At 69.8% G+C, this 57,671-nt stretch carries 47 protein-coding genes and 1 tRNA gene (1 of these 48 running past the window's edge); 13 read left to right on the top strand and 35 right to left on the bottom strand.

Annotation, left to right across the window (positions count from 1 at the left end; translation table 11 throughout):
- Together VLG41_RS05265 and fliF are read right to left on the bottom strand one after the other, a co-directional pair.
- Nucleotides 1-907, bottom strand: the 5' portion of a protein-coding gene (locus tag VLG41_RS05265) for a FliG C-terminal domain-containing protein (RefSeq protein ID WP_325348338.1). Its footprint begins 119 nt before the window's first position; only the first 907 of its 1,026 coding nucleotides appear in the window; the start codon lies at nt 905-907; the stop codon falls past the left edge of the window.
- Nucleotides 888-2,573: a flagellar basal-body MS-ring/collar protein FliF gene (gene fliF / locus VLG41_RS05260; protein WP_325348337.1), complete on the bottom strand. Its 1,686-nt coding sequence runs from the start codon at nt 2,571-2,573 to the stop codon at nt 888-890. Before fliF ends, VLG41_RS05265 begins: the two co-directional genes overlap by 20 nt.
- Before the next feature lie 339 nt (nt 2,574-2,912).
- Here fliF and VLG41_RS05255 point away from each other — a divergent pair, with 339 nt between their 5' ends.
- Nucleotides 2,913-3,221 carry a hypothetical protein gene (locus VLG41_RS05255; protein WP_325348336.1) on the top strand — a complete coding sequence of 103 codons (309 nt, stop codon included), beginning with the start codon at nt 2,913-2,915 and terminating at the stop codon, nt 3,219-3,221.
- 15 nt (nt 3,222-3,236) lie between these two features.
- Here VLG41_RS05255 and VLG41_RS05250 read toward each other — a convergent pair whose 3' ends face one another.
- Together VLG41_RS05250 and VLG41_RS05245 are read right to left on the bottom strand one after the other, a co-directional pair.
- Nucleotides 3,237-3,911 (bottom strand): helix-turn-helix transcriptional regulator, encoded by a 675-nt coding sequence (locus VLG41_RS05250; protein WP_325348343.1) that lies wholly within the window; start codon nt 3,909-3,911, stop codon nt 3,237-3,239.
- Between the two features lie 2 nt (nt 3,912-3,913).
- Nucleotides 3,914-4,849 (bottom strand): hypothetical protein, encoded by a 936-nt coding sequence (locus VLG41_RS05245; protein WP_325348335.1) that lies wholly within the window; start codon nt 4,847-4,849, stop codon nt 3,914-3,916.
- A 153-nt stretch (nt 4,850-5,002) separates the two neighbouring features.
- Between VLG41_RS05245 and VLG41_RS05240 the strand changes: the two genes are divergently transcribed.
- The 3 genes from VLG41_RS05240 (at nt 5,003) to VLG41_RS05230 (ending at nt 9,601) form a co-directional block, all read left to right on the top strand.
- The gene (locus tag VLG41_RS05240) at nt 5,003-6,244 is read left to right on the top strand and encodes a HAMP domain-containing sensor histidine kinase (RefSeq protein ID WP_325348334.1); all 1,242 of its coding nucleotides are present in this window, start codon (nt 5,003-5,005) and stop codon (nt 6,242-6,244) included.
- 105 nt (nt 6,245-6,349) lie between these two features.
- The gene (locus VLG41_RS05235; protein WP_325348333.1) at nt 6,350-7,615 is read left to right on the top strand and encodes a HAMP domain-containing sensor histidine kinase; all 1,266 of its coding nucleotides are present in this window, start codon (nt 6,350-6,352) and stop codon (nt 7,613-7,615) included.
- Between the two features lie 174 nt (nt 7,616-7,789).
- Entirely contained in the window at nt 7,790-9,601 is a 1,812-nt protein-coding gene (locus tag VLG41_RS05230; RefSeq protein WP_325348332.1) for a methyl-accepting chemotaxis protein, read from the top strand.
- Between the two features lie 141 nt (nt 9,602-9,742).
- On the opposite strand, the gene VLG41_RS05225 is transcribed toward VLG41_RS05230, so the two are convergent.
- From VLG41_RS05225 to VLG41_RS05215, 3 genes are all read right to left on the bottom strand, one after another.
- Nucleotides 9,743-11,818, bottom strand: coding sequence for a hypothetical protein (locus VLG41_RS05225; RefSeq protein ID WP_325348331.1), 2,076 nt, complete (start codon nt 11,816-11,818; stop codon nt 9,743-9,745).
- A 120-nt stretch (nt 11,819-11,938) separates the two neighbouring features.
- The gene (locus tag VLG41_RS05220; protein ID WP_325348330.1) at nt 11,939-13,699 is read right to left on the bottom strand and encodes a monovalent cation:proton antiporter-2 (CPA2) family protein; all 1,761 of its coding nucleotides are present in this window, start codon (nt 13,697-13,699) and stop codon (nt 11,939-11,941) included.
- Nucleotides 13,689-14,615: a LysR family transcriptional regulator gene (locus VLG41_RS05215; protein WP_325348329.1), complete on the bottom strand. Its 927-nt coding sequence runs from the start codon at nt 14,613-14,615 to the stop codon at nt 13,689-13,691. The genes VLG41_RS05220 and VLG41_RS05215 overlap by 11 nt, the downstream gene beginning before the upstream one ends.
- Before the next feature lie 150 nt (nt 14,616-14,765).
- Here VLG41_RS05215 and VLG41_RS05210 point away from each other — a divergent pair, with 150 nt between their 5' ends.
- From VLG41_RS05210 to VLG41_RS05190, 5 genes are all read left to right on the top strand, one after another.
- The gene (locus tag VLG41_RS05210; protein WP_325348328.1) at nt 14,766-15,743 is read left to right on the top strand and encodes a tripartite tricarboxylate transporter substrate binding protein; all 978 of its coding nucleotides are present in this window, start codon (nt 14,766-14,768) and stop codon (nt 15,741-15,743) included.
- Nucleotides 15,740-16,657, top strand: a complete 918-nt coding sequence (locus tag VLG41_RS05205; RefSeq protein ID WP_325348327.1) for an NAD(P)-dependent oxidoreductase — start codon at nt 15,740-15,742, stop codon at nt 16,655-16,657. The genes VLG41_RS05210 and VLG41_RS05205 overlap by 4 nt, the downstream gene beginning before the upstream one ends.
- A gap of 20 nt (nt 16,658-16,677) precedes the next feature.
- A complete protein-coding gene (locus tag VLG41_RS05200; RefSeq protein WP_325348326.1) occupies nt 16,678-17,919 on the top strand; it encodes an alpha-hydroxy acid oxidase in 1,242 nt (413 codons plus the stop codon).
- 3 nt (nt 17,920-17,922) lie between these two features.
- Complete coding sequence (locus VLG41_RS05195; RefSeq protein WP_325348325.1) at nt 17,923-18,591, top strand: RraA family protein; 669 nt, start codon at nt 17,923-17,925, stop codon at nt 18,589-18,591.
- Nucleotides 18,592-18,670: 79 nt separating this feature from the next.
- A complete protein-coding gene (locus VLG41_RS05190; protein ID WP_325348324.1) occupies nt 18,671-19,687 on the top strand; it encodes a GSU2403 family nucleotidyltransferase fold protein in 1,017 nt (338 codons plus the stop codon).
- Between the two features lie 7 nt (nt 19,688-19,694).
- Here VLG41_RS05190 and VLG41_RS05185 read toward each other — a convergent pair whose 3' ends face one another.
- From VLG41_RS05185 to VLG41_RS05130, 12 genes are all read right to left on the bottom strand, one after another.
- On the bottom strand, nt 19,695-20,147 hold the full coding sequence (locus VLG41_RS05185; RefSeq protein WP_325348342.1) for an HAD domain-containing protein: 453 nt from the start codon (nt 20,145-20,147) through the stop codon (nt 19,695-19,697).
- Nucleotides 20,148-20,173: 26 nt separating this feature from the next.
- Nucleotides 20,174-24,442: an OmpA family protein gene (locus tag VLG41_RS05180; RefSeq protein ID WP_325348323.1), complete on the bottom strand. Its 4,269-nt coding sequence runs from the start codon at nt 24,440-24,442 to the stop codon at nt 20,174-20,176.
- A 12-nt stretch (nt 24,443-24,454) separates the two neighbouring features.
- Nucleotides 24,455-31,243, bottom strand: coding sequence for an SdrD B-like domain-containing protein (locus tag VLG41_RS05175; RefSeq protein ID WP_325348322.1), 6,789 nt, complete (start codon nt 31,241-31,243; stop codon nt 24,455-24,457).
- A gap of 242 nt (nt 31,244-31,485) precedes the next feature.
- Nucleotides 31,486-33,843 carry a CHASE2 domain-containing protein gene (locus VLG41_RS05170; RefSeq protein WP_325348321.1) on the bottom strand — a complete coding sequence of 786 codons (2,358 nt, stop codon included), beginning with the start codon at nt 33,841-33,843 and terminating at the stop codon, nt 31,486-31,488.
- 29 nt (nt 33,844-33,872) lie between these two features.
- A complete protein-coding gene (locus VLG41_RS05165; RefSeq protein ID WP_325348320.1) occupies nt 33,873-35,453 on the bottom strand; it encodes a FecR domain-containing protein in 1,581 nt (526 codons plus the stop codon).
- 143 nt (nt 35,454-35,596) lie between these two features.
- A complete protein-coding gene (locus VLG41_RS05160) occupies nt 35,597-36,304 on the bottom strand; it encodes a response regulator transcription factor (protein WP_325348319.1) in 708 nt (235 codons plus the stop codon).
- 188 nt (nt 36,305-36,492) lie between these two features.
- The gene (locus VLG41_RS05155) at nt 36,493-37,629 is read right to left on the bottom strand and encodes a Gfo/Idh/MocA family oxidoreductase (RefSeq protein WP_325348318.1); all 1,137 of its coding nucleotides are present in this window, start codon (nt 37,627-37,629) and stop codon (nt 36,493-36,495) included.
- Nucleotides 37,626-38,684, bottom strand: a complete 1,059-nt coding sequence (locus VLG41_RS05150; protein ID WP_325348317.1) for a sugar phosphate isomerase/epimerase family protein — start codon at nt 38,682-38,684, stop codon at nt 37,626-37,628. The genes VLG41_RS05155 and VLG41_RS05150 overlap by 4 nt, the downstream gene beginning before the upstream one ends.
- Nucleotides 38,685-38,705: 21 nt before the next feature.
- The gene (locus tag VLG41_RS05145; RefSeq protein ID WP_325348316.1) at nt 38,706-39,668 is read right to left on the bottom strand and encodes a substrate-binding domain-containing protein; all 963 of its coding nucleotides are present in this window, start codon (nt 39,666-39,668) and stop codon (nt 38,706-38,708) included.
- Between the two features lie 58 nt (nt 39,669-39,726).
- Nucleotides 39,727-40,731, bottom strand: a complete 1,005-nt coding sequence (locus VLG41_RS05140; protein WP_325348315.1) for an ABC transporter permease — start codon at nt 40,729-40,731, stop codon at nt 39,727-39,729.
- Nucleotides 40,712-42,232: a sugar ABC transporter ATP-binding protein gene (locus tag VLG41_RS05135; RefSeq protein ID WP_325348314.1), complete on the bottom strand. Its 1,521-nt coding sequence runs from the start codon at nt 42,230-42,232 to the stop codon at nt 40,712-40,714. Before VLG41_RS05135 ends, VLG41_RS05140 begins: the two co-directional genes overlap by 20 nt.
- Nucleotides 42,232-43,428 carry an ROK family transcriptional regulator gene (locus tag VLG41_RS05130; RefSeq protein ID WP_325348313.1) on the bottom strand — a complete coding sequence of 399 codons (1,197 nt, stop codon included), beginning with the start codon at nt 43,426-43,428 and terminating at the stop codon, nt 42,232-42,234. Before VLG41_RS05130 ends, VLG41_RS05135 begins: the two co-directional genes overlap by 1 nt.
- A gap of 163 nt (nt 43,429-43,591) precedes the next feature.
- Here VLG41_RS05130 and VLG41_RS05125 point away from each other — a divergent pair, with 163 nt between their 5' ends.
- The gene (locus tag VLG41_RS05125) at nt 43,592-43,930 is read left to right on the top strand and encodes a hypothetical protein (protein WP_325348312.1); all 339 of its coding nucleotides are present in this window, start codon (nt 43,592-43,594) and stop codon (nt 43,928-43,930) included.
- A 56-nt stretch (nt 43,931-43,986) separates the two neighbouring features.
- On the opposite strand, the gene VLG41_RS05120 is transcribed toward VLG41_RS05125, so the two are convergent.
- A complete protein-coding gene (locus tag VLG41_RS05120) occupies nt 43,987-45,390 on the bottom strand; it encodes a PLP-dependent aminotransferase family protein (RefSeq protein ID WP_325348311.1) in 1,404 nt (467 codons plus the stop codon).
- Nucleotides 45,391-45,478: 88 nt separating this feature from the next.
- Between VLG41_RS05120 and VLG41_RS05115 the strand changes: the two genes are divergently transcribed.
- Together VLG41_RS05115 and VLG41_RS05110 are read left to right on the top strand one after the other, a co-directional pair.
- Nucleotides 45,479-46,201, top strand: a complete 723-nt coding sequence (locus tag VLG41_RS05115) for a cytochrome c4 (RefSeq protein WP_325348341.1) — start codon at nt 45,479-45,481, stop codon at nt 46,199-46,201.
- The gene (locus VLG41_RS05110) at nt 46,198-47,463 is read left to right on the top strand and encodes a cytochrome c (protein WP_325348310.1); all 1,266 of its coding nucleotides are present in this window, start codon (nt 46,198-46,200) and stop codon (nt 47,461-47,463) included. The genes VLG41_RS05115 and VLG41_RS05110 overlap by 4 nt, the downstream gene beginning before the upstream one ends.
- A gap of 573 nt (nt 47,464-48,036) precedes the next feature.
- On the opposite strand, the gene VLG41_RS05105 is transcribed toward VLG41_RS05110, so the two are convergent.
- Complete coding sequence (locus VLG41_RS05105) at nt 48,037-48,438, bottom strand: GreA/GreB family elongation factor (RefSeq protein ID WP_325348309.1); 402 nt, start codon at nt 48,436-48,438, stop codon at nt 48,037-48,039.
- Between the two features lie 367 nt (nt 48,439-48,805).
- Here VLG41_RS05105 and VLG41_RS05100 point away from each other — a divergent pair, with 367 nt between their 5' ends.
- Nucleotides 48,806-50,404: an MFS transporter gene (locus tag VLG41_RS05100; protein WP_325348308.1), complete on the top strand. Its 1,599-nt coding sequence runs from the start codon at nt 48,806-48,808 to the stop codon at nt 50,402-50,404.
- Between the two features lie 114 nt (nt 50,405-50,518).
- On the opposite strand, the gene VLG41_RS05095 is transcribed toward VLG41_RS05100, so the two are convergent.
- The 14 genes from VLG41_RS05095 to rplF all read right to left on the bottom strand — a co-directional run bounded on the left by VLG41_RS05095 (nt 50,519) and on the right by rplF (nt 57,604).
- Nucleotides 50,519-50,595 (bottom strand) — tRNA-Met (locus VLG41_RS05095).
- 17 nt (nt 50,596-50,612) lie between these two features.
- Entirely contained in the window at nt 50,613-51,008 is a 396-nt protein-coding gene (gene rplQ, locus VLG41_RS05090) for a 50S ribosomal protein L17 (protein ID WP_325348307.1), read from the bottom strand.
- Nucleotides 51,009-51,097: 89 nt separating this feature from the next.
- Complete coding sequence (locus tag VLG41_RS05085; protein ID WP_291023505.1) at nt 51,098-52,081, bottom strand: DNA-directed RNA polymerase subunit alpha; 984 nt, start codon at nt 52,079-52,081, stop codon at nt 51,098-51,100.
- Nucleotides 52,082-52,184: 103 nt separating this feature from the next.
- Nucleotides 52,185-52,808: a 30S ribosomal protein S4 gene (gene rpsD / locus VLG41_RS05080; RefSeq protein WP_325348306.1), complete on the bottom strand. Its 624-nt coding sequence runs from the start codon at nt 52,806-52,808 to the stop codon at nt 52,185-52,187.
- 170 nt (nt 52,809-52,978) lie between these two features.
- On the bottom strand, nt 52,979-53,383 hold the full coding sequence (gene rpsK / locus VLG41_RS05075; RefSeq protein WP_009514913.1) for a 30S ribosomal protein S11: 405 nt from the start codon (nt 53,381-53,383) through the stop codon (nt 52,979-52,981).
- An 18-nt stretch (nt 53,384-53,401) separates the two neighbouring features.
- Complete coding sequence (gene rpsM / locus VLG41_RS05070) at nt 53,402-53,767, bottom strand: 30S ribosomal protein S13 (protein ID WP_009514915.1); 366 nt, start codon at nt 53,765-53,767, stop codon at nt 53,402-53,404.
- Between the two features lie 22 nt (nt 53,768-53,789).
- Entirely contained in the window at nt 53,790-53,903 is a 114-nt protein-coding gene (gene rpmJ, locus VLG41_RS05065) for a 50S ribosomal protein L36 (protein WP_009514917.1), read from the bottom strand.
- Between the two features lie 42 nt (nt 53,904-53,945).
- Nucleotides 53,946-54,164, bottom strand: a complete 219-nt coding sequence (infA, locus tag VLG41_RS05060; RefSeq protein WP_009514918.1) for a translation initiation factor IF-1 — start codon at nt 54,162-54,164, stop codon at nt 53,946-53,948.
- Between the two features lie 3 nt (nt 54,165-54,167).
- The gene (gene secY / locus VLG41_RS05055) at nt 54,168-55,487 is read right to left on the bottom strand and encodes a preprotein translocase subunit SecY (protein WP_325348305.1); all 1,320 of its coding nucleotides are present in this window, start codon (nt 55,485-55,487) and stop codon (nt 54,168-54,170) included.
- 23 nt (nt 55,488-55,510) lie between these two features.
- On the bottom strand, nt 55,511-55,948 hold the full coding sequence (rplO, locus tag VLG41_RS05050; protein ID WP_325348304.1) for a 50S ribosomal protein L15: 438 nt from the start codon (nt 55,946-55,948) through the stop codon (nt 55,511-55,513).
- 14 nt (nt 55,949-55,962) lie between these two features.
- The gene (gene rpmD / locus VLG41_RS05045; RefSeq protein ID WP_009514924.1) at nt 55,963-56,145 is read right to left on the bottom strand and encodes a 50S ribosomal protein L30; all 183 of its coding nucleotides are present in this window, start codon (nt 56,143-56,145) and stop codon (nt 55,963-55,965) included.
- Between the two features lie 11 nt (nt 56,146-56,156).
- Nucleotides 56,157-56,675, bottom strand: a complete 519-nt coding sequence (gene rpsE, locus VLG41_RS05040) for a 30S ribosomal protein S5 (protein WP_070399521.1) — start codon at nt 56,673-56,675, stop codon at nt 56,157-56,159.
- An 18-nt stretch (nt 56,676-56,693) separates the two neighbouring features.
- A complete protein-coding gene (gene rplR, locus VLG41_RS05035; protein ID WP_070399520.1) occupies nt 56,694-57,059 on the bottom strand; it encodes a 50S ribosomal protein L18 in 366 nt (121 codons plus the stop codon).
- Between the two features lie 11 nt (nt 57,060-57,070).
- Nucleotides 57,071-57,604 (bottom strand): 50S ribosomal protein L6, encoded by a 534-nt coding sequence (rplF, locus tag VLG41_RS05030; protein ID WP_325348303.1) that lies wholly within the window; start codon nt 57,602-57,604, stop codon nt 57,071-57,073.
- Between the last annotated feature and the right edge of the window lie 67 nt (nt 57,605-57,671).

The raw sequence follows: 57,671 nt of genomic DNA, 5'->3' as shown, positions 1-57,671 counted from the left end.
CGGTGCGGCGGATCGCGTCCTGGAAGGTCTTGACCTGGCGCTGCGGCATGCAGGCCATGAGGGCGCGGCGCACGTCGCTGTCGCCGCCCTTGAGGGCGATGGCCCACTCGTCCATGGGCACCACCTCGAGGATGCGCAGCAGCACCTCCTCGCTCTGGCGCGAGAGGATGAAGAAGTCGTACATGCTGCGCTCGATCTGGCCGGCCACGCCGGCGTCGCGCGCGCGCAGTTGCTCCACCATGCGGGCCTTGTCGCCCGGCAGGCGGTTGAGGATATCGGCCGCGTGCTTGACGCCTTCGATGGTGGCGCTCTGCGTCTCCAGGCTTTGCAGGCAGGCGTCGGCCAGCACCTCCACTTCCTGCAGCAGGCGGTGCTCCACGTGGCCCAGTTGCGCCACGCGCACGATGAGTTCGTCGCGGCCGTCCTCGGGCAGGCTGGCAATGACCTCGCTGGCCATGGCCGGCGGCAGGAAGGCCAGGAACACGGCCTGCATGTGCACGTGCTCCTGCGCGATGCGGTCGGCCACCCAGCGCGGCGAGGCCCATTGCAGGCGCGCCATCTTGGGACGGATCGCGTCGCCGTAGATGCGCGTGAGCACGCTGCTGCTGATGCTGCTGCCCAGCGCGAGGTCGAGCGAGTTCTTCAGGAAGGTGCGCGAGGCGCCGTGCAGGCCGCTTTGCTCGCGGTAGTCGTCGAAGAAGCGTTGCAGCGCGCCGCGCGCGGCGTCGACCTTGATGCCGCTCATGGCCGACATGGCCTGCGTCACCAGCAGCAGATCCTCGCGCTCCAGGCAGCGCAGCACGGCGGCGGCGGGCTCCTCGCCCATGCTCAGCAGCACGATGGCGGCCTGCTCGATGGTGGACATGGCGCCTGCTTCGGCGCCGGACTCAGGCAGGCTGGTGGCCATTTTTCTGCACCCATTGTTTGACGACCTCGGCCACGCGCTCGGGCTCCTTGGTCGCGAGGTCCCTCAGGTGATCGACGAGCACATCCACCGGCGAACCCGGCGGCGGCAGGTTGTAGTTCTCCAGCAGCGATCCCATGGAGTCGCGCTGTTTCGAGGGCTGCGGCAGCGCGGCCACGGCGGCGGCGCCAGCGGGCAAGGCCCCGGCCACCACGGCAGCGCCTTCGCCGTCGCGCGGGCCCAGCTCCACCAGCTCGGACGTGCCCACCTCGCGCGGCGGCGTGGCATCGCGCGTGAAGCGGCGGATCAGCGGGCGCGCGACCAGCAGGTAGGCCAGCAGCGCGCCGAGGGCGCTCAAGCCCCAACCGGCCATGGTGAAGATGGACTGCGGCTCGGCGTACCAGGACACGGCCACGGGCGGCGCGGGGAAGGCCATGGCCGAGACCACGAGCTGGTCGCCGCGCGCGGTGTCGATGCCCAGGCCGCCGCGCAGCACCTGCTCCATGCGCGCGATCTCGGCCGGCGCCCAGGCCTGCGCACCCGCGGGCGCGGCGGCGTTGTTCAGCACCACGGCCACGCTGATCTTCTTCACCTGGCCGCGCGCGCGTTCGATGGTGGTGACGCTGCGGTCGTAGGCGTACTGGCGCGTGGCGGCGTTGCGCTCGGCGGTGCTGGGCGGTTCGTCCTCGCCGGGCGGCGGGTTGGCCGGGCGGTTGCTCAGCGAGCCCGGGATGCCCAGGGCCTGCGGCTGGCGGTTCATTTCCTCGCGCGACGCCTCGCTGGTGATGCGCGGGTCGCCCTCGTAGCGCTCCTGCGTTTCCTTCACGTTGTCCTGGTGCAGCTCGACGGAGGCGCTGACGTTGTAGTTGTTCACGCCCAGGATGGGCTGCAGCAGCTGGTGCGCGTTGCGCAGCAGGCCCTCTTGTGCCTTGCGAACGGACTCATTCGCGAAGCCCGTCGAATCCAGGCCACCCTTGATGTCGACGCGGCTGGAGAGCAGGCGCCCGGCCTGGTCGACGACCGTCACGCGGTCGGCCGCCAGGTTGGACACGCTGCCCGAGACCAGCTTGATGATGGAGGCGATCTGCTCGGTCTCCAGCTCGCGGCCGGGGTGCAGGTGCACGACGACGGAGGCCGAGCTGGCCTCGGTGGCGTTGAGCACGAAGGTGGAGGAGCGCGCGATCGACAGGTGCACGCGCGCGCTCTTGACCGGCTCCAGCGCGGTGATGCTCTGCACCAGCTCGCCTTCCAGGCCGCGGCGAAAGCGCACGTCCTGCACGAACTGCGTCACGCCCAGCGGGTCGCTCTTGTCCATCAGTTCGAGGCCGTCGGGCAGGCGGGCCACCACGCCGCGCGCGGCCAGCAGCATGCGCGCGCGCCCGAGGTTCGACTCGGACACCAGCACCTGCCCCGTCTCGGGGTGCAGGCGGTAGGCGATGCCTTCGGCGTCGAGCACCGACATCATGTCGGCCGAGGGCACGTTCTCGCGCGCGCCGAACACCGGCCGGTAGTTCGACTGGTTCTGCCAGACGAACATCATGACCAGCGCGGTGAGCGCGATGGCGAGGAACACGACCGGCAGCAGCTTGGACACCGCTTCGGAGCGCAGGGCCGAGGCGATGGACGATGGCTGGGGCAGCCGTTGCAGCAAGGGGGTGAGTGCGCTCATTGGTTTTTCACTTTGTGTTTGTAACGATACGCGAAGTTGATTTGTGATGTCATGTCAGCGCGGGGATGAATCGGCGTTTGATCGCTGCACGGTTGATGATTGGGGACCAGCGGCGCAAGCGCCCTTGACAGGTACCGAAAAGGTTTATCCAGACCGTTGCAAGCCGGGGAAACGCGGTGGTGTGCGCCTGCAGCGTGAACAAATGCGCATTCGGTGATGCTTCTTCGCGCCCCCTGTCAAAAGTGACAGGGTCGCTGGTGAAGGGACCTCAAGAGGACACCGACAACGAGGACAGACCCTCCCGCCCCTCAAGGACGTGACATGTACCTGGACCTCGATATGACCACCCTGCCCTCCACCCACGGCATGCGCCCCGCGTCGCTCGGCATCCCGCCCATCGAGACCCTGGAGATGCTCCAGCGCCTGGAGGCCGAGGTGGCGATGAGCAACCTGAACGAGATGCGCCTGCTCGAGCAGCAGCACCCGCACTGGTTCGACCTGTACGAGGAGTTCCAGGTGGAGCACTGCACCGGCGAAGAGCTGCAGGCCCTGCTGGCCAGCGCGCCGACCGCCTACGCCAAGGGCCTGGTGACGGGCGCGCTGAAGGTGCGGCTGGAGATGGCGGCGGCCTCGGGCCGGCCGTTCTGATCGGTCAGCGACGCGTCAGAGCCCGCACATCAACTGCGCGCGGTACACGGCCTGCGAGCCGTTGGCCGCGCGCATCTTGCGTTTGGCGTTCTCCACGTGCAGGCGGAAGGTGCGCTCGGTGCAGCCGAAGCGTTCCTGCGCCTCCGCGCCCTTGAGGCCTTCGGCCACGGCCTGCAGCACCTCGCGCTCGCGCGGGGTGAGCGGGCAGACCGCCGTGCGCAGGGCCTCGCGCCAGGCCGGCCAGTCGCGCAGCAGCTCCAGCGTGGCCGCGCCCAGGTGCTCCTCGCGCACGTGGGCGCTGCTGGAGAACAGCCAGAACTCGCAGCACAACTCGCCCAGCACCGGCACACGCACCACCAGCACCTGCTGGTAACCCAGGCCGGCGAGGCGGCGCGCGGCGGGCTCGCCCAGGGCGCTCGCGGGCATCAGCGCCACGGCCTGGCCGCGCGGCGGGCCCGTGCGCGCGATGGTCTCGGCGAGGGCCTGCAGCGGCGGGCTGCTCAAGGCCTGAACCAGGCGCGCACCGGCCTCGCCGAAAGGATCGGGCCGCACGAAAGCCAGGCCCGCAAAGCCGCGCTCGCGCAGGCGCGCGACCAGGGCCTCCATCAAGGGTTCGAACACCTCGGGCGCCGAGGCCCGTTCAAGCGGCGCGCCCAGGGGCTCGAGGCCCGTGACGCCCGGATGGTGCACGCTCAAGCGGCCGTCCCTCCGGGCAGCGTGCGCCACGACACGGTGCCCGGCCACTCGAACTGGAATTCGGCGGCCAGCACACCGTCGGCCTCGCTCAGCGGCTCGACCGGTGCGATGGCGGGCGCGATGCCATCGAGCTGCGAGACGAGCTCGACATTGGGCAGGGCCTCGCCCGCGCGCACGCTCGCCACAGCCGGCGCATCCCAGCCGAACTCGGCCAGGGTCTCGCTCAACTCGCGCAGGCCGTCCTGGGTCTCGATCGGGATCCAGCTCAGCCGGCCGTCGGCGCGCAGGCCCAGCACGCCGAAGGGCTCGCCGAGCACGAGGTACTCGTCCACGCGGCCACGGCCCAGGATCACCATCAGCGCGTTGGACACGTCCACCGATTCCAGCGCCGCGAAGCGCTCGCGCCGCATCTGCATGGCCAGTTGCCGGCCGCGCTCCACCGAGTTGTGCAGGAATTGGTCCTGCAGGGCGCGGCGCAGGTTGAAGCCGAGGTTGCGCGTCTGCTTGGGCAGGAAGGACTCGATCGAACCCTGATTGAAGGCCTTGACCGCGAGGTCGGCGTCGGCGGCGCCAGTGAGCAGGATGCGCCGCAGGCCGAAATGGCCATGGCGTTCGCAGATGGAGACGCCGTCCTCGGCGGGCATCACCTGGTCGGTGACCAGCACCGAGAAGATGGCGTGCCGCCCGGGCCAGGCGAAGTAGTCGAGCGCCGCCAGCAGCGGCGATTCGGCGCCCGGGATGCGCGCGAGCATCTGCTGCTCGCGCCGCAGCAGATCTTCCTGCTCGGCGTAGAGGCGGTCGAGGTCGCCGGGGTGGTGCAGGAACTCGCAGCGCCGCACCGAGGCGACGGCGTCGGCCATCGCGTCCAGGAAGGACGGGTCATCGTCGATGAAGGAGATGCGCGAGGACGCTCTCATGCAGGGAAACAACATGCCGGGCTCGCTTCACGAAGGGAAGGACCGCGACGCGCGCGCGGTCCAGGCCAGCGGAGCATATCGGCAGTTGGCCCCCGAACTTGAGACCGCCGCATGACCGATTTATTTCACGCTCAGGCGCGCGCCGCGGTCCCTAGAATGCGCCCCGTTGTGCGACACCGATTCCTCCTGCGGGCGATCGCCCTTCTCCGTCAACCCATCGAACCGCTGCGGCACCTGTCGCGCACGCGGCTGGTCGCGCTGAGCCTGGTGCTGTTCGTGGGCCACCTGGCCTTCCACGGGTTCTGGAGCCAGCTCGCGCCGCAACCCTACGAGAGCCCCGTGGGGCGCGCGCTGGCCGCCATCGGCGCGCTGCCCCTGCTGTGGTGGACGCCCGCGCAGGTGACCCGCCACCGCGCCATCCGGCTCTACCTGCTGGTCTACCTGACCTACACCGGCCCCTTCCTGTTCCAGTGGTTCTACCTGATGAACCACGGCAACGCGGTGTGGATGACCAGCACCGCGCTGATGTGCTTCCTCGTCTACCAGGTGCTCGACTGGCGCGTGGCCACGGCGACGCTGGCGGCGGGCACCATCGCCGCGCGCGCCTTCGTCTCGATGACCGAGCCGCAACTGGCCTTGCCCCCGTGGCGCGCGACCGAGGGCAACCTCACCTTCTTCTTCGCCTGGTTGTCGGCGCTCACGCTGGCGCTGTCGTCGGCCAGCCACCGGCTGCAACGCCTCAACGCCACGCTGCTGGCCATGGGCGTGATGGCGCACGAGCTGCGCACGCCACTGGCCAGCGCCGCGCTGATCAACGACCACCTGCGCGACGCCGAACCCGCTGACGTGCCGCGGCTGGCCGACCGCATGGATGGCCTGCTGCGCGCCATCAACCACCAGATCGATTCGCAGATCGTCAACGCGCAACTGCTGGACATCCTGCCCGGCCACGAGACGCTCGACGCGGCCCGGCTGGTGCGCAACGCGATCGAGTCCTACCCCTTCATGAGCGAGCGCGAGCGCCAGGCCGTGAGCGTGAACACACGCGGCGACTTCCACTTCAGGGGCAACGAGCGCCTGTTCATCCAGGTGATCCACAACATGGTGAAGAACTCGGTGTATGCGCTGCGCCGCACCCAGGCCGCGTTCGCGCGCGGCGACATCGAGATCGAGGTGGACGCCGGCGCGGCGCGCGGCACCATCCGCGTGCGCGACAAAGGCCCGGGCGTGCCCGAGCACGTGCGCCGCTTCATCTTCGAGCCCTTCTTCAGCACCCAGACCACGCACAGCAGCGGGCTGGGCCTGGCGTTCTGCCGCGAGACGGTGGAAGCCAACCGGGGCCAGTTGCGCTTCGAGCGCGTGGCCAGCGGCTCGTGCTTCGTGATCGAGCTCCCCCTGGCCACGCCCTAGGGCGGGTTCATCCGGGTTTCCCCACAGCGGACCCGAGGGCTTCCCCCGCTGCCGGCGACAGGGCCCGGCCTTAGCATGGGCGCTCACCAGTTCACGCGGCCCGCCATGCCCCCGCTTCCCTCGCCTTCGTCGCTGCGCACGCCGCTTCACACCCTGCTCCAGTCCCCGCTCGAACCCGTGCTGCACCTCTCGCGCGCGCGGCTGGTCGCGCTCGGCCTGATCTACCTCATCGTCCACCTCTCGGCCTGGGCGGTCTACACCTACGTCGCGCCGCAGGCGTACGAAAGTTTCACCCTGCGCGCGCTCGCCGCCCTGGGCGCCGTGCCGCTGTTCCTGCTCGACCCCGACGACGTGGCCGAGAACGCCTGGGCGCACGCCTACGTGCTGCTCTATCTGGCGGTGGCGGGGCCCTTCCTGCAGGTCTGGCTCTACTTCATGAACGGCGGCGCCGACCCGCGCGTGCTGGCCGTGTGCCTGGTCGCGCTGCTGATGTACGTGATCACCGACTGGCGCTACGCCACCGCCATGCTGGTGGCCGCCTTCGGGGGTGGCCTGGCGCTGGCCGCCAGCCTCGACGGTCTGCCGGCGGCCTTCACCCGCGAACACGGCTTCATGTTCGCGCTGTCGTGGCTGTGCGGCCTGCTGCTGGGCGTGTCCTCGGCGCGGCAGGACCAGCACCGCCTGCAGTCCACGCTGGCCGCGCTGGGCGTGATGGCGCACGAGTTGCGCACGCCGCTGGCCAGCATGGGCCTGCTGGTGGAAAGCCTGCGCGACAACGACGAGTCCGCCACGGCGCGCCGCGCGGGCCAGCGGCTGGAGCTGCTGATGCGCAACCTGCACCAGCAGATCGACTCGCAGATCGTCAACGCGCAACTGCTCATCCTGCGCCGGGGCGAAGAGCGCATCGCCGCGCGCACCCTTCTCCAGGAAGCGATCGACGGCTTTCCCTTCCGCGCCGACAGCGAGCGGCGCGCGGTGGTGCTCGAGCCCGGCGACGACTTCCACTTCGTCGGCACGCGGCGCCTGTTCACGCAGGTGGTGCAGAACCTGCTGCGCAACGCCCTGGTCGCCCTGCGCCAGCACAAGGGCGCGCCCGAGCCGGGCGACATCACCATCACCACGGCGCGGCGGGACGGCCGTGGCGTGATCGAAATCCGGGACCGTGGGCCGGGCATTCCCCGCCACCTGCAACGCAGCGTGTTCCGCCCGTTCGTGAGCACCGCGGCCAGCCACAGCAACGGCCTGGGCCTGGCCTTCTGCCAGAACACGGTGCGCGTGCACAAGGGCCGGCTGACGCTGCGCTCCGGCGTGCCGGGCGGTACCACTTTCGTCGTCACCCTGCCCACCGAGCGCGACGCGCCCGCCGCCTGAGCCGCCGCCGGGCCGGCGCGCGCACCCGCTCACGAACTGGGCGGGTTTTGCCCGTCTTATCGAATCAAGTTTTCCCGGCACGCGGCCGATAGTGGCGGCGACAGCCCGGGTCTTCTGGCAGGCCGCGGGCGCCCTGCTCACGCCACCGCCTGATTCGTCGCACCCCGCTTCACCATGAAATTCCTTCGCAACATGTCCGTCGGCACCAAGCTCTGGACCGGCGTCGCCCTCATCATCCTGGCCCTGCTCGGCACCATCGCCTCGGCCGGCCTTCGCTCTGCCCGCATGGGCGAAGCGTCCGAACGCACCCTGACCCTGCTGGCCGACAAGACGGCGCTGGCCGTGGAGTGGGCGGGTCTGACGGAGACCACCACCGCGCGCGTGCAGGCCACCACCGTGTCCAGCGATCCCACCATGAACGAGATGTTCAAGGAACCGATCACCGCCGGCATGGCCCGCATCTCGGAGCTGCAGAAGCGCCTGCAGGAAATGGAGAAAACCGAGGCCGAGATCGCGGCCCTGGCGCGCATCGGCGAGCTGCGCAAGGACGTGCTCGGGAAGCTCGCGCGGGTCAACAAACTCAAGGCCGACGAAGACTACGCGGGCGCCGCACAGGCCATGAGGACCGACTTCAACCCCGCCGTGGGTCCCTACCTGGCGGCGGTGCGCGACTTCGGCCAGATGCAGGCCGGCATCCTCAAGGAAGCGCAGGCCGAGCAAGCGAAAGAACGCGCGGCCAGCATCGTCGTGGCGGCCGCGCAGGTCGGCCTGCTCATTCTTGGCATCGCCGTGGGCGCCTTCTTCCTCATCCGCAACATCCGCCAGCCCCTGAACGACACCATGGCCTTCGCCGAGCGCATGGCCGCCGGCGACCTGACGGCCACGCTCAACAACGACCGCGGCGACGAATTCGGCGCCATGACCCGCGCGCTGAGCACCATGCGCGACCGCCTGGTGAGCGTGGTGGCCGACGTGAAGCGCGGCACCGAGAACATCACGGTGGCGGCCAAGGAAATTTCCACCGGCAACAACGACCTCTCCAGCCGCACCGAACAGACCGCCTCGAGCCTGCAGCAGACCGCCGCCTCGATGGAGCAGATGTCGGGCGCGATCAAGCAGTCGGCCGACTCGGCCCGCGTGGCCAACCAGCTCGCCGACGTGGCGGGACAGAGCGCTCAGAAGGGTGGCTCGGTGGTGAACCAGGTCGTCTCGACCATGGAAGAGATCAACCAGGCCTCGCGCAAGATCAACGACATCATCGGTGTCATCGACGGCATCGCCTTCCAGACCAACATCCTGGCACTCAACGCCGCCGTGGAAGCCGCGCGGGCCGGTGAACAAGGCCGCGGCTTCGCGGTGGTGGCCGGCGAGGTGCGCAACCTCGCGCAGCGCAGCGCGCAGGCCGCGAAAGAAATCAAGGGCCTGATCGGCGCCAGCGTCGACAAGGTGGCCGTGGGCACCGAGCTGGTGAGCCAGGCCGGCCAGACCATGAGCGAGATCGTGGAGAACGTGGTGCGCGTGCGCGACATCATTGGCGAGATCGCCAGCGCCTCGGGCGAGCAGGCCGAGGGCGTCAACCAGATCAACGCGGCCGTGTCCAACCTGGATCAGATGACGCAGCAGAACGCTGCACTGGTGGAAGAAAGCGCCGCCGCCGCGTCGAGCATGAACGACCAGGCCGCCCGGCTGGTGGAAGTGGTGCGCATGTTCCGCCTGGACGGGGGCGCGGCCTCGGGCGCCGGCATCGCCACGCTGACGGCGGGAGACCTGCAGCAGCGGCGCGAACCGAAGCTGGTGGTGGCGCCCAAGCCCGCAACGGTGGCCAAGCCTGTCGTGGCGCCAGCCAAGCCCGCTGCGTCGGCGGCCAAGCCCGTGAGCGCCGTGGCTGCGCCCGCGAAGGCCATTGCGCCTGCCAAGGCGGCCCCGCCGGTGCTGAGCACCAAGGCCTCCGCCGACGACGCGACCGGTGAGTGGGAGTCGTTCTGATCGCGGCGCACGCGCCGGCTTGAGACCGGCCCGGTGAAAGCAAAACAACCCGGCCACCCTTCGAGGGTGCCGGGTTGTTCGTTCGCGGACTGTTCGTTCGCTTGTGCGGCGTGTGTGGCGGCGGGGTGCCGCCTGCGCGCATCAGACGGCGTTCTCGACCTTCGGCAGGGCATCCAGGGCGTTCTGGAACTTCTGGGTGAACTCCATCAAGCCTTCCACCTTCGTCTGGATTTCACTGGCGTTGAACCCCGAGTAGTCGGCCTTGGTGTTCAGCCGCATGCCCGAGGGAGCCTTGCCGTCATTCGGGCTCAGGACGCTGGCCCACAGGCCCTCCCGGCCCTGCTTCTCATACGCGTAAGCACTCTGAACGGTGAGAACCCTGTCTCCGTTGGACTTTGTCACGAACTCAGCGCTGGCGGCCAGTTCCGCCCCGATCACCTCGTCAAAGCGCACGTTCCCTGCTTTGTCCAACCAAATCCGATGTGCCTTTGCATCGTTGATCGCCTTGTTGAGCGACATCGCCTGACTGAGCGAATGCAGGGCGGCCGTCAGCGCGGCGGGGGTCACTGCCTGATCCCTTGACTGCTCGTTCCGCAGCATCGTCGGCACCGCAGTGGTAGGCGCGGCGCTGAATTCGTATCTCTTCGCCAACTTCAACCATGCATCGAATTGGCCCGGCTTCGGGTTCGATGGCTCCAGGAAATACACCTCTTTGTTCATCATATCCATGGCAATCCCCATTTTCTGAGGTGCCGTGGAATCAATGCCTTGAGGTGCCACCACAACGATTCGGGGAGGCATCTGGTCATCCTCGAGGTAGATCCGCGCCACGTTCTGGCCATTCTCATCGCGCAGCCACTCCCAACCTTGGTTGGACTTCAACAGATCGTCATACATCAGGGCCAATTGTTGAGCCAAGGCCTTCTTGGTGTTCAGTGCCTCCGATGACTTCGCCTGCACTGTGACCGGCTGGACCTTGGGCCCGGCCAAGATCTGTGCGTCGAAGCCCTGGGCCAACTTGAGAAAGCGCGCCACGCGCTCGTTCTGGGCTTCGCTCTTCGGTCCTGTTCCGTGCCAATTCAGCAATTGGTGCCCTGCGCGCACCGACACACCCTGGGTCCCCGGCCCCGCCCACGCCCCTGACACCGGCTCATCAATGCACAGGAGCAAGCGCATCGCCTCGTCATTGCGGCACACAGAAGCCACCGCCAGGAGATTGCCGTGATCGTCTCTCAATTCAAGCTTCTGCTGCCCGTTCTTTTCCATCTGTGTCAGAAGATGGTTCATGGTGGTGTTCAGCGCGAACACTTGGGGTTGAGGACTCACCATCTCGGATTCGAACCGCTGGGCAAGCGCCAGCCAATGGGTCGCCTGCGAGACGGCCTTCGCCTCTTCAAGCGAGGGCAACTCCACTTTGCGCACGTAAAGCTTCTTGCTTGTCGCGCCCATGACCAACCCGTGGCCCTGCGGACAGTCACCAGCGTGGGCCTCGTCCAGGCAAATTGATGTGCCGGCTTGCCTTGCCCGGATGGACAGTTGCGCCACCACATTGCCTTGCGAGTCGGTCAGTGGTCTCTTCGTCTCGCCACGCGACCTCATGTCGTCGTAAATGCGGTCCAGCGAGGCCGTCAGCCTGGCCTGCAAGACCTGCAGATTCGCCTCATCCTTCGGCTGCGCCGACGTGACGATGGGTGGCGGGATGTCCGCCACGCCCGCGCTCGGCTGCAGGACAGCCAAGGGAATGGCCGGGCATTTTCTTTCGGGAGGGAGGCGTTTGGCCTGCGCCACCACCTTGAGCAAGGACAGGAACTTGGGATCATTGAGCACCACACGCTTGTGCTCAGCGACGCAGTACACGATGTCGGCCAGGGCCTGCTGAACCTCCGGCGAATACATCGAGCGTTTGTTCAGCATGGGCTTGATGGAGTTCTCGAACCATTCGACCGCCTCCAGTTCGGCGACTTTGGCGGTACTGATCTTTTTCGGCCGTGTGCTGGCCTTGAATGTGTCCTTGCCAGAAGAAAGCCCCTTTGCCACTCGGACATACAACACGACATCGTCCTTCTCCTTCTTCTTGCTGGCAGCCTCGAGCTCAGCCAATTCGTACAACTTCCCGAGATCCAGGCGTTTCTCGCCCGAAACGCACATCGTCTTCTGAAGTTCCTTCTGGCGGGAAGCCGCGGCATCGTTTGATTTGAAGGGGGAGCGAGGAACCATGGCTGGAATCACCTATAGGGAGTTTGGACAGAAACGAACGGGCCATCGCCCGCTGGCGCCGCCGTTTCGTCACCGACCCCGCCGAATCGATCCCGTCCTCAACCCATTGGCGTTCCCGCCTTACCGGCCCTTCCACCCACGCAGGTTCCCCAGGATCATCGGCCGCCCCGCCACCAGGCCACCGCCGTCGAGCTCCATCTGGAAGCGCTCGGCGTCGCGGCGGCGGATGTCGGCCTCGATCGCTTCCACCGCCGCCGGTTCGGTGCCCAACGCGCGCATGGCCTCGCGGCCCATCACCATCGCGGACTCGAAGGTCTCGCGCACCTGCAGGTCGACGCCGGCCTTCACCAGCGTGGCCGCGTGTTCGCGGTCGAAGGAGCGCGCGATGACCCGCGCCTGCGGGAAGGCGTGTTTGCATTGCTGCACGATCTGCGTGGCGGCGCTGGCCTCGTCCACGCAGACCAGGATCACCTTCGCGGTCCCCGCGCCCGCCGCGTGCAGGATGTCCAGCCGCGTGCCGTCACCGTAGTACACCTTGAAGCCGAAGTGCTCGGCCTCGCGCGCGAGCTGGGGATCGGCGTCGATGATGGTGATCTCCGCGCCCAGCAGCAGCAGGTTCTGGCTGGCGATCTGGCCCACGCGGCCCAGGCCGATGATGAGCACCGCGCCGGCCTCGTGGTCGGGCACCGGCGCGCCGGCGGTGGACGGCGACACGCGCGGCGCCCAGCGCTGCAGCGCCAACACGGCCAGCGGCGTGAGCGCCATCGACAGCACCACGATGGCGGTCATGTTGGCGTTGACCACGGGGTCGATCACGCGGCCCGCCAGGGCCGCCGCGAACAGCACGAAGGCGAACTCGCCGCCCTGCGCCATCAGCACCGCGCGGTCCAGCGCGTCCCTGTGCGAGCTGTGCGTGAGGCGCGCGACGACGTAGATGCCCACGGCCTTCACCGCCATCAGCGAGAGCACGCCGGCCAGGATGAGCCCCCAGTGCCGCGCCACGGCCGACAGGTCCAGCGACATGCCCACGCCAAGGAAGAACAGGCCCAGCAGCAGGCCGCGAAAGGGCTCGATGTCGGCCTCGAGCTGGTGGCGGAAGGTGGACTCCGACAGCAGCACGCCCGCGAGGAAGGCACCCATGGCCATGGACAGGCCCCCCAGTTGCATGAGCAGGGCCGCGCCCAGCACCACCAGCAGCGCGGCGGCGGTCATCACCTCGCGCGCATGGGCGTTGGCCAGCACGCGAAACAGCGGGTTGAGCAGCCACACCCCTACCGCCACCAGCAGCGCGATCGAGCCGGCGCCGATGCCCACCGACACCCAGCGCGAGGTGCCCGACACCTCGGCCGCCGCGTCGGGCGAGAGGAAGGCCACCACGGCCAGCAGCGGCACGATGAGCAGGTCCTCGAACAGCAGGATGGAGACGATCTTCTGTCCGCGCGGCGTGGCGATGTCGCCGCGCTCGCCCAGCAACTGCATCACGATGGCGGTGGAGGTGAGCACGAAGCCCATGGCGCTGATGAAGGACACCGTCCAGGAAAAGCCGAAGGCCACGCCCACCAGCGTGAGCATGGCCCCGCACACCAGCACCTGCAGGCTGCCCAGGCCGAAGATGGCGCGGCGCAGCGCCCACAGGTGCGAGGGCTGCATCTCCAGGCCGATGACGAACAGGAACATCACCACGCCGAGTTCGGCGGTGTGGATGATGGTCTGCGGGTCGCTGAACCAGCCGAAGCCGAAGGGGCCGATGGCCAGGCCCGCCGCCAGGTAGCCCAGCACCGAGCCCAGCCCGATGCGCTTGAACAGCGGTACGGCCACCACCGCCGCGCCCAGCAGCATGACGACGGGGATCAGATCGGAACTGCCCGATTCAGCGGCCATGGCCGTCTCCTTCAGGGCCCCACAAGGGGCCGGGTTTGTCGAAATCCACCGTGTCACCCGCCAGCTCGCGCAGCCGCATGAGCAGCGCGCGGCGATCATCGCGCCGGGTCTGGAAGGTGTACTGCAATTCGGGCAGCGGCTGATCGCCGCGCAACTCCACCACCGCGCCCCGCGCTTTCATGCGGCGCAGCCACCCGCGAGGGTACAGCCCGATGCCCACGCCCGAGGCGATGAGGCTGGCGATGGCCGAGAGGTTGTTGCACACCAGGCGGCGCGGCGCCTGCAGGCCGTTGAGCGCCAGCCACTGCTCCAGCATGCGCGTGGGCCCGGCTGCACTGGGTTGGGTGATGAGGGCGTGGCGCTCCAGCAGCGCCGCGTTCACCGTGCGCTGGCGCCCCACCAGCGCTGGCGAAGCGGCCCAGCAGAAGCGCACATGGGCAATGGCCTCGCTGGCGATGGCGCCGCGCGTGGAGTGGCCGGCCACCACCGCGAAATCGAGTTCGCCGCTTTCCAGGCGCTGCTCCAGTGCCGAGCCCAGGTCCACGCAGGGCTCCAGGCGCAGTTCGGGGTACTTGGCGGCGGCGTGCGCCACCAGATCGGGCAACCAGGTGAGGGCCGCGAGCTCGCCCACGCCGAAGCGGCAGTGGCCGCGCAGGCCGCCGCCCACCGCGAGCTGGGCGCGCATGTCTTCGGACAGTTCGAGCATGCGCCGCGCCAGGGGCAGCAACTGCTCGCCCGCCTCGGTGATGGCGGCGCGGTGGCCGCTGCGGTTGAACAGCGTGGTGCCCAGTTGCGCTTCGAGCTCGCCGATGCGCTTGGACAAGGTGGACTGCGAGATGTGCAAGCGTTGTGCCGCGACGAGGAAGCTCGCGGCGGTGGCGGCCCAGTAGAAGGCTTCGAGCTGCTTGAGCGTCATGGCCGTGGCCGCACAATCCTGTGTTGAATAAAGGTGAACGAGATCGATCGAAATATATCGCTTTTCATCCACAAGACAGTTTTCCAGAATGCGCCCCGAGCCAACCCGATCGGGTGCCCAGCGCACCCCCACAACAGAAGGAGACAGCGCATGAGTTCCGATTCCCATGGCCTGACCCGCCGCCACCTGGTGGGCGCCGCCGGTGCGGCGCTGGGCCTGTCCGCCCTGCCCCTGGCGGCGCGCGCCCAGGCCTGGCAGCCCACGCAGCCCATCACCATCCTCGTGGGCTTCGCACCCGGCGGCTCGGCCGACCAGATCGCGCGCCAGCTCTCCTACGCGGCCAAGGAAATCATTCCCGTGCCGGTGGTGGTGAACAACCGCGTGGGCGCGGCCGGCGCCATCGCCGCGCAGGCCACGGCCGACGCCAAGCCCGACGGCTACACCGTGTTCGTGGGCGGCGGCAGCGAGACCACCTCGGTCGGCCACTTCCGCCCGCTCAACTACGACTCGCGCACCTCGTTCACGCCCGTCATCAAGGTCTCTCGCGCGCCCAGCATCCTGGCCGTGCGCGCCGACTCGCCCTTCGCCGACATGAAGGCCCTGATCGCCGAGGCGAAGAAGGGCGCGGAGAAGGTGTCCTACGGCTCCACCGGCGAAGGCGGCATCTTCCACGCCACCGGCATCGTGTTCGAGAAGGCCGCCGGCCTGAAGCTGCTGCACGTGCCCTACCGCGGCGCGGCCGATTCCATGACCGCGCTGCTCGCGGGCCAGGTGGACAGCGCCTTCGGCGCCTACGAGGAGATGAAGGCCATGATCGACGCGGGCCGCGTGCGCCCGCTGGCGCTGTTCTCGCGTTCGCGCCTGCCGGCCCTGCCCCACGTGCCGACCATGACGGAACTGGGCGTGCCCGTGGCGCTCGACAACATGAAAGGCCTGATGGCGCCCGCCAACCTGCCTGAGCCCATCAAGCGCTACCTGCACGACGCCTTCCACAAGGCCATGCAGACGCCGGGCTGGAAGGACTACGTGGCCAAGTCCGGCCTGACGCAAGACTACGCCGACGGCGCGGCCTTCCAGGCCGAGATCGTCTCGGCCGTGGACCTCATCGGCAAGGCCATCGGCAAATGACTCACGCGCCCGGTTCCTCCCTCGGTTTCATCGGGCTGGGCGCCATGGGCGCCGGCATGGCCGGCTGCCTGCTGCGCAAAGGCTACCCGCTGAAGGTCTTCGCGCGCGAGGCGCACGCCGTGCAGGCCCTGGTGGACCAGGGCGCAGTCGCGGGCACGTCCTCGGCGGACGTGGGCCGGGGCAGTGCCATCGTGTTCCTGAGCCTGCCCGACGACGCGGTGGTGCGCGAGGTGCTGTTCGCCGACGATGGCCTGGTGCACGGCCTGGCGGCGGGCAGCGTCGTGGTGGACACCAGCACCATCGCCGCCGCCTCGGCGCGCGAATTCGCCGCCGCGCTCGCCGCGCGCGGCATCGCCTTTGTCGACGCACCCGTGAGCGGCGGCCAGCAAGGCGCGGCCGACGGCGTGCTGAGCTGCATGGTGGGCGGCGAGACCGCCGCCGTGGACGCCTGCCGCGAGGCCCTGGGCGCCTTCTGCAAGAGCGTGCTGCACGTGGGCGGCGTGGGCGCGGGCCAGGTGGTGAAGGCCTGCAACCAGGTGGCCGTGGCCGGTGCGCTGCTGGGGGTGGCTGACGCCATCGCCCTGGCGCAGGCCGAAGGCGTGGACCTGGCGCAGATGCGCGAGGCCCTGCTGGGCGGTGCGGCGCGCAGCTTCTCGCTGGAAAAGCACGCCCCGCGCATCGCGGCGAAGCAGTTCACGCCGGGTTTTCGCGCGGTGCTGATGCGCAAGGACCTGCGCCTGGCGCTGCAGGGCGCGCAGGGCACGGGCACCGTGCTGCCCACCGCCGCGCTGGCCGAGCAACTGCTCGATGCCCTGTGCGAGAGCGGCCGCGCCGACTGGGACTGGGCCGCGCTCGCGCTGCAGGTGCAAGCGCTCTCCGGCAAGCCGCTGCCCGGGCACCGCGAGCCCACCTGAGTCCGAGCCGATCGATTCGCATGAACCCCTCCCGACTCAGCGGCGACGCACCATTGGCGCCGCCCCCCGGCGCGCTCGCGCATGAGCGCGCGCCCCGCTCGCCGGCCTGGCTGCAGCGCGTGCTGTGCCTCGACGATTTCGAGGCCGAAGCGCGCCGCCACCTGCCCCGCCCCGTGTTCGGCTACGTGGCCGGCGCGGCCGAAACCAGCCAGTCCCTGCGCGCCAACCGCGCGTCCTTCCAGGCCTGGGAAATGGTGCCGCGCGTGCTGGTGGACATCACGCCGCGCGACATGGGCGTGGAACTGTTCGGCCGCCGCTGGGCCACCCCCTTTGGCGTTGCCCCCATGGGCCTGGCCGCGCTCTCGGCCTACCGGGGCGACCTCGTCATCGCGCAGGCCGCGCGGCGCGAGAACATCCCCTTCGTGCTCAGCGGTTCTTCGCTGATCCGGCTGGAAGAGGTGATCGCGGTGAACCCCGACGCCTGGTTCCAGGCCTACCTGCCGGGCGACGACGACGGCATCCTCGCGCTGCTAGAGCGCGTGAAGGCCGCGGGCTTTCGCACGCTCGTGATCACGCTGGACACGCCCGCCGCGGCCAACCGCGAGAGCAACCTGCGCGCGGGCTTCACCATTCCCGTGCGACCCGGCCCGCGCCTGGCCTGGCAGGGCATCACGCACCCGCGCTGGCTGTTCGGCACCTTCCTGCGCACGCTGGTGCAACACGGCATGCCGCACTTCGAGAACAGCTACGCCACGCGCGGCGCGCCCATCCTCTCGCCGAACGTGGAGCGCAACCTCTCCGACCGCGGCCACCTCAACTGGCGGCACCTGCAGATGATCCGCCGCGTGTGGAGCGGCGAGATCGTGGTGAAGGGCGTGCTCGATGCGCGCGACGCGCGGCGCGCGGCGGACGAAGGCATCAACGGCGTGATCGTGAGCAACCACGGCGGGCGCCAGCTCGACGGCGCCGCCGCGCCGCTGGCGGTGCTGCCGCGCATCGTCGAGGCCTGCCCCGACATCCCGGTGATGCTGGACAGCGGCGTGCGCCGCGGCAGCGACGTGCTCAAGGCCCTGGCCCTGGGCGCGCGCTTCGTCTTCGTCGGCCGCCCCTTCGCCTTCGCCGCGGCCGTGGCCGGCGAGGCCGGCGCGCTGCGCGCCATCGACCTGCTGCGCTCGGAGGTCTCTCGCAACATGGCCCTGATGGGCGTGCTGCGGCCCGACGAGCTGGACCCCAGCCACCTGATTCCCGCCCAAGGACACTGAACCATGCTCGGCCTGCGCATCCTGCCCCTCACCCAACGCGTGTCTCCCGACCTCGTCAAGGCCTTTCGCGGCGTGCCCGTCGCCAACGTGAGCGACTGCATGACCCGCATGACCGCGGCCGGCGCGCGCCTGCGCCCCTTGAGCCGCGAGACGCGCCTGTCGGCGCCCGCCATCACCGTGAAGACACGGCCGGGCGACAACCTCATGATCCACAAGGCGCTGGAGATCGCGCAGCCGGGCGACGTGATCGTGGTGGACGGTGGTGGTGACCTCAGCAACGCCCTGATCGGCGAGCTGATGACGACGTATGCCATTCAACGCGGCATCGCCGGCTTCGTCATCAACGGCGCGATCCGCGACCTCGACGTGATCGGCGCGGGCGCGCTGCCGGTGTTCGCTGCCGGCGTGACGCACCGCGGGCCCTACAAGGACGGGCCGGGCGAAATCAACGTGCCGATCGCCATCGACGGCATGGTCATCCATCCGGGCGACCTGATCATCGGCGACGCCGATGGTGTGCTGTGCGTGCCGAAGGACGAGGCGGCGGCCTTGCTGGACGCGGCGCAGAAGAAGTCACAGGCTGAGCAGGTGACGCTGCAGCAAATCGCGCAGGGCCGGCTCGACACGGCCTGGATCGATCAGACGCTGGCGCGCATCGGGTTCAAGGGCTGAGCCAATCCGCGGGAATGAAGAACCACGTAAATCTTTGATGTAAATAGAGTTTCCGCATAAACTTCAAAATATGAAGGATATGCGGAAACACCCCGAACTGCTCGTCGTTGAATGCACCGAAAGCCAGTTGCGCCAGTACACCGACGCAGCGGCGGCCTACCGGCATTACCTCGACGCCCTGAAGGAAGCCGGCGAGGTCAGGGGCTCCATGTACTGGCGCACCTCCAAGGGCAAGCGCTACCTCATCCGCACCTCGGCCACGGGCGCGCAACACTCGCTGGGGCCCGATTCGGCCGACAACCGCGCCATTCACGAACGCTTCATGGCGCGAAAGGAGCGCGCGGAAGTCACGCTGCGCGCGCGCAAAGACAAGCTCGAAGAGATGCGCAAGCTCAACCGTGTCTTCCAGGTCGGGCGCACACCCGCCATCGTGGTCGACCTGCTGTCGGCGCTCCATGGCGCCGGCATTGCCGAGCAGTTCCTCGTCGTCGGCACGCACGCCATGTACGCCTATGAAGCCGCCTGCGGCGTGCGCGTCGACGGCGGCGCCCTGGCGACCCGCGACCTCGACCTCCTTTTCGACACCCGCCAGCGCCTGTCCTTCGTGACCACCATGGCGCGGCGCCACGAATCCCTGATCGGCGTGCTGCGCAACGCGGACAGCAGTTTCAGGGTGCTGGACGAGCAGAAGCAAACGGCCGTGAATGCCGATGGTTTCGAGGTCGACATCATTCGCCGCCAGGCGCGCGATGAGGATCCGCACCCCCTGGCGATGTCCGATGACGAAGAGGACTTCTGGGCCGTGCAGGTGGATTCCGGCAACCGCCTGGTGTCGTCGCGGCCGTTCCGGCAGATGGTGGTAGACACCCGCGGCCGCATGGCCCTCATGCACACCATCCACCCGCTGGATTTCGCGGCGGTCAAGGAGCGCCTGGGGGTGAGCCCGAGCCGCGAGGCGATCAAGGCCCCCAAGGATTTGCTGCAGGCCAGCGTGGCGCGCCACTTGTGGGACGCGTACCTGCGCCACACGCATGGGCCAGCGCTGGGCGCCGAGCAGGCCGCAGACCGGGGCGGCGCCTCACCTGCGTCAGGCTGACACCGGTTCACGAGCGCGCCTCTTCGCGCCTCAGGGCATGGATCATTTCCACCAGCCGATAGAGGTTGCGCGCCTGCAGACCCTGGCGACCGTCCACCAGCAAGAGCCGCTCGCGCGCGGCGAAGTGCTGACGTTGGTTGTCGATGGCCAGCCAGTGCCACGCCGATCGCCCGTTCGCGCGCAGCCAGTCACGGCACTGGCGTTCGCGATCGGGCATGACCACGCCGTGGGCCGGTGGCCGCGCCCAGGGCTCGGTGCGGCCCACCACCCGCTCATGCAGCGCCGGCCAGGGCTGGAACATCGCGCGGACCTCGTCCAACGAGTGGTAGCCAGCCCAGCCGCTGGACACCACGATCTCCACGCCCTCGAGGTCCCTGAGCGCGGCGGCCAGCATGCCCGCCTTGTCGAACAGCCAGTCGCGCGGCGCGCCCAGCGGGTGCAGCACGCCATCGAAGTCCAGAAAGAGCGTGACCAGGGTCGCTGCGTTCAGAACTTGCCCAGCACGTTGAGGAACCAGCCCCGGCTGCGGTAACGCAGGTCGGTGAGGTCGTCGGAGAAGTCGGTGAAGTTGTAGCCCAGGCCCACCTTCACGTTCTCGTTGACGTGGTAGTAGCCGGCGGTGAGCCAGCCGGTGCGGCGGTCGCCCAGTTCCTTGGCGCGCAGGGAGCGCAGTTCGAGCAGCCAGTCCCAGCGCCGCACCACCTTCCAGTCCACGCGCAGCACAGTCAGGTCCGCGCTGCTCTTGAACCAGGGCGCGCTGTCGTCGCGGCTGGCGCGCAATTCGCCCAGGCGCCAGGCGTACTTGCCGCCGATGGTCCAGCGCGGCGTGAGGTCGTAGCTCACGTCGGCGGCCCAGACGTGGCTGCGCTGCTGGTAGTCGTTGCCGGTGGTGAGCACCTGCGTGGCCGTGACACCCGTGGCGCTGACCTGGCCCGGCGAGGACAGGTCGTGCAGGAAGGTGTACTTGAACAGCAGGTTCAGGCGGTCGTTGTTCACCGGGCGCAGCGCGTAGCCCAGGCTGGCCTCGGTGTACTTCGCGGCGGCGAAGGCGCCTGCATTGCTGTCGCTGTCGGCCCAGTTGAACTTGCCAACCCAGCGCGCGTCCTCGCCGTCCTTCAGGCTGAAGGCGTTCTTGAGCAGCCAGCTGCGGCGCACTTCGGTGCTGCCGCGATCGGAGCGGTACTCGGCGCCGCCGCTGTAGCGCAGCGTGTCGCTGCTGTAGCCGGCGTTGAAGGCGATGGCCTCGCGTCGCAGCTCGCCCAGGGTCTCGTAGCCCACGCGGCCGTTCTCCAGCGAGACGCCCACGGTCCAGCGGCTGTCGGGCGCGTACTGCACACCGTAGGCGTGCGTCAGGCCGGGTTGCGTGCCCACGCTGTGGCGGTGCTCGGTGAACAGGCTCAGGCCTTCGTTGATGCGCGACCTGGCGCCCGAGACCAGCGTGCCGCCGCGGCCCTGCGTGTTCTCGTCGGTGCGCCCGGTGTCGAGCACGTAGTTGAGGTACAGGCTGGAGCGGTCGTCGTACTGGTAATCGGCGCCGAGCTTGCCGGCCGCGCCGCCATCGCCGCCCGAGAGCTCGCCATTGAGCGCGAGCTTGTCGTTGACGCGGTAGCGCGCGCCCAGGCCCAGGCGGTCGTTGTCCAGGCGGGTGCCGCTGCGCGAGAGCGTGTGCTGCGCGAAGCCGTAGAGACCCCAGTTCTCGCGGCTGTCGTAATCGGTCTGCACGCCGAGGTCGGTGCGTTCGCCCTCCACGGCGGCGCCCCAGGGCAGGCCGCCGTTGGTGACGACGGTGTCGCTGCTCTTGTCGTCGCGGCGCAGGCTGGCGCCCAGGCGCCAGTGAGGCGTGAGCTGGTGGCTCAGTTGCGCTTCGGCACTGTCGCTGTCGAAGCCGTTGACCTCGTCGCGGCGGTCGGCCTTCAGGCGCAGTTCGGTGTCGTCGCCCAGGGGCAGCGTGGCGTCCACGCCGACCTGCTTCGTCTCGTTGCTCACGAGCTGGCCGGGCGCGGAGAAGCCCGCGCCGCGCCGCTGGGCGTAGGCGCCGATGCGTCCGCTGTCAGCCGCGCCCAGGTCTTTCAGATCGGCCTGGCCCTCGATGCGCCAGGCGTTCGCGTCGGCCGCCGGGTCCACGGGCTCACCCGTGAAGTGGTAGCCGCCGTCGAGCGATCGCAGCTCGGCCGTGCCCGGCCCGTCGGAGCGCGCGACCTCGGCCTTGAGGTAGGTGTTCTCGCCATGGCGCAGCAGCAGGTCCACGCCCGCCAGCGTCTGGTCGCCGCCGGTCTGCTCCTGCTTCGAGGCGGTCACGCCCAGTCGCAGGGCGTCGTTGGCCCACCACGAGAGGCGGCCACCCGTGGCCAGCGTGTCGAGATCGCCCAGCAGGGGCGCGTACTCGTAGTCCACCACCAGGTAGGTCGGCAGGCCGGTCAGGCCACCCGCGCGCACGATGGCGCCGTCGTCCGAGAAGCTGGGCAGCGGGCCGTTGAGCAGCACGCGGCCCTGCAGGTGGTCGATGTCGTAGTCGGACCCCGGCACCAGCAGGCGGCGCGCGCGCACCAGGCCCGAGTCGCGGTCGCGGATCTCCACGAACACGCGCTCGGCGCCGCGCGTGATGTCCTGGTGGCGCAGGTAGTAGAGCGAGCCGCCGGTGCCCCGGAACTCCTCGCGCGCCGACAGCGTGCCGGGCTCGGCCGCGTAGGCGTCCACGCGCAGGCGCGCCTCGCCGGCGGCCGTGCTGTTCTCGCTCAGGTAGCGGCCGTGCAGGCCGTACAGGCCACGGCTGACCTGCGCCAGCGCGGTCTCATCCAGGTTGAGCTTGTAGTTGCCCCACATCGCGTGCGAGCGGCCGTCGTCGATGCGCGCGTAAACGCGGCCCTGCGTGGGCGCGTCCTCGATGGTGGTGGAGTCGTCGCCGAAGGTGGCCCAGGAGTCGACCGGGTCGAGCCGGCGGAACAGGGTGCTCGGGTCCTTGCGATCGAGGTTGCGGAACAGCTCGTTGAGCGGTCGCTCTTCCGTGTCCAGGCTGGCGGTGAGGCTCCAGCGCTCGCCGAGTTGGCGCTTGGTGTAGAAGGCCAGGCGGCCTTCGCTCCAGGAGCCGCCTTCCTGGCGGTTCGGGTCCATGGTGAGCAGCGCGGCCGGGCCGCTGACGCGGTTGCGCCCGAGCGTGAGGTCGGCCTGGCCGACGAAGAAGCCGTCCTCGCGCGGCAGATCGAAGTCGCGCCGGTAGACGCGCTCGGACCCGTCGGCGTCGAGCACCGCGATCTCGCCCGTCTGCACGCGGCGCGGCACGAGCTGCTGGAAGACGAAGCGGCCGTTGCCATCGACGGGCACGGCGTACCCCAGGGCGCGCACGCGCTGACCGGGCTGGATGGCCTCACCGCTGGCGGTGACGGTGCCGCCGCGAACGGGGATGTGGCTGACCGCGAGGCGGCTGTCGCCGTAGCCGCGCAGCAGCTCGCGTTCGGGCTCGTGCGGCATGGCCTCGTGCGGGCGGCGCGCGGTGAGCGTGAGCGAGAAGTCCTCGGTCTCGTCGAAGCGGCCCTGAGCGTCGTAGACGCGCAGGCGGTAGAACACCTTGCCTTCGGGCACGGCGCCCGGGCCGTCGAGCAGGCCCGCCGGCACGGTCCATTCGCCGCGCAGGTTCGCGTCCAGCGCCAGGCTGCGCAGCGGCTGGCGCTGCCCGCCGCTGTTGAGGGTGAACAGGCGCAACTCGGCCTTGTGCAGGAACAGCAGGTAGTTGCTGTGGCCCGCGAAGCGCACGGTGTCGCCGGGCGCCACGGTGGTGGGCCAGGCGGCGGCGTTGAGCCGGCGCGGCTGCGAGAGGTTGTCGTATTGCAGGCGCAGGCGGTGGCGCTCCAGCGCCACGTCGATGCAGCGCTGGCGGTCCGCGCTGGACGAATCGGTGCCGATCAGCGGCGCGCCGTCCACCGTGAGGCGCAGCGGCGCGTCGTCGCTGGCGAGGGGCGAGAGCATGCGGCATTCGCTCGGGTCGCTGCGCCGCACGGCGGTGTGCACCACGGTGGTGGGCGGCGCCTGCTCGCTCCACCACACATGCACCTCGACGCGGCGGTTGGCGGCCCAGTTGGCGCGGTCCTCGCGCGGCGTGGCCAGCGGTTCGTCCGCGCCCCGGGAGGCGTGGCTGAACGCGCTGGCCGGCAGGTTCAGGCGCTCGGCCAGGTAGCGGCCCACCTGGCGCGCGCGCGCCAGGCCCAGGGCGTGGTTGTCGGCGAAGCGCGGGCGCAGGCGCGGGCTGACGGGCTGCACGTCGGTGTGGCCCACGATCTCGAAGCGCAGATCGGCGCGGCCTTTCACCTGCGCCACGATCTGATCGAGCCGCTGGCGGTCGCTCTCCAGCAGCAGGTCCTCGCCGGAATCGAAGCGCGCGGTGTGCGAGCCGTCGCGAGGCACTGCGGCGCCCGGCCGCTCCTCGCGGCGCTCGTCGATGGTTTCGCGCAGCGCGCGCTCGTCGCCCAACACCACGCTGAGGCGAGGCAGCTCGGATTCACCGGTGGCGGGCAGGTGGTCGCGGCCGTCGATCTCGACCGCGCGCGCATCGGCGGCGCAGCGGTCGTCGACGCGGCCACGCGCCTCGGTGCGGCAGGAGGCGCCGTCGTCGCGGGCGTTCTGGGCCGCGGCGGCGCCCATGCCCAGGCAGGCCGCGGCCACGGCCGCGGAGACGGCGGCGCGGCGGAAGCGGCGGTTCAGGCGGATGCGGGCGTTCATGGTCTGTGCGGCGGAGTTCAAGGGGTCGTTCGGGTGGGGCATGGCGGTCCTCCGTCAGCGGTCGACGGAGGACGGCACGCGCTCGACCTCGATGTCCAGGTTGAACAGGGGCGCCTCGCGCGAGGCACCGTGGCGGCGCCAGCGCTCGAGCAGATCGGCCTTGAGCGCCTTCACGCGCGCGTCGCCCAGCGCGGGTGCCTCATCGCGCGCGGCGCGGTACGCCAGGCGCAGCACCGAGGGCCGCTCGGCGAGCGCCTCCATGGCCTTCGCCAGCTCGGCCGAGAAGGCCGGCAGCAGCGCGTGGCCGCCGGGTTCGAAGGCGTCGGCGCGCAGGTCCAGGCGCACCACGCGGTGCACCGTGGTGCCGAAGTTGATCTTCACGAACTTGCCGCGCGTGAAGCGCTCGGACGCCGGGTTCTCGGTGGTCACGCGGTAGCCCGAGGGCAGCGTGCGCTCGTCGAGCTTGAGCACGAAGTTGCTGCCCGTGCCCTCCTTGGGCACCGCCGCGCAGGCGATGTGGTAGCGGCCCTGCGGATCGGTGGTGATCAGCAGCCCGTTGACCGTGGCCAGGCGCACGTTGGGCAGGCCGGGCTCGCCATCGTCCTGGTAGCCGTTGGCGTTGCGGTCGTCGTAGACCTTGCCGATCACGTCGGTGCAGTCGAACAGCGCGTCGGGCACCACGCGCACGGACGCGGTGGCCAGGTTCGACAGCGCGGTCTGCGTGGTGGCCTGCTGCGCCAGCACCTGGTTCACGTAGATGCCCTCACCCACGCCGGTGCCCACGCCCAGCACCATCGACAGGCGCAGCGTCTCGGCGGGTGCGAAGGCACGCGGCGGCAAGCGCAGCACGCGCCCCTCCACCACGGGCACAAGGGGCTCGATGGCGCCGTCGGGCAGGCGCTGCACGGTGAGCGAGCCGCTCACGTACTTGAAGCCCGGCGGCAGCGTGTCGACCAGGGCTACGTCGGCCAGGGTCGCGGCGCTGGTGTTGCGCGCGGTGATGACGTAGGGCACCAGCTCGCCCTTCTTCACGGTGAGCTTGGGCGTGGTCTTGCGCAACTCGATGAGCGCGCCGCCGCCCGGGTCCAGGGGCAGGTGGTTGTTCACCACGTTCTGCGCGCCGCCGCCCGGGAAGAGGAAGCTCAGGAAGTACGGCGAGGGCACGCCGGGCACGGGCGCGGGCGTGGAGACCACGCAGGGGTCGCCCGGCACCGGGTCGACCACGCCGCCGGGCGCGGTGCAGGTCTGCGCGTTCAGCGGGCCGGCCGAGGGCAGGTGCGTGGCCGAGTTCATGTAGCCCGCGGGCGGCGTGACGACCAGCGTGTACTCGCCGGCCGGCGCGCCGGGCATGAGGAAGTACTGGTAGAAGCCATCGGCCGCCGTGGTCACGCTGGCGGTGCCGCCCAGCAGGTGGACCGCGGGGTCGAAACCGGGCGGGCCGCGGAACTCCACCACCGCGCCGGGCACGGGCTGCGTGCTCACGCTGTCGTAGACGATGCCGCTCGGGTCCAGGGGCAGGTCCTGGTTGACCACGGCCATGCCGGCGCCGATGGGCACCGGGATCAGCGGCAGCGGGCGCATGCCCGGCGTGGTGGGCTGCGCGCCGCCGGGCGCGTTGACCACCGGGTCGGTCGGCCAGGCACCGCCGACGGCCTGGCCCGAGGGCGTGCGAAAGCGCAACTGGTAGTCGCCCGGCACCAGGTTCTCGAAGCGGTAGCTGCCGTCGGCCGCGGTGCGCGTGCTGTCGAGCACGATCATGTCGCTCACCGCGCAGCTGGCGCTGCCATCGGCGCAGACCAGCAGCTCCACCGCCCAGCCGCCCATCACGGGCTCACCGCCCGCGCGCAGGCGGTCGTTGTCGGTGTCGTGCCAGACGGTGCCGCTGAGCGTGGAAGGCGCCAGCGAGCGTTCCCAGAAGTCGTAGCCCGTGCCCTGGGCGCCCGGCGTGGTGAGCGGCACCTGCAGGGCATTGGGCGCGGCCACGCTGCCGCCCAGCGAGCCGGGGCGCTCACCGCCTTGCGCGTAACCCGGCGGCTGCGTCTGCGTGATGGTGTAGCCCGCGCCGTTGGACAGCGGCAGGTCGTCGAAGCGGTAGCGGCCATCGGCGCCCGTGGTCACGGTGCGGTTGACCGGGCGGCCGTCCGCATCGGTGCCGGTGAGCGTGAGCGTGACGCCCGCCAGCGGCAGGTCACCGGGGTCGCGCTGGCCGTTGCCGGCGGCGTCGTTGAAGACGCTGCCCGCGATGGAGGCCGCGACTTCGCCGAAGAGGTAGCCGTCGGCCGAGCCACCGCCGTAGACGATGCCCGTGACGACGTCGTTGCCGGCCTGCCCCATGGGCGTGCCATTGACCTGGCCGGCACTGTCCAGGCCGTCGCCATAAGCGGCGGGCTGGGTTTCGGTCAGCGTGTAGCCGCTCGCATCGGAGGGCAGCAGGTCCTCGAAGCGGAAGCGCCCGCTGGCGTCGGTGAGCGCGGTGCGGTTGACGGCCGACCCGTTGGCCGCGGTGCCCGTGAGCGTCAGGGTGACGCCCGCGATGCCGGGCTCACCCGCGTCGCGCTGGCCATTGCCGTTGCGGTCGACGTAGACGTGGCCGCCGAGTTCGCCGCCGAGCTCGCCGAAGTCGTAGCCGCTGCCGGCCTCTTCGGAGCCCAGCACGATGCCGCCGAAGCGGTCGTTCACGCCCCCCGGGTTGGCCGTGCCGCGCGGCGTGCCGGCCACGCTGCCGAGGTGTTCGGCGCCATCGGCCAGGCCCGCGGGTTGGGTTTCGTCGAGCTGGTAGGTGCCGGGCAGCAGGTCGGTGGCGCCGTAGCTGCCGTCGGCCGCGGTGGTGAAGCTGCGCGTGACCGCGCGGCCATAGAAGTCGGTGCCCGTGAGCGCGACCGTGGCGCCGGCCACGCCGGGCTCACCGGGGTCGCGCTGGCCGTTGGCGGCGCCCTCGTCGAGGTAGACGCTGCCCTCCAGAGTGGACGCGCGCACCAGCGCGAAGAGGTTGTTGCTGGAGGACGAGCCCGCGGCGCCGAGCACGATGGTCTGGATCAGGGGCGCATCGGACCCGTTGGGCCCCGCGGTGACGCCCGCGCCGGTGGTGGGCACCGTGCCCGCGGTGGAGCCCGCGCCCGTGACGCCGCCCGCGCGCGTGAGCCCCGGCAGCCAGCCGCCCGGGCGCGTGAGCGTGAGCGTGTAGCTGCCCGGCGGCACGTCGAAATGGAAGTCGCCGGTGGTGGGGTCGCTGGTGACGCTGAGGTTCACCGGCGCGCCCCACTGGTCGGTGCCGGTGAGCGTGACCGTGGCCGGCACACCGGGCTCGCCGCCCTCGCTGCTGCCGTTGGCGTTGCGGTCGTGGTACACGCGGCCGCTGACGCCCGAGGTCTGCACGGTGACGCTGCCGCTGTTGAAGTTGTTGCCGGCGTTGGGGTTGGCGCCGCCGTTGCCGTCGCCCGAGCCGGTGGTGACGATGCGCGCGGTATTGGTGACCACGCTGCCGTTGGCCGGCGTGCCGGAGAAGCGCACCGGAATGCGCACCGTGGCCGTGCCGTTGGCCGGCATGCTGGCGATGGCGCAGCTCACGGCGTTGCCGCCGGCCGCGCCGGTGCAGCTCACCACCGCCGGCGTGAAGCTGCCCGCGGTGATGGTGAAGACGGGTGCGTCGGCCAGCACCAGGCCCGCGGGCAGGGTGTCGGTGAAGCTGGTGACCTCGGCGGCCTGCGGGCCGTTGTTGCGCACGTCCACCAGCCAGTCGAAGGTCTGCGAGGACGCGACCTCGGTGATGTCGGTGGTGGTGCCGGGCTGCACCGCGCGCTTGGACACCACCTGCACGTCGGCCTTGAAGCGGAAGGTGGTGGGCTGGTTGGCGAGGTTGTTGCCGGGTTGCGAATCCAGCGCGTGGATGGCCGGGTCGCTCACGGCCACGCTGGCCTGGTTGGTGTACTGGCCCTTGTCGGCGCCGCGCAGGCGGATCTGCACGGCCTTGCTCGCCGGCTCGCCGGTGGCACCCGCGCCGGTGCCGCCCAGGTGGGTGATGCTGCACACGATGCTGCCGCCGGCCGCGCCCACGGTGACGCCGGAGGTGTCGCAACTCACGCCCGCGGGCAGCGGTGTCAGCACCGAGACGAAGGTGGGCGCCCCCGGGGCGTTGGACAGGGTGTCGGTGAGCACCACGTTCTCGGCGGTGGAGGCGCCGTTGTTCGTGGCGGTGACGGTGTAGGTCACGTCGTCGCCGACGTCCACGGGGTCGGCGTCGTCCACCTTGTTGACCAACAGGTCGAACACGGGCGAGGTCACGGCCGTGGCCTGCGTGGCGCTGTTGTTGGCCGCGCCGCCGGCGACTTCGGGCGTGCTGGTGGCCACCACCACCGTGTTGCTGATGCTGCCGCTGCCGCCGCCGGCCACGCTGTGCACGATCAGGGGCCGCACGCGCAGGCTCACGGTTTCCTGCCCACCGCGCGCGATGGAGGGCCACTCGCACACCAGCGTGCGGTTGCCCGCCGTGGTGGTGGCGCCGGCACCGGGTGTGGTGGTGCAACTGCCGCCCCCACTGGCGGTGGCCGAGAGGAACACCACGCCGATGGGCAGCGTGTCGGTGACGCTGACCGCGTAGGCGCGGCTGGCACTGCTGGCGGCCGGGTTGCTCGCGGTGATGGTGTAGGTGAGCGCCTGGCCGGCGGGCACGGGGTCGGGGTTGTCCGACTTGCTCACGGCGACGTCGGCGCGCGCCTGGAAGTAGCCGATCGCGTCGGCGGAGTTGTTGTTGTCCAGGTTCGGGTCGCCCTGCTGCTGCGCCAGCACGAAGGCGGAGTTGATCACCTGGAACTGATGGTCCGAGGCGGTGCCGCTGCCGAAGTGGCGCACGGTGGCGCGGATGCGCGGGCAGTCCACGCCCGGCGTGCACACCGGCAAGGAGGCGATGGTGCAGTTGTCGAGCGCGACGTGGCTTGAGCTCGCGCTCAGGGCGCAGCTTCCCATGGTCGCGCCGCCCGGCACGGTGCTCAGGCTGTAGTCGGCGGGCGCGGCGTTGAACACGTTGGAGAACACGTCGGTCACCGCCACGTCGGTGGCGGTGGACGGTCCGCTGTTGACGACCTCGATCTCCCAGGTGATGGGCTGGCCCGCGAGCTGGCGGTTGCCCGCTGCGTCGCCAATGCCGATGACGCGCTTGAGCGCGGACACGTCGGCCTGGGCGGCGCCGGCCTGTGGCGTCACGCCCACGGAGGCGCAGTTGTTGGGGGCGTTGTCGTCCACCGGGCCGCTGGCACTGGCGACGCAGGCGTTGTTGACCAGCGCGGCGCCCGTGGCCGTGGCCCGCACGTCGAGGGTGATGGCGGCGGTGGTGGCGTTGAGCGCGAGCGCCACGCCGCTGCTGGTGCAGGTGACGGTGAGCGGGCCGGCCTGCGGGAACGCCCCACCCGCGCTGGACGAGCAGGTGAAGCCGGCGGGCGCGGCGATGGCGTCGAGCTGCAGGCCCGCGGGCAGGTTGTCGGTGAGCGTGAGCGTGCCGCTCGCGGGGAAGGGCGTGGGCCCCAGGTTGGTGGTGGAGATCGTGTACTCGAACGGCGTGTTCAAGGGCACGGCGGCCTGAGGCCAGCTCTTGGCCTTGTTGGCGCGCAGGTCCGACACGGGGTCGATCACCGTGGTGGCCACCGAACCGTCGGCCGGGGCCACGCCGGGCGCGGAGATGCTGGCGGTGTTCACCACGCCCGAGCCGGTGGCGATGGCCTGCACGGGCACGGCGATGTTGCCCAGCGCCACGTTGGCGCCAGGGGCGCCGCCGCCACCGTGCGTGCACGAGATCACCGGCGCGGCTGCCGGGCACTGGCTCGAGGCGGTGCAGCTCCAGGCGCCGCTGGTGAAGCTGGTGGCGCCCCCGGCGAAGCAGAAGGCCGCGGGCACGTTGTCGAGCACCTGCACGCCGCTGGGGTAGTCGCCGCTGTAGCGCGGGTTGAGCGTGAAGCTGAAGGCGGTGCCGGTGGCCACGGGATCGCTGGCCGACTTGGTCTTGCCCACCGACAAGGTGCTGCCCGGCGCCACCACCGTGTTGGCCGTGCGCGCGTTGTTGTCGGCCACGCCGTCGCCCACGCCACCGGCAGCGGCGACGTCGGCGGTGTGCGTGACGGTGGAGCCTCCCCCGGCACCGACGATGCCGGTGACGGTGACGGTGCGCGTGCCGCTCACGGCGATGGCGCCGAGGTTGCAGCTCAAGGTGCTGCCCGCCACGGAGCAGCCGGCCGGCGTACCGGTGAGCACGAAGCCGGGCGGAATGCTGTAGCTCAGCACGGACGCGGGCGAGGCATCGGGCCCCTGGTTGCTCACGGTGAGCACCACGTTGTGCGTGCTGCCGGCGCTGGCGTTGGCCGGGGCCGAGAGGCTCAGCGCGAGGTCGGCGCCGGTGTTGACGGTGGTCACCTCGCTTTGCGCCGGCCCACCCGGCGTGGGCGTGGCGGTGACGGACAGGGTGCCCTGCGCGATCGAACGCACGCGCAGCGGCACCTGCGCCACGGCGTTGAGGGCCAGGTCGATGCCGCTGCACGACAGCAGGCCCGGGCCGTTCTGTCCTTCGGCCATGCCGCTGCAGCTCACCCCCGGCGGCAGCGTGCCCGTGCCCGCGTACTGGCCATTGGCCGGGACGCTGAAGCTGAACGAGCCACCCGTGAGCGGTGTGCCATTGGTCTCGGCCACCCGCACCGCGTAGGTGACGGTGCCGCCCGCGGGCACCGGATCGGGCGAGTCGGGGATGCTGGAGATGATGAGTTGCGCATGCGCGCTGCCCAGCGCGGCGAGCCCGAGGGCCGCGGCGGCGAGCGATCGCCGCCAGGCGCGGATGCAGGCCGCGCGGGGATTCGGGGACAACGGTGTTCGGGTGTGCTTCATGGGTATCGCTTGAAGGCACCAGAGCCGCGCGCAAGCGCCCCCGCACCGTGGCGCGGGCCACGGTGTGAAACGGATGGAACGAGGGAAACGCCGGCGGCGCTCGAGCGGCCTTCAGGCGGGCCGATCGACTCGGTGCGGGCGCGAATGTAAGAAGGGGTTAACGCCGGCGCCAGCGAATTGACAATCGTTGACAGTGCACCGCGCGCCCGGCGCGGGATCGGTCACGCGTCGGCGTGCGCGGGCAGCTGGAGGCGGAACTCGTTGCCCCCGCCCGGGGCGGCGCGCACCTCGGCGCTGCCCTGGTGGCGCGCCATCACCGCCTGCACGAAGGCCAGGCCCAGGCCCGCGCCGCGGGTGCGCGATTCGCGGCCCAGGCGCTTGAAGGGCTCGAACAGCCCGGCCCGCTCTTCGGGCGCGATGGCCTCGCCCTGGTCGATGACCGAGATCACGTGGCGATCGCCTTCGCGCGTGAGCCGGCAGCGCACCTGCGCGCCGGGCGGGCCGTACTTCAGTGCGTTGTCGATCAGGTTGCCCACGGCACGCGTGAGCAGGTCGCGGTCGCCGCGGCACCAGCCGGGCTCGGGCGGCGTCTCGGTGAGGATGTCCACCGACGCCGCGCGGGCCTGGTCCCAGTGGTGGTCGGCCGCGTCGATGAGCACGTCGCGAAGGTCCACCACCTCGGTTTCGCTGGCGTCGGACTGGGCACGCGCCAGCTGCACGAAGTCGTCGGCCAGGGCCAGCGCGCGACGGGCGTGGGCCTCGATGCGCGGCAGCAGTTGCGGGTCCACGCCGGGTTCGAGGCGGTCGATCTCGATCAGGGTGAGGATGGCCGACGGCGGCGCGCGCATGTCGTGCGAGAGGAAACGCAGCGCCTCTTCGCGCTGGCGCTGCACCTCCTGCACGCTGGTGAAGTCCACCAGGCTCACGAGGCTGCCCTCCGGGCGGCCTGGCGCCGACAGGCGCGGGTGGCACTTGAGCACGAGGTCGCGGCGCTGCGCGTCCGTGACGTGCCAGGCGCCGCCGCCCTGCCCTTGCAGCTCGGCGCGCAGATCGGGCAAGGGCGAGTGGTCGGGCAGCGTGAGGCGCGCGGCCAGGTGGTCATGCAGCGGCTGGTTCCGCAAGGCCTGCGCCTCGACGCCGAAGTAGCGGGCGGCGGCGGGATTGACGAGTTGCACACGGCCGTGCGCGTCCAGCACCAGCACGGGGTCGCTCAGGGTGTCGAGGCCGTCGTGCACCAGCCGCTGCAAGGCGCGCAGCTGCTCCAGGCCGCCGGCCATGGCGTGCATCTGCCGATCGAGCGCGTCGCCTCGGGCCCGGCGCACGGCAGGAGCGGGCGGGAACAGGCCGATGCCGCGCTGCGCCCGACGAAACTCCTGGCCCAGGTAGCGAAACACCGCATCGATGCGGAACCAGGCCCACAGGGGGTACGCCAGCGCCAGGCTGAGCAAGGCGGCCAGGGGCGCCACCTGCACGCCCGCGCCGCGGCGCAGCAGCCAGGCCGACAGGCCCACGAGCAGCACCAGGCCCAGCAGCGACCACGGCGCGCGCCGGGGCGGCCAGTGCGTGAGCGCGAGCGCCGCCAGCAGCACGGGCAGGGCGCTGAACAGCGCGTTTTCCCAGGGCAGGGCCGTGCGCCGGTGCACGCCCTGGCGCTGCGCGTCCAGCAACTGGGCCACGACCTCCACGCCGGGCATGAGGCTGTCGCGGCTGGCCATGGGCGTGGCGTAGCCATTGCCCACACTGGCGGCGGTGGCGCCGATCAGCACGTAGCGGCCCCGCAGGCGATCCGGCGACACGCGGCCCTCCAGCACGTCGATGTAGGACACGCGCTCCACCTGCCCGGGCGGGCCTGCGAAGGGAATGAGCACCTGGTGGTCGCGCCGCCAGACCCCGGGATCGTCTGGCGCCGTGGCCGAGCGGCGCAGGCTGGGCAACCGCGCGGGGTCGACGGGTTCGCCACCGGCGGCCAGCAGCGCGAGCACCCAGTGGTCCCAGCGCTGGGCCACGGTGCCTTCGCGCAGGAACACGCTGCGCGCCACGCTGTCGTCGTCCAGCTCCAGGTGGATGTGGCCCAGACCATGGGCCGCCTCCCGCAGCACCGGCACGGGCAGCGCGGGCTCGGCGCGAAGCCCATCGGGCCAGCGCGCATACAGCGGCAACACCACCGCGCCGTTGGCGCGCATGGCATGGGCCAGGCGCGCGTCGTCGCCCGGGTGCGCGGGATCGACGTCGGTGAGCAGCAGGTTCAGCCCGACGGCCCGGGCCCCGTGCGCGGAGAGCTGGCCAATGAGCGCGGCGTGCACCGCGCGGCGCCAGGGCCAACGGCCCAGCGCCGCCAGGCTCGGCTCGTCGATGGCAACGATCAGCACCTGCGGCGAGACGGCGCGTGTGTCGAGCGCCGCGATCTGGTCGGTGAGCGAGAGGTCGACGCGGCCGAGGCCGTTGGCGAAGCCGGCCAGCGCCGCGGCCAGCAGCACCGCCCCCCAGAACAGCCCCCACCGGCCGAACACCGCCACCGGCGCGGGCAGCAGGGGATGGTCCTCGGTCGGGCGCATGTCGGGGTGGCGCTGGGGGCTCACGCGGGTGGGGCTGGCGGCCTCGCAGGCGGTCAGGGCCGCCGGGTGTCCCAGGCCTCGCCGTGCAGCGAGCGCACCGGCGCACCGTCCTGCGAGCACAAGCCGGCGCTCGCGCTCACACGCCGCGGCGCGGAGAACGCCGACGCCAGGCCGTTGGGCGCGAGCGTGCGAAGGCGCACGAAGTAGCTCTGGCATGCGCGAAGGTCGAAGCGCACGGAGGGCTCGTCCACCTCCACGTCCTGCAGGACCTGCCCGAAGGCCTCGTCGCTTGCCAACTGCACGCGGTAGCGGTGGCCCGGCGCGCCGGCCCAGTGCAATCGCAGACCGTCCTCGCTCTGCTCGAGCGCGCCGGGGGCCGAGGGCGGCGGCACCGCCACCATGGGGCTCGGGTCGCTGAAGGGGCCGCGATCGGGTGCGCCGTCGGCGCCCTGCGCGACGCTGGCCACGCGCCAATAGAGCGCGCCAGGCTCGGCGATGCGCACCTCGAAGGCGCAGCGCGCGCTCTGGCGCGCCTCGGCGAGCAGGGTGCTGAACGTGGGGTCGCTGGACACCTGCAGATCGTAGGCGATGGCGCCCGGCACCTCGGTGCAGCGCAGTGCGACGGTGCCGGTGGCCACCACGGCGTTCGGCTCGGGCGAGCGCGCCAGCGGTGCGATGGGCGTGGCCTTCACCCGCAGCAGCGCCGTGGCCTCGGCGCCCATCAGGCCCTCGGCGTCGATGGCGCGCACGCGCACGCGCAAGCCGCCGTCGGGCAGGCCGATCAGGCGCGGCGGCGCACCCGCCGCGACCGCGTCGAACAGCACGCGCGCTGGCGCATCGCCCTGCGCGCCGTCGTCCACCTGCACGCGGTACGCCACGGCGCCGGGCAATGGCGGCAGGGTCAGCGCGTGTGGCATGCGCTCGACGCGCAGCTCGCCGGCGCCCAGCGCCGGCGCCGGCAGCAGCGGCAGCACGCGGGGCGGCTGCGTGGGCGAGGCCACCACCGCCCCCTGCCCCGCGCCCAACGCCACCGCGGCCTGCGGCAGGCCGCTGGCGGCCACCGCGACACGGCCCTCGGTCACGTCGGAGAGGGCGCGCGCGCCATCGCCGGACAGGCCCACGCCGAACTGCGTGCCGCGCACGCCGGCCACGGCCAGCGGCGTGCGCACGTCAAAGCGAGAGCCTTCGGGCTGCGGCCGCACGCGCGAGTCGACGCGGCCGCGATCGAGCTTCAGGGTGTTCTGGTGGCCGCCGATGCCGTCCGACTCGCGCAGGCGCTCCAGCGTGAGCTGGGTGAGGGCCGGCAGGTGCAGCGTGGAACCATCGCCCAGGGCCAGGCCGACGAAGGCGCCCTCGTGCACGCGCAGCGCCGTGCCTTCGTCTAGGCGGTCCCCCACCTGCAGTTCGCGCGCGGGCTCGCCCGCCACCACCAGGCCCTTGAGGTAGAGCACGGTGGCCTGACTCGCCACGCCGCGCAGGCGATCCGCGGGGATCAGCAGCGTGGCGCCAATGGTCAGGCGCCGGGGATCGGCCACGCGGTTCAGGCGCGCCAGCACGCGCCAGTCCTCGGGTGATTCAAGGTAGCGCTGCGCGAGGTGGTAGAGGGTGTCGCCCGCACGCACCTCGTAGGGCATGAGTGCAGGGTCGGCATGGGCCAGGCCAGCGGCGGCGAAAAGCGCGCTCGCGCACAGCGCGCGCCAACGGGCCGGGGTCGCTGCACGCCCTTGCGTGCGGCGCACGGCGGCAGCTGAGTGCCCAGGGAACGGCCCGGCGGCGTTCATGACGCCTCCTCCGCCACCGAGGGATCCACCGCCTCCAGCCGGTAGCCCTGGCCATAGACGGCCACCAGCCGGAAGCCGCGCGCGGGGCGCAGCTCGAGCTTGGCGCGCAGCGAGGAGATGTGCGTGTCCAGGCTGCGCGAGGGCACCTCGACCGCGCGGCCCCAGACGGTCTCGCCCAGGTAGGCGCGCGAGAGCAGGCGCCCGGTGTTGCTGAAGAGGCAGCGCGCGAGCTCGAACTCCCGGTGCTTGAGCTCGATGGGCCGGCCCTCGTAGTGGACCGTGCGCGCGGCGAGATCGATGGTGTAGCCACCAAAGCACAAGGCCGAGCCCTCGGCTTGCGGGTAGCTGCGGCGGATCAGGGCCTTCACGCGCGCCATGAGCTCATGCACGCGGATGGGCTTGAGCATGTAGTCGTCCGCACCGCAGCCCAGGCCCTCGACCACGTCGCGCTCCTCGCTGCGGTTGGTCAGGAAGAGGATGGGCATGGCGTGCTCGTGGTGCTCACGCACCCAGCGCACGACGTCGGGCCCGGCGATGTCCGGCAGTTGCCAATCGACGATCAGCAGATCGAAGCTGTCGCGCCGCAGCTCGCGCAGCAGCGCCTGCCCGCGCTCGAAGAGTTGGCATTCGTAACCGATGGCACGGACCGAGCGCTGGATCAGGTCCAGCTGCGATACGTCGTCGTCCAGGGCGGCCAAGCGCATCCGGCGTGCTCTCCTCGGTCCTTGCTAGCAAAAAAAACTACTGCCAAGGCAGTAGTAAAAGGGGCGATGCTACACGCTTGGGAGCAGACTTCGACCGTTCATCGAACGAAGCCCCTCCCCACTGCAATGCCAAGCGGGGCCGCATCGTGCGCCGGGATCAGCGCCTGAGGGCCCGCGCCGCGCCCGACTCACAGCCGCACCCAGCGCATCCCATCGTGGTGGCTGCGCAGCACGGCCTCGATGAAGGCCATGCCTTGCAGGCCATCGTCCAGCCCCGGCAGCGCCACGCCGGCCTCGCCGCGCCAGGCGCGAGCGAAGTCGCGGTAGAGCTGGGCGAAGGCCTCGAGATAGCCCTCGGGGTGGCCCGAGGGAATGCGGTGCGGCGTGGCGGTTGAGCCCGCTTGCGCGGGCACGCCCCGGTACAGGCACTGCGAGGGCTGCCCCGGCCGCGTGAGCCACAGCTCCTCCGGCTTCTCCTGATCGAACTGCAGCGAGCCGGTGCTGCCGTACACGCGCAGGCGCAGGCCGTTGCGGCTGCCGCTGGCCACCTGGCTGGCCCACAAGATGCCGCGCGCGCCGCCCTCGTAGCGCAGCATCACCTGCACGTGGTCGTCCAGCGCGCGACCGGGCACGAAGGTGCTCAGCTCGGCGGCGAGTTCCTGCAGGCGCAGGCCCGACACGTAGCCGGCCAGGTGGTAGGCGTGCGTGCCGATGTCGCCCAGCGCCCCGGCCGGGCCGGCCTGCAGCGGGTCGTTGCGCCACGCGGCCTGCTTGTTGCCCTGCTGCTCGATGGGCTCGCCCAGCCAGTCCTGCACGTACTCCACCTGCACGATGCGGATGTCGCCGATGGCGCCATCGGCCACGAGTTCGCGCGCCTGGCGCACCATGGGGTAGCCGCTGTAGGTGTGCGTCAGCAGGAACAGCAGGCCGCGCTCGCGCACGCAACGGGCCAGGGCCTCGGCCTCGGCCAGCGAAGTGGCCAGGGGCTTGTCGCAAATGATGTGGATGCCCTGCCCCGCGAAGGCGCGCGCCACGGGTACGTGCAGGTGGTTGGGCGTGACGATGGCGACCGCGTCGATGCCGTCGGCGCGCTGCGCCTCGGCGCGCGCCATCTCGGCGTAGTCGGCGTAGCTGCGCTCGGGGGCGATGTGCAGCGCGGCGGCGCTGGCGTGCGCGCGCTCGGGCGTCGATGACAAGGCGCCGGCCACGAGTTCGAACTGGTCGTCGAGCCGCGCGGCGATGCGGTGCGCGGCACCGATGAAGCTGCCCTCGCCACCGCCGACCATGCCCAGGCGGATGCGCCGTGTCCTTCGCTCGTCGCTCATCGGTTCAGGCCCAGCAAGGTGGACAGGGTCTTCGCGTCGCCCGCGCTGGCGGCGAAGTCGTCGAAGGCGCGGTCGGCGACGCGGATGATGTGCTCGCGAATGAAGGTGGCACCTTCGCGCGCGCCGTCCTCGGGGTGCTTGAGGCAGCACTCCCACTCGAGCACGGCCCAGCCCGGGTAGTCGTATTGCGCCATCTTCGAGAAGATGGCCTTGAAGTCCACCTGCCCGTCGCCGAGCGAGCGGAAGCGGCCCGCGCGGTCAATCCAGTTCGAGAAGCCGCCGTACACGCCCTGTTTGCCGTTGGGGCGGAACTCGGCGTCCTTCACGTGGAAGGCGCGGATGCGCTCGTGGTAGTGGTCGATGAAGGCCAGGTAGTCGAGCTGCTGCAGCACGAAATGGCTGGGGTCGTAGAGGATGTTGGCGCGCGGGTGCTGGCCCACCGCGTCAAGGAAGCGCTCGAAGGTGACGCCGTCGTGCAGGTCCTCGCCGGGGTGCAGTTCGTAGCAGACGTCCACACCCGCGTGGTCGAAGGCGTCGAGCACGGGACGCCATCGTTTCGCCAGTTCTTCGAAGGCCGCTTCCACCAGGCCAGGCGGGCGTTGCGGCCAGGGGTAGAGATACGGCCAGGCCAGCGCGCCGGAGAAGGACGCATGGGCCTTGAGGCCGAGCCGCTTCGAGGCCTGGGCCGCGAGCAGCAATTGGTCGCGCGCCCATAACGTGCGCGCGGCGGGGTTGCCGCGCACCTCGGGCGCCGCGAAGGCGTCGAACTGCAGGTCGTAGGCCGGGTGCACGCAAAGCAACTGGCCCTGCAGGTGCGTGGAGAGTTCGGTCACCTGCAGGCCGTGCGCGGCCAGGACGCCCTTCACCTCGTCGCAGTACGTGTCGCTCTCGGCGGCGCGCTTGAGGTCGAAGATGTGCGCGTCGCTGGTGGGGATCTGCACCCCCTTGTAGCCCAGCGAGGCGGCCCAGCCGGCCAGGCCCTCCAGCGAGTTGAAGGGCGCGGCCGCGCCGATGAACTGGGCCAGGAAGATCCCGGGGCCTTGAATCGTTTTCATGCGGATCCTCCTGGCGCGCGTTCAGAACGGGGAATCAGGGAAGTAGAAGTCCTTCGCGTTCTGCTTGGTGATGAGCACCGAGGGCACGATGGTCGAGGCCGGCAGCTTCTCGCCCTTCTTGCGCGCCAGCGCGGTCATCTTGATGGCCTCGTAGAGGAACTTGGGCGAGTAGGACACGTTGGCCTGGATCAGCGGGTTGCTGCCGTCCATGAGCGTCTTGACCATGGACTTGGCGCCCGCGCCGCCGAAGACGATCTTGATGTCCTTGCGCTTGGCCTGCTCGATCGCGCGCAGCACGCCGAAGGCCATGTCGTCGTCGGCCGCCCACACGGCGTCGATCTCCTTGAAGCGCGTGAGGAAGTCCTGCATCACCTTGAAGGCGTCGTCGCGGTTCCAGTTGCCGTGCTTGGCGTCCAGGATCTTGATGCCGGGGTGGTTCTTCATCACCGCCGTGAACGCGTCCATGCGCTCGTTGTCGATGGTGGTGGGGATGCCGCGCAGCGCGACGATGTTGCCCTTGCCGTTGAGGAACTTGGCCAGGTACTCGGCCGGCACCTTGCCGAAGGCGGTGTTGTCGCCCGAGACGTAGGCGTCCTGCGCGCTGGTGTCGGTGAGGCCACGGTCGACCACCGTGACGTACACGCCCTTGGCCTTGACCTGCTGCACCGGGCGCGTGAGCGCCGCCGATTCGAAGGGCAGGATCACGAGCGAGTCGATCCTGGTGGCGGTGACCAGGTCTTGCAGCTGGTTGGCCTGTTCGGGCGCGCCGCTGGCGGTCTTGATGGTGACCTTGATGTCGGGGTCCTTCTCGAGCTCCTTCTTCGCCTCGTTGGCCCAGTACACCAGGCCGGCGGCGAAGCTGTGGGTGGCGGCCGGAATGGCCACGCCCAGGTTCACCTTGTTCTGGGCCTGCGCCAGCAGCGGGCTGGCCAGGCCGATGGCGGCCACGGCGGCCAGCGCGTGCAGACGGATGCGGTTCTTCATGCTTGTCTCCTTGAGGGTGGTGTTGCTGACAGAGAAAAGGAGGGCCTTGTTTCAAGCCCTAGGGACGCCGCCGCTGCATGAATGCGACGGCGATGATCACGAAGCCCTGCACCGCCGCGTTGAGGTACACGCTGATGATGCTGGTGAGGTTGAGGATGTTGCTGATGACCGAGAGCAGGATGGCGCCGATGACGGTGCCGCCGATGCTGCCGGCGCCGCCGCGCAAGGCGGTGCCGCCCACGATGACGGCGGCGATGGCCTCCAGCTCCCACAGCAGGCCGGTGGTGGGCGAGGCCGAGCCCAGGCGCGGCACGTAGAGCAGCGTGGCGATGCCCACGCACACGCCGAGCAGGGTGTAGGTGAGCACCTTGGTGCGGTCCACGTCCACCGCGGCGTAACGCGCCACCTGTTCGTTGGAGCCGATGGCCTGCACGTAGCGGCCGTAGGCGGTGCGGTTGAGCAGCAGCGCGCCGCCGATGGCCACCAGCGCGAACACCCACACGGGGATGGGCACGCCCAGCAGGCTGCCGTAGTACACGGGGCCGTAGGCGTCGGCCAGGTCGTTGTCGAGCGCGAGCGCGCCGCCGTCGGCGAAGTAGGTGAGGTAGGCGCGGAAGATGCCGAGCGTGCCCAGCGTGACGATGAAGGGCTCGATGCGCCCGCGCGTGATGAGCAGGCCGTGCGCCAGGCCGAACAGGGCACCCAGCAGCACGGCGGTGGCCATGCCCACCACCACCAGCGCCAATGGCGGCCAGCCCAGGGGCACCAGCTTGTTCATCAGCAGGATGGTCACGCCCGCGATGAGCGCGGCCATGGAGCCCACCGACAGGTCGATGCCGCCGGAGATGATGACGAAGCACATGCCCACGGCGATGATGCCGATGAAGGCCGTGCGCGTGAGCACGTTCATGGCGTTGGGCAGAGTGGCGAATTCGCTGTTGAGCAGGGTGCCCACCACACAGAGCAGCACCAGCCCCAGCAGCGGGCCGAAGGACGGCAGGCGCCAGCGCCGCGCCACAGGCGCCGGCGCGGCGGCGGTGGGTTCAGTGCGTTCCGGTGGCATGGGCGATCAGCTCCTGTTCGTTGAGGTGCTCGGCCGACAGCGTGACCTGCAGGCGGCCCGCGCGCATCACCGCCACGCGGTGGCACAGGCCGATGAGTTCCATGAGTTCGGACGAGACCACGACCACCGCGCGGCCTTCGTCGGCCAGGCGGCGGATGAGCGCGTAGATCTCGCGCTTGGCGCCGATGTCCACGCCGCGCGTGGGCTCGTCCAGCACCACCACGCGCGGGCCGGGGTGCAGCACCTTGGCCAGCGCCAGCTTCTGCTGGTTGCCGCCCGAGAGTGAGCCGGCCGGCACGGTGAGCGATCCGGTGCGGATGCCGAACTCGCGAACGGCCTGCTCCAGCGCGGCGGCCTCGCTCGCGGGCCTGAGCCACGGGTTCGCGTGGCGCCGCAGCGCCATGAGCGTGAGGTTCTCGCGCAGGCCGAAGCGCACGTGCAGGCCACGGCCCTTGCGGTCCTCGCTGAGGTAGGTGAGGCCGGCGTCGGCCGCTTCGCGCGGCGAGCGCGGGCGCAGCGCGCGGCCGGCGATCTCCACCGCGCGCGCCGAGCGCTCGCGCAGACCCAGCAGGCCTTCGAACAGCTCGGTGCGGCCCGCGCCCACCAGGCCCGCGAAGCCGAAGACCTCGCCCGCGCGCACCTCGAAGCTCACGTCCTCGGCCCAGCCCGGCACGCACAGGGCCTGCACCGAGAGGAGCACCGGCGCCTCGGCCGGCACGGGGTGGCGCGGCGGGTAGAGATCGGCCAGCTCACGCCCCACCATCAGGTTCGCCATCTGCGCGCGCGTGAGCGTGCTGGTGGGTTCGCGGGCGACGACGCGGCCATCGCGCATCACCACCACCTCATCGGTGATCCGCTCCACCTCGTCGAGCTTGTGCGAAATGAAGACGACGCAGACGCCCTCGGCCTTGAGGCGCGCCATGAGTTCGAACAGGCGACCGGTTTCGCTGGGCGTGAGCGTGGCGGTGGGCTCGTCCATGATGAGCACGCGCGCGCGGCGCGACAGCGCCTTGGCGATCTCCACCAGCTGGCGCTCGGCCACGATGAGCTCGCGCACGCGCGTGTCGGGGTTCACCTTGTGCAGGCCCACCTCGTCGAGCACGGCGCGCGCGCTGGCGCGCATGGCGGCGTCGTCCAGCCACCAGCCGCGCCGCTTCTCGTGGCCCAGGAAGATGTTCTGCGCCACCGTGAGGTCTTCGGCCAGGTTGAACTCCTGGTGGATGAGCACGAGGCCCTCGGCCTCGGCGGCGCGCGGGCCGTCGAAGCGCGCCAGGCGGTCGTTGACCAACACGTCGCCCTCGCTGGGCGCTTCGTAGCCCGCCAGGATCTTCATCAGCGTGGACTTGCCCGCGCCGTTCTCGCCCAGGAGGCCGACGATGCGGCCGGGTTCGAAGGCGAGGTCGACGCCGTGCAGGACCTGCACCGGGCCGAAGCGCTTGACGATGCCGCGCAACTCGACGCGCACGCCGCCCTTGTCCGCCGATGCCAGGGGCGCGTTCATCAGCCCACCTCCATCTGCCGCAGGCTTTCCTGCATGGCCAGCACGCCCGCGCCGATGAGCCCGGCGCGTTCGCCCAGCGGCGTGTACTGGATCTCCAGGTGCCGCGTGGAGAGCGCGAGCGAGCGGTGGTACACGCTCTGGCGCACGGCGGCCAGGAACAGCGGGCCCACGCGCGTGATGCCGCCGCCGATGAACACGTGCGAGGGGTTGAAGAAGTTCACCACCGAGGCAAGCATCTGCCCCACGAGTGCGCCGGAACGCTGCATCACCTGGTTGGCCGCCATGTCGCCCGCGCGGCTGGCCTCGGCCACGTCCTGCAGGCGCAGCGGGCCGCGCTCGGCGATGAGGCGCGCGAGCAGCGGGCTCTGCCCGGCCTGCGCCGCCTCGGTGGCCATGCGCGCGATGGCGGGGCCGGCGGCCATGGCCTCCACGCAGCCGAGGTTGCCGCAGTGGCAGCGCGGGCCCTCGGGCACCACGCAGATGTGGCCCACGTCGCCGGCCGAGCCGTTGGCGCCGCGGTAGACCTGCCCGTGGCAGACCACGCCGCAGCCGATGCCGGTGCCGACCTTCACCACCAGAAAGTTCTGCAGGCTGCGCTGCATGCGCCAGAGCTCGCCCAGGGCCATGACGTTGACGTCGTTGTCCACGAACACGGGCGCGGCGAAGTCGGTGGCGATGTCGTCGCGGATGGAATAGGCGTCCCACTGCGGCATGAGCGGCGGGTTGACGAGCTGGCCGGTGTCGAAGTCCACCGGGCCGGGCAGACCGATGCCGATGGCGATGACCTGGCGCGGCAGCACGCCGCACTGCGCGAGCAGCTCGCGCATGAGCGCGCGGATGCGCGCGAGCACGGGCACGGGGCCGTCGCGCACGTCGGCGGGTTCGCTGTGGTGGGCGAGCACGCTGAGGTCGGGGCTGAGGACGCCGACCTCCAGGCCGGTGGCGCCGACGGCCACGCCGATGAGCACGCCCAGGCTGCGGCTCAGGCGCAGGGTTTCGGCGCGGCGCCCGCCGGTGCTGGCGAGTTCGCCGGTGGGCTCCAGCAAGCCCTGTTCGAGCAGCTCGGCCACGGCGGCGTTGGCGCGGCTCTTGGAAAACGAGGACGCCGCGGCGAGCGCGTCGCGCGAGATCCCGCTCGCCCAGAACACGTGGTCGAGCAGCGTCTTTTCGCCGTTCTTGAGGCCTTTCCAGCTCACGTCTTGTCTCCTCTGCCGACCTGGGCGGAAGCCCGGGCTTGGCATTGCGGTGCATGCTATTGGGTCGAATTCGGCCCGGAAAGTCCGAACTTTGACCGAAACAGGGTCAAAGTGGGGCCGAGCCCGTGCGGGTATCCGGTCGATCGGATACTCGCGGTCTGCCATGGACCGCGATCCCCCTTCCCTGCCGCCCGAGGTTTCTGTCGTCGTGCTCTGCGCCGAGTGGTGCACGCAGTGCCGCGCCTTCCGCGAGGTGGCCGACGGCCTGCCCGCCGAGGCGCTGCGCTGGGTGGACATCGAGGACGCGGGGCTGGACGCGGACGAGCTGGAGATCACCGCGTTTCCGAGCGTGGCGATCCTGCGGCCGGCGGGGGTGCTGCGTTACCTGGGGCCGGTGCGGGCGGACCGGGAGGGGTTTCTGGCGGCGGTGGGGCAGTTGCACCGATTGCCTGAACGGGCTGTGCCCGAGGAGCTTCGGGCTGTGCTGTCTGGGTCTCGTTGAGTCAGCAGGCGGAGACCTCGCGAGGATCGGGCGCCAGGTGTTGGTGTGCCAGAGCCTCACCCCACCAAACGCCCCAGCGTCTTCAGCGCCGCGTCGAGTTGCTCCACCCGCGGATGCCCCACGTTCAACCGCACGTGGTGGTGAAAGCGCCGGTCGGCCGAGAACAGCGGCCCCGGCGCCAGGCTGATGTGCCGCGCCAGCGCGGCCTGTTGCAAGGCCATGGCGTCCACCGACTCGGGCAACTCCACCCACAGGAAGTAGCCGCCCTCGGGCCGCGTGACGCGCGTGCCGGCGGGGAAGTGCTTCTCGATGCCCAGCAAGGCGCGCTGCTGGCGCGTGGCCAGCGCCGTGCGCAACTGGCGCAGGTGCTTGTCGAACGCGCCGTGCTGCAAAAAATGCAGCACCGCCTGTTGCGCCGGCACCGACACGCCCAGCGTGCTCATGAACTTGAGCCGGTTCACCTGCGGTGCGAAACGCCCCGCCGACACCCAGCCCACTCGGTAACCCGGCGCGAGGGACTTGGAGAATGAACTGCAGTGCATCACGCCCCCGTGCCGGTCCCAGGCCTTGGCGGGCAGCGGGCGCTGCGCGCCGAAGTAGAGCTCGGCGTACACGTCGTCCTCGATCAGCGGCACCTCGTGTCGCGCCAGCAGCGCCACCATGGCCCGCTTGGCGTTCTCGGGCATCAACGCGCCCAGCGGGTTCTGGAAGTGGGGCATGAACCAGCAGGCCTTCACCGGGTGGCGCTGCAGCACCTCGACCAGCGAATCGACCTGCACGCCGGTGCGCGGGTGCGTGGCCACCTCCACCGCCTTGAGCCGCAGCCGCTCCAGCGTCTGCAGGCAGCCGTAGAACGCGGGCGATTCGATGGCCACCACGTCGCCGGGCTCGGTGACAGCCTGCAGGCCGAGCGTGAGCGCCTCCATGGCACCGCTGGTGATCACCACCTCGTCCACGCCGATGTTCACACCCTGCGCCACGCCGCGCAGGGCGATCTGGCGACGCAGCTCGGCGTTGCCGGGGCTGAGGTCTTCGAGCAGTTGGCGCGGGTCGAGCCGGCGCATGGCCGCGCCCATGCCGCGCGCCAGGCGATCGAGCGGGAACAGCTCGGGCGAGGGAAAGGCCGAGCCCAGCGGCGCGACCTGGCGGTCGCGCACCGAGCCGAGCACGGCCTGCACCACGTCGTGGATGGCGACCTCCTGCGAGCCCCGCGTGGGGGCCGCGCCGCGTGGCTCCTCGCGCGGCGCGGGCACGGCCTTGACGAAGTAGCCCGCGCGCGGACGCGCCTCGACCAGGCCACGCGCTTCGAGCCGGTAGTAGGCCTCGAACACGGTGGCCGGGCTCAGGCCGCGGCTGGCCACGGTGTCGCGCACCGAGGGCAGGCGGTCGCCGATGGCCAGCGTGCCGCTGGCGATGAGTGCCTCGATGTCGTTGGCAAGCGCTTCGTATTTGATGGTCACGGGTCGTGGGGAAACGGCCGCTGATTCGGCTGATCCGGTCGATTTGAACGCAATCTGCCCCTACCGCCAGCCGCCGGCCTGGCGCACAGTGCCGGGTGTGAGATTCCCCCGACTTCCCCACCGGCTGCTGGCCGTCGCGCTCGCGCTGCCCGCACTGGCCGCCCAGGCGGCCGACCCCCTGCCCGCGGATCCGATGGCCCGCCGCATGCTGGCCTGCGTGGCCTGCCACGGCCAGGACGGCCGCGCCACGAACCAGGGCTACTTTCCGCGCATCGCGGGCAAGCCCGCGGGCTACCTCTACAACCAGCTCCTGCACTTCCGCGAGGGCCGCCGCATCAATGCGACCATGACCCACTTGGTGGAGCACATGTCCGACGCCTACCTGCGCGACATCGCCGGGTATTTCGCGGGGCTGGACCTGCCCTACCCCGCGCCGCAGACCGCGGGCGCACCGCCCGCGGTACTGGCCCGCGGCGAACAACTGGTGCGCGTGGGTGACGCGGCGCTGGGCGTGCCGGCCTGCGCGTCGTGCCACGGCGCCGCGATGACAGGCATCCAGCCCGCCCTGCCCGGCCTGCTGGGTTTGCCGCGCGACTACCTGCTGGGCCAGTTCGGCGCCTGGCGCAACGGCCTGCGCAAGGCCAGTGCGCCCGACTGCATGGGCGAGATCGCCCGCCGCCTGAGCCCCGAGGACGTGAGCGCGATGGCGGTGTGGCTGTCGTCGCAGCCGGTCACCGGCGGGGCCGCGCCCGCCAGCGCCGCGCCCGATCCCTGGCCGATGCGCTGCGGCAGCGCGGAGGTGCTGAAATGAACAGCCGCCGCCCCCTCCTCATCGCTGCCGCGCTGCTGCTGGGCCTGGTGATCGCAGCGGCCTTGTGGGTGTGGCATGCCACGCGGCTGGTGCCCGTGGAGCCCGGCCCGAGCGCACCGCACACCGCCGAACTCGTGGAGCGCGGCGCCTACCTGGCCCGCGCGGGCAACTGCGCGGCCTGCCACAGCGAGCGCGGCGGCGCGGCCTACGCGGGCGGCAAGGGCATCGACACGCCCTTCGGCACGGTGTACGCGTCCAACCTCACGCCCGACGCCGAGACCGGCATCGGCCGCTGGAGCGCGGGCGACTTCTGGCGCGCGCTGCACCACGGCCAGTCGCGCGACGGGCGGCTGCTCTACCCCGCCTTCCCCTACCCCGACTACGCCCGCGTGACGCGCGAGGACAGCGACGCGCTGCATGCGTTCCTCATGAGCCTGCCGCCTGTGCGCGAGCCCAATCGCACGCACACCCTGCGCTTTCCCTACGACACACAGGCCGCGCTGGTGGCCTGGCGCACCCTGTTCTTCTCGCCCGAACCCTTCCGCCCGGACACCACGCAGCCGGCCGAGTGGAACCGCGGCGCCTACCTGACGCTGGGCCTGGGCCACTGCATGGCCTGCCACGCGCCGCGCAACGCGCTGGGCGCCACCGCGAACGAGCCCGACTTCAGCGGGGGGCAGATCCCCATGCAGGGCTGGTACGCGCCTTCGCTGGCCTCGCCCCGGGAAGCCGGCGTGCAGGACTGGCCGCTGGACGAGGTCGTGCGCCTGCTGCGCGACGGCCACGGCGCGCGCGGCGCCACCATGGGACCGATGGCCGAGGTGGTGGCCGGCAGCACGCGCCACCTGAACGAGGCCGACCTGCGCGCGATGGGGCTGTACCTGCGATCGCTGCCCGTGGTGGAGCCCCCCTCGTCCGACACCGAGACCGCCGAGCCCCAGGTGCTGGCGCTGGGCCAGCGCCTGTACGCCGCCAAGTGCGCGCAATGCCACGGCGAGAACGGTGTCAGCAGCGAGGCGGAGTTCCCCTCGCTGGCCGGGCACCGCACGGTGACCATGGCCTCGAGCGCGAATCTGGTGCGCGTGATCATCGGCGGCGGTTTCCCGCCCACCACGCCGGGCAACCCCGCGCCCTATGGCATGCCGCCGTTCGGGCAGGAGCTGTCGGACGCGGAGATCGCGGCGCTGGCGAGCTATGTGCGCGGCGCCTGGGGGCACGTGGCTTCGCGCGTGCTGCCGCTGGAAGTGCAGAAGATCCGCTGATCCCCCGCGCAGCGCGAGTCGCGCAGGAAGCGCGGCAGGCCCCAGCCGGCGCCCGGCAGCACCATGAGGGCGTGAAAGTCCACAGGCGCAGACACAACGGCAAGTGCCGACACGCTCAGGCCGCCGTCCTCCACGCGGCCATCGGCGACCCGGGCATCGAGAAGCGGCTGGTAGCTGCCTTGTGGGTAATGACGCAGGAACCAGCAGAAGCCGCCCGCGCAGGGGTTCCTGGCTTTCACAAAGCCCTTGGGGGGTTCCATGCCGATCACCCCCGCCATCCGATCGCCCTCGCGATCCACGACCACCAGGTCCCGCGCGGCAACAACACGAGCGACGTCTCGCAGCCGGCCGCGCGCAACGAACCGATTGCGAGTTCAGCGCCTGAAAGGCCTGCAAGCGCACCCGGCGGAACACGTGGTCGAACACCGTCATCTCCCAGGTGGCCGCTGGTGAACGCCGACAGCGTGGTCAGCACGCGCACCCACGGCGACGCACCCTGCGCCTCGCGCAGGACGGGCTGTCGGTGTCGCTCACTTGAGCGGCTCGCGCGAAGCGCGGCGGGGATGTACCCCGTCAACTGGTGTAGTCGCCGCTGGCCTCTGGCTGGAACAGAAGCGTCTCGATGACCAGCTCACGTTCCTGCCCGGCCGGCAACACGCTGCGCACACGCTCGCCCACGCGCCGTCCGATGAGTGCCGCACCCATGGGCGACAGCACGGAGATGAAGCCCGTGTCGGGCTCGGCGTCGGCGGGGTAGCACAGCGTGAGCTTGCTCACCTCGGCCGAAGCGCGATCGCGCACGAGCACCTGCGAGTACATGGTGACCACGTCGGCCGGCACGCGCTGCGACGGCACGAGATCGGCTTCGGCGAGCAACTCGGCCAGGGCGCTGCCACGCGTGGCGTCCTGCAGCTTGCTCAAGCGCGCGTGGTCCAGTTCGGTGAGAACGCCCTCACCGCGAACGATGGATGACATGAACGGCTCCTTCGGATCGCCGCGACAGGGACGCGCGGCAAGGGAATCGCACTGGCTGCGGGGCCCGGCGATGGAAGGTGTGCGTTCGAGGGGGAAGGGGTTATCGCCGGGCGGGGAAATGTGCGGCCAGCAGTCGGTGGCCGCGCGGGGCCATGGGCTGGCCCTGCACCTGACGCTCGCACGCAATCCCGCGCGCGGTGGCGCGGTGCGAATGGGCGTGGATCCGGCACGAGGACATGGACGGGGAGTCTAGGCAAGGGCCCCGCATGCGTCAAACCGCTGGACGCAATGTCGCACGTGAGCGCGGGGTTGAACTGCGGTAGGCTCAGCCTTCCGATCACCGGCCCTGCATGCCCGCCACTCACGCATGCCACCCACCGACAACAGCCTCTCCCCCATCGCCCCCTTGCGGTTGCCCGTGTTCCGCATGATGTGGAGCACCTGGCTCGTGGCCAACCTGTGCATGTGGATGAACGACGTGGCCGCGGCGTGGATGATGACCTCGCTGACCACCACACCGATCTGGGTGGCCCTGGTGCAGACGGCGTCCACCCTCCCGGTGTTCCTGCTCGGCCTGCCCAGCGGCGCGCTGGCCGACAACCTCGACCGCAAGCGCTACTACCTCGTCACGCAACTCTGGGTAGCGGTGGTTGCCACCATCCTGAGCGGCTTCGTCTTCTTCGGCGTGATGTCGCCCCCTTTGCTGCTGGCGCTCGTTTTTCTCAACGGCATCGGGATGGCGATGCGCTGGCCGGTGTTCTCCGCCATCGTGCCCGAGCTGGTGCCGCGCGAGCAGTTGCCAGCGGCACTGGCGCTCAATGGCGTGTCGATGAACGCCTCGCGCATCATCGGCCCGCTGGTGGCCGGCGCGCTGATCGCCGGCGCGGGCAGCGCCTGGGTCTTCGTGCTCAACGCCGTTCTCTCACTCGTGGCGGCCGCGCTCATCGCGCGCTGGCATCGCGAGCACAAGCCCCATCCGCTGGGCCGCGAACGCCTGGGCACTGCGATGCGCGTGGGCTGGCAGTACGTCTCGCAGTCCTACCTGCTCAAGGGCGTGCTGCTGCGCATCTGGATCTTCTTCTTCCACTCCACCGCCTTGCTGGCCCTGCTCGCGCTGCTGGCGCGTGGCATGCAAGGCGGTGGCGCCGGCACCTTCACGCTGCTGCTGGCTTCCATGGGCGCGGGGGCCATCGTGTCCACGGCCTTCCTGCCGCGCCTGCGCCGCCACTATGCGCGCGACGCGCTGGTGCTGCGCGGCGCGATCCTGCAGGCCGTGGCCATGGCAGTGATGGCCATGACCGATCGGGTCTGGGTCGCGGTGCCGGCCATGTTCTTCGGCGGCGCGGCCTGGATCACCACCGCCAATACGCTGAGCGTGTCCATTCAGATGGGCCTACCCGACTGGGTGCGCGCGCGCGGCATGTCGATCTACCAGATGGCCATCATGGGCGCGAGCGCGAGCGGCGCCGCCCTGTGGGGGCAGATCGCCACCTGGACCAGCCTGCCCATCAGCCTGGGCATCGCGGCGGTGAGCGGCTGGCTCGCCATGGCGGCGGCCAACCGCTGGATGCCCGACAGCGGACAGGAGGACGACCTGACGCCCAAGCGGGTGATCACGGCGCCGGTGATCGAGTCGCCGCCGAAACAGGGGCACATCATGCTGACCGTCGAGTACTTGATCGAGCCGGCGCGCGCCCGCGAATTCCGCGAGCTGATGTTCAACGAGAGCCGACGCAGCCGACTGCGCCAGGGCGCCTTGTCCTGGGAGCTGCTGCACGACATCAACGAGCCCGGGCGCTTCGTCGAAGTCATCGTCGACGAATCCTGGACGGACCACCTGCGCCGCTTCGACCGCGCCACGGCGTCCGATGTCGCGTTGCGTGATCGCCGCCTGGCATTCCACATCGGCCTGGAGCCACCGAAGGTCACGCGCAGCCTGATGGAGACGACGGTCAGGGGCGGTTGAGCATCCTCCAGGAAGTGCAGCGTGCGCGACACTGGCGGGCGGGACAGTCTGCGCGACAAACAAAAAGGCCCTCGTTTCCGAGGGCCTTGATGACAAGCAAGCGCTTGATTTTGTTGGTTGCGGAGGCAAGATTTGAACTTGCGACCTTTGGGTTATGAGCCCAACGAGCTACCAGGCTGCTCCACTCCGCGTCAAGCCAAAAATTATATCACGCTTTCTCTGCTTCACCGGGGTCCGCAGCCGGCTCGGCGCGATCAACCAGTTCCACCAGAGCCATGGGCGCGTTGTCGCCCACACGGAAGCCCATCTTGAGAATGCGGGTGTAGCCGCCCGGCCGGGCCTTGAAGCGCGGGCCGAGCTCGTTGAAGAGCTTGACCACCACGTCGCGATCGCGCAGGCGGTTGAAGGCCAGGCGGCGGTTCGCCACCGTAGGCTCCTTGGCCAGGGTGATCATGGGCTCGACGACGCGGCGCAGTTCCTTGGCCTTGGGCAGCGTGGTCTTGATGGCTTCGTGCGTGAGCAGCGAATTCATCATGTTGCGCAGCATCGCCAGGCGGTGCTCGCTGGTGCGGTTGAGTTTGCGAAGTCCGTGTCCGTGACGCATGGTGTTTCCTTTCCGTCTTTTGCCGCCGGCCGGATCAGGTACCGGCGGTTCGTCATGGTCTGGCCCGAAGGCTCAGGGGGTTAGAGCGATCAGTGCTTGTCGAGACCAGCGGGCGGCCAGTTCTCGAGCTTCATGCCCAGCGTGAGTCCACGCGAGGCCAGCACTTCCTTGATCTCGTTGAGCGACTTGCGACCCAGGTTCGGGGTCTTCAGCAGCTCGTTCTCGGTGCGCTGGATCAGGTCACCGATGTAGTAGATGTTCTCGGCCTTCAGGCAGTTCGCCGAGCGCACGGTGAGCTCGAGCTCGTCCACCGGGCGCAGCAGGATCGGGTCGAACTGCTGCGAGCTGCGCTGCTGGGGCGCTTCAGTGAAGAGGTCAGCGCCTTCAAGCTGGGCGAACACCGCGAGTTGCTCGACGAGGATCTTGGCCGCGGCACGCACAGCCTCTTCGGGGCCGATCGAACCGTTGGTTTCGATCTCGAGCACGAGCTTGTCCAGGTCGGTGCGCTGCTCGACGCGCGCGCTTTCCACGGTGTAGCTCACGCGCTTGACCGGCGAGAAAGAAGCGTCGAGCACGATGCGGCCGATCGAGCGGGCCACCTCGTCGCCACGGCGCAAGGTGCCAGGCACATAGCCTCGGCCCTTCTCGACCTTGATCTGCATGTCGAGTTTGGCACCCGCGGACAGCGTCGCAATGACGTGACCCGGGTTGACGATCTCGACGTCGTGCGGCGTCTGGATGTCGGCCGCCGTCACGACGCCTTCACCATCCTTGCGCAGACTCAGCGTCACCTCATCGCGGTTGTGGAGCTTGAACACCACCCCTTTGAGGTTGAGCAGCAGGTTGACCACGTCTTCCTGCACGCCGTCGATGGACGAGTACTCGTGCACCACGCCGGCAATGGTCACTTCGGTGGGCGCATGGCCCACCATGGACGACAGCAGCACGCGGCGCAGCGCGTTGCCGAGGGTGTGCCCGTAGCCGCGCTCGAAGGGCTCCAGGGTGACCTTGGCGCGATTCGCCGAGAGTTGCTCGACGGTGATGGATTTGGGCTTGAGCAGGTTATTCAGCATTCAGACTTCCTTCAGTACCCTCGGCTCGTTACACCGATAAGGCAGACGGAGCATGGAATGGCCCGGAAGGCGCAGCGCGTGCCGCGCCCTGCCGGGGACGGGATTAACGAGAATAGAGTTCGACGATGAGCGACTCGTTGATGTCCGAGCCGAATTCGTCGCGATCGGGGGTCTTCTTGAAAACCCCTTCCACCTTGTCGGCCGACACCTCAACCCAGCCGGGGAAGCCGATCTGCTTGGCCAGCTCGAGGGCCTCGATCACGCGCGCCTGCTTCTTGGACTTCTCACGCACGGCGACCACATCACCGGCCTTCACCAGGAAGGACGGAATATTGACCGCTTGGCCATTCACCGTAATGGCCTTGTGCGACACCATCTGGCGCGCTTCGGCACGGGTGGAGGCAAACCCCATGCGGAACACCACGTTGTCCAGGCGCGACTCGAGCAGGAACAGCAGGTTGGCGCCGGTGTTGCCACGGCGGCGATCGGCTTCAGCGAAGTAGCGGCGGAATTGGCGCTCCAGCACGCCATAGGTGCGCTTGACCTTCTGCTTTTCGCGCAATTGCACGCCGAAGTCAGAGGTGCGCTGACCGGAGGTGCGGCCGTGCTGGCCGGGCTTGGAGTCGAATTTGGCCTTGTCGCTGATCGAGCGACGGGCGCTTTTGAGCAGCAGGTCGCTGGCTTCGCGACGGGACAGCTTGGCCTTGGGGCCGAGGTAACGTGCCACGGTGGTTTCCTTTTGTGTCTGCCGCAACCCACATTGGACTGTGATTGCGGGAGCCATCCCGCGATGGCGGGGGCGGTGGGCTTAGCAAAAATGCCACCGCAGCATGACTGCGGTGGCGCTGGGAGAACCCGGCATTCTAGCGCGAAGCCAGAGCCCGGGTAGCTGCAGGTTCAGATGCGGCGGCGCTTCTGGGGACGGCAGCCGTTGTGGGGCACGGGCGTCACATCGGAAATCGAGGTGATGCGGATGCCGAGGGCACCCAGCGCGCGCACCGACGACTCACGACCCGGGCCGGGGCCCTTGATCTCGACGTCGAGGTTCTTGATGCCTTGTTCCATGGCGGCACGGCCGGCCACTTCGGAGGCCACCTGGGCCGCGAACGGGGTCGACTTGCGCGAACCCTTGAAGCCCTGGCCACCCGACGAAGCCCACGACAGCGCGTTGCCCTGACGGTCGGTGATGGTGATGATGGTGTTGTTGAACGACGCGTGCACGTGCGCAATGCCATCCGCAATGTTCTTGCGGACCTTTTTGCGAACGCGGGCCGCGGCGCTGCTGGAGGGGGACTTGGCCATGGTTTTCCTTCGAACCGATTACTTCTTCAGCGACTGGGCAGCCTTGCGCGGACCCTTGCGCGTGCGCGCATTGGTCTTCGTGCGCTGGCCGCGCATCGGCAGGCCGCGACGATGGCGGAAGCCGCGGTAGCAGCCGATGTCCATCAGGCGCTTGATGTTCATGGTGGTCTCGCGACGCAGGTCACCCTCGATGGTGAACGTGCCCACCTGGTCACGCACCTTCTCGAGCTCCGCATCGGAGAGGTCCTTGATCTTCTTGCTGTACGCAATGCCGCATGCGTCGCAGATCTGGCGAGCACGGGTGCGGCCAATGCCGAAGATCGCGGTCAAGCCGATTTCTGCGTGCTTGTGCGGCGGAATGTTGATGCCTGCAATACGGGCCATGTGAATCCTCTTGACGAATCGATCAGCCTTGACGCTGCTTGTGGCGGGGATCGGTGCAGATCACGCGCACGACACCGTGGCGCTTGATGATCTTGCAGTTGCGGCACATCTTCTTGACCGAAGCCGAAACTCTCATTTTTTTCTCCTAGAAATCCGGTAAACGTTCAGTACAGGCGCTTCACTTGGCGCGGAACACGATGCGGGCGCGCGTGAGGTCGTAGGGCGTGAGCTCCACTTTGACCTTGTCGCCCGGCAGGATGCGGATGTAGTGCATGCGCATCTTGCCGGAGATATGGCCGAGGACCACGTGCCCGTTTTCGAGCTTGACGCGGAAGGTCGCATTGGGGAGGTTTTCGACCACCTCGCCCTGCATTTCGATCACGTCGTCCTTGGCCATGGTTCAGTTGCCGAGGGAAGTCTTGAAATTCGCCTTCTTCAGCAGCGACTCGTATTGCTGCGACATCATGTAGTTTTGCACCTGGGCCATGAAATCCATGGTCACGACCACGATGATCAGGAGTGAAGTGCCGCCGAAATAAAACGGCACGTTGTACTCGAGGATCAGGAATTCGGGCAGCAGGCACACCGCGGTGATATAGATCGCGCCGGCAAAGGTCAGCCGAAGCAGGATCCTGTCGATGTGGCGCGCCGTCTGGTCGCCGGGACGGATGCCCGGGATGAACGCACCACTCTTCTTCAGGTTGTCCGCGGTTTCCCGGCTGTTGAAAACCAGGGCGGTATAGAAGAAGCAGAAAAAGATGATCGCCGCGGCGTACAGCGCCACATAGATCGGCTGTCCGGGCGACAGGGCCGAAGCCAGGTCGCGCAACCAGCGGGTCGAATCACCCGTGCTGATCCAGCTCACCACCGTGGTGGGCAACAGGATGATGGACGAGGCGAAGATCGGGGGAATCACGCCGGCCATGTTGAGCTTCAGAGGCAGATGCGACGACTGCCCGCCGTAGACCTTGTTACCCACCTGGCGGCGTGCGTAGTTCACCAGGATCTTGCGCTGGCCTCGCTCGACAAACACCACGAAGTAGGTGACGAGCACCACCAGCGCGATGATGAACAGCGCGATCAGGACGTTCATCGCACCGGTGCGCACCAGCTCCAACAGGCCGCCGATCGCGTTCGGCAACCCGGCCACGATGCCAGCAAAGATCAGCAGCGAGATGCCGTTGCCCAGACCGCGCTCCGTGATCTGCTCGCCCAGCCACATCAGGAACATGGTGCCCGCCACCAGGCTCACCACAGCCGTCAGGCGAAAGCCCATGCCGGGGTCGATCACGAGGCCCGTCTGGCCTTCCAGCGCGAGCGCAATGCCCATGGCCTGGAAGATCGCAAGTCCCAGCGTGCCGTAACGGGTGTACTGGGTGATCTTGCGGCGACCGGCCTCACCCTCCTTCTTCAGCTGCTCGAACGTGGGGACCACGTACGTCATGAGCTGCATGATGATGGAGGCAGAGATGTACGGCATGATGCCCAACGCGAACACGGTGAAGCGCGACAGCGCGCCCCCCGAGAACATGTTGAACAGGCTCAAGATGCCACCCTGCTGCCCTTGGAAGAGCTGCTGGAGCTGCTCCGGGTTGATGCCCGGCACAGGGATGTGCGCGCCGATGCGGTACACCACCAGCGCCAGCAGCAGAAAGACCAGCCGGCGACGCAGATCGCCGAACTTGCCGGTCTTGGCCAGGGACGGGGAAGCGGTTGCCACGTGGTCCTTTCGAACGGGCGTGATCAGGCCGCGGCGACCTGGCCGCCAGCGGCTTCGACAGCGGCCTTCGCACCAGCGGTGGCCACCACGTCCTTGAGGGTCACCGCACGGGTGATTTCACCGGACTTGATGAGCTTCACGCGCTTGGTGAGCTGGGGCACGAGGCCGAGCTGCTTGAGCGTCAGCACGTCGATATCGGTGGCGTCGATCGCGTTGAGTTGGGCCAGCGTCACTTCGGCGTTGAACTGCAGTTGCGCCGACTTGAAGCCGCGCTTGGGCAGACGACGCTGCAGAGGCATCTGGCCGCCTTCGAAGCCGACCTTGTGGTAGCCACCGGCGCGCGACTTCTGACCTTTGTGCCCACGACCCGCGGTCTTGCCCAGGCCCGAACCAATGCCACGGCCCACGCGGCGCTTGGCGTGCTTGGCGCCGCCAGCCGGCTTGATGTTGTTGAGTTCCATGTCGTCGTCTCCGATCAGAGGACTTTGACCAGGTAGCTGATCTTGTTGATCATGCCGCGCACGGCCGGGGTGTCCTGCAGTTCGCTGGTGCTATTGAGCTTGCGCAAACCCAGACCACGCGCCGTGGCGCGGTGGTCCTCTTTGCAGCCGATGAGGCTGCGCACGAGCTGGACCTTGACGGTATTCGTGTTGCTCATGGTGATTCCTCTCAGCCCAGGATTTCCTCGACCGTCTTGCCGCGCTTGGCGGCAACCTCGGCCGGGGTGGTGGACTTCTCGAGTGCGTCCAGCGTGGCGCGCACCAGGTTGTAGGGGTTGCTCGAGCCGTGGCTCTTGGCGACGACGTCGGTCACGCCCAGCACTTCGAAGACGGCGCGCATGGGGCCGCCCGCGATGATGCCGGTACCTTTGACGGCCGGGAGCATCATCACATTGGAGGCTCCGTGCTCACCATGCACCGCGTGGTGCAACGAGCCGTCCTTGAGCGACACCTTGATCATGTTGCGGCGGGCCTGCTCCATGGCCTTCTGCACGGCCACCGGCACTTCACGCGCCTTGCCCTTGCCCATGCCCACGCGGCCGTCGCCATCACCGACGACGGTGAGCGCAGCGAAACCGAGGATGCGACCGCCCTTGACCACCTTGGTCACGCGGTTGATCGCGATCATCTTCTCGCGCAGACCGTCTTCGTTCGCTTCGTTCTTGATGTTTGCCTGAAACTTAGCCATGTCGTTGATCCCGTTTCATCAGAACTGCAGGCCGGCCTCGCGGGCGGCATCTGCAAGGGCCTTGACGCGGCCGTGGTAGGCAAAGCCGGAACGGTCGAACGCCACTTTTTCGATGCCGGCGGCCTTGGCCTTCTCGGCAATGCGCTTGCCGATGACGGCGGCAGCGGCGGCGTTGCCACCCTTGCCGGAAGCACCCAGCTGAGCGCGCACTTCCTTCTCGGCCGTGGAGGCCGAGGCGAGGATGCGCGAACCGTCGGCGGACACGACGTTGGCGTAGATGTGCAGGTTGGTGCGGTTCACCGTCAGACGCACCGCGCCTTGCTGGGCAATGCGGATGCGGGTCTGGCGCGCGCGGCGCAGGCGTTGTTCTTTCTTGGTCAGCATGATCGGACTCCTTATTTCTTCTTGGTTTCCTTGATCACGACCTTTTCATCCGCATAGCGGATGCCCTTGCCCTTGTAAGGCTCGGGCGGACGCACCGCGCGCACTTCCGACGCGATCTGGCCGACGCGTTGGCGGTCGGCGCCCTTGATCACGATTTCGGTGGGCGACGGCGTCTCCACCTTGATGCCGGCAGGCATGTCCATGATCACCGGGTGCGAGAAGCCCACCGTGAGGTTGAGCTTGGCGCCCTGGGCCTGGGCCTTGAAACCCACGCCGACCAGACTGAGCTTCTTCTCGAAGCCCTTGCTGACACCGTTGACCATGTTGTTGACCAGCTGACGCATGGTGCCGGACATGGCGTTCGCATCGCGCGATTCATCGACGGGGGTGAAGTTCACCTTGCCGGCGTTGATCTCGATCTTGACCAGCGCGTTGGCGGCCAGACTCAGAGCGCCATTGGCGCCCTTGACATTGATCAGGCCGTCCTTGACGGCGATCTCGACCCCGGTGGGCACCGCGATCGGCTGTTTTCCAATACGTGACATTCAGTCTCTCCTCGATGCCAGCATCAGGCGACGTAGCACAGCACTTCACCACCGACACCGGTGGCGC

The organism is Hydrogenophaga sp., from assembly GCF_035481345.1.
Lineage (GTDB): Bacteria > Pseudomonadota > Gammaproteobacteria > Burkholderiales > Burkholderiaceae_C > Hydrogenophaga.
The sequence above is the reverse complement of the archived record's forward strand: the minus strand, read 5'-3'. Positions and strand labels throughout refer to the sequence as shown.

Coding starts and splice junctions, on each gene's coding strand:
- fliF (WP_325348337.1), bottom strand. CDS start 2,573: ATGAGCGCACTCACCCCCTTGCTGCAACGGCTGCCCCAGCCATCGTCC.
- VLG41_RS05255 (WP_325348336.1), top strand. CDS start 2,913: ATGACCACCCTGCCCTCCACCCACGGCATGCGCCCCGCGTCGCTCGGC.
- VLG41_RS05245 (WP_325348335.1), bottom strand. CDS start 4,849: ATGTTGTTTCCCTGCATGAGAGCGTCCTCGCGCATCTCCTTCATCGAC.
- VLG41_RS05235 (WP_325348333.1), top strand. CDS start 6,350: ATGCCCCCGCTTCCCTCGCCTTCGTCGCTGCGCACGCCGCTTCACACC.
- VLG41_RS05230 (WP_325348332.1), top strand. CDS start 7,790: ATGAAATTCCTTCGCAACATGTCCGTCGGCACCAAGCTCTGGACCGGC.
- VLG41_RS05225 (WP_325348331.1), bottom strand. CDS start 11,818: ATGGTTCCTCGCTCCCCCTTCAAATCAAACGATGCCGCGGCTTCCCGC.
- VLG41_RS05220 (WP_325348330.1), bottom strand. CDS start 13,699: ATGGCCGCTGAATCGGGCAGTTCCGATCTGATCCCCGTCGTCATGCTG.
- VLG41_RS05215 (WP_325348329.1), bottom strand. CDS start 14,615: ATGACGCTCAAGCAGCTCGAAGCCTTCTACTGGGCCGCCACCGCCGCG.
- VLG41_RS05210 (WP_325348328.1), top strand. CDS start 14,766: ATGAGTTCCGATTCCCATGGCCTGACCCGCCGCCACCTGGTGGGCGCC.
- VLG41_RS05205 (WP_325348327.1), top strand. CDS start 15,740: ATGACTCACGCGCCCGGTTCCTCCCTCGGTTTCATCGGGCTGGGCGCC.
- VLG41_RS05200 (WP_325348326.1), top strand. CDS start 16,678: ATGAACCCCTCCCGACTCAGCGGCGACGCACCATTGGCGCCGCCCCCC.
- VLG41_RS05195 (WP_325348325.1), top strand. CDS start 17,923: ATGCTCGGCCTGCGCATCCTGCCCCTCACCCAACGCGTGTCTCCCGAC.
- VLG41_RS05190 (WP_325348324.1), top strand. CDS start 18,671: ATGCGGAAACACCCCGAACTGCTCGTCGTTGAATGCACCGAAAGCCAG.
- VLG41_RS05180 (WP_325348323.1), bottom strand. CDS start 24,442: ATGCCCCACCCGAACGACCCCTTGAACTCCGCCGCACAGACCATGAAC.
- VLG41_RS05165 (WP_325348320.1), bottom strand. CDS start 35,453: ATGCCCTACGAGGTGCGTGCGGGCGACACCCTCTACCACCTCGCGCAG.
- VLG41_RS05160 (WP_325348319.1), bottom strand. CDS start 36,304: ATGCGCTTGGCCGCCCTGGACGACGACGTATCGCAGCTGGACCTGATC.
- VLG41_RS05155 (WP_325348318.1), bottom strand. CDS start 37,629: ATGAGCGACGAGCGAAGGACACGGCGCATCCGCCTGGGCATGGTCGGC.
- VLG41_RS05150 (WP_325348317.1), bottom strand. CDS start 38,684: ATGAAAACGATTCAAGGCCCCGGGATCTTCCTGGCCCAGTTCATCGGC.
- VLG41_RS05145 (WP_325348316.1), bottom strand. CDS start 39,668: ATGAAGAACCGCATCCGTCTGCACGCGCTGGCCGCCGTGGCCGCCATC.
- VLG41_RS05140 (WP_325348315.1), bottom strand. CDS start 40,731: ATGCCACCGGAACGCACTGAACCCACCGCCGCCGCGCCGGCGCCTGTG.
- VLG41_RS05135 (WP_325348314.1), bottom strand. CDS start 42,232: ATGAACGCGCCCCTGGCATCGGCGGACAAGGGCGGCGTGCGCGTCGAG.
- VLG41_RS05125 (WP_325348312.1), top strand. CDS start 43,592: ATGGACCGCGATCCCCCTTCCCTGCCGCCCGAGGTTTCTGTCGTCGTG.
- VLG41_RS05110 (WP_325348310.1), top strand. CDS start 46,198: ATGAACAGCCGCCGCCCCCTCCTCATCGCTGCCGCGCTGCTGCTGGGC.
- VLG41_RS05105 (WP_325348309.1), bottom strand. CDS start 48,438: ATGTCATCCATCGTTCGCGGTGAGGGCGTTCTCACCGAACTGGACCAC.
- VLG41_RS05100 (WP_325348308.1), top strand. CDS start 48,806: ATGCCACCCACCGACAACAGCCTCTCCCCCATCGCCCCCTTGCGGTTG.
- rplQ (WP_325348307.1), bottom strand. CDS start 51,008: ATGCGTCACGGACACGGACTTCGCAAACTCAACCGCACCAGCGAGCAC.
- VLG41_RS05085 (WP_291023505.1), bottom strand. CDS start 52,081: ATGCTGAATAACCTGCTCAAGCCCAAATCCATCACCGTCGAGCAACTC.
- rpsK (WP_009514913.1), bottom strand. CDS start 53,383: ATGGCCAAGTCCCCCTCCAGCAGCGCCGCGGCCCGCGTTCGCAAAAAG.
- rpsM (WP_009514915.1), bottom strand. CDS start 53,767: ATGGCCCGTATTGCAGGCATCAACATTCCGCCGCACAAGCACGCAGAA.
- rpmJ (WP_009514917.1), bottom strand. CDS start 53,903: ATGAGAGTTTCGGCTTCGGTCAAGAAGATGTGCCGCAACTGCAAGATC.
- infA (WP_009514918.1), bottom strand. CDS start 54,164: ATGGCCAAGGACGACGTGATCGAAATGCAGGGCGAGGTGGTCGAAAAC.
- rplO (WP_325348304.1), bottom strand. CDS start 55,948: ATGGAACTCAACAACATCAAGCCGGCTGGCGGCGCCAAGCACGCCAAG.
- rpmD (WP_009514924.1), bottom strand. CDS start 56,145: ATGAGCAACACGAATACCGTCAAGGTCCAGCTCGTGCGCAGCCTCATC.
- rpsE (WP_070399521.1), bottom strand. CDS start 56,675: ATGGCTAAGTTTCAGGCAAACATCAAGAACGAAGCGAACGAAGACGGT.
- rplR (WP_070399520.1), bottom strand. CDS start 57,059: ATGCTGACCAAGAAAGAACAACGCCTGCGCCGCGCGCGCCAGACCCGC.
- rplF (WP_325348303.1), bottom strand. CDS start 57,604: ATGTCACGTATTGGAAAACAGCCGATCGCGGTGCCCACCGGGGTCGAG.